Here is a 57,671-nt window from a genome sequence, read left to right on the forward strand (position 1 = left end):
TGAGCTTGTACCCGCCGGAAAACTGCGCGCCACCACGGACTACGGTGAAGCAATCCCAGAAGCGGAGGCAGTCGTCATAGTCGTTCCACTGTTTGTCAACGATGAGACGTGGGCACCTGATTTCGGATGGATGGATCAGGCCACACGCTCGCTGGCCGAGCACCTGACCAAAGACACACTGATATCTTATGAAACGACTTTGCCGGTGGGCACCACCCGCGGACGCTGGAAGCCGATGATCGAGGAGATTTCCGGCCTGAAAGAAGGGGAGGACTTCCACCTCGTCTTTTCACCTGAGCGTGTACTGACCGGCCGCGTGTTCTCCGACCTGCGACGCTACCCGAAGCTGGTAGGTGGTCTGAGCCAGGAAGGCACTGACAAAGGCATGGAGTTTTACCGCAGCGTCCTTGACTTTGACGAGCGTGACGACCTGCCTCGTCCCAACGGTGTGTGGGACATGGGCAGCGCCGAAGCTGCAGAAATGGCGAAGCTTGCAGAAACGACCTACCGTGACGTGAACATCGGGCTTGCCAACCAGTTCGCCGTATACGCCGACAAGGCCAACATCGATGTCAAGCGTGTCATCGACGCATGCAACTCACAGCCATACAGCCACATCCACCAGCCCGGAATCGCTGTTGGCGGGCATTGCATTCCCGTCTACCCGCGCCTGTACCTGTCCACTGACCCCGACGCGTCAGTGGTGCGCACAGCTCGCCAGTTCAACGCGGGCATGCCTGAATACGTGGTCTCGCGAGTTGAGGGCGTCCTCGGAGACCTTAAAGATCTGAAAGTTGTCGTGTTGGGAGCCTCGTACCGCGGCAAAGTCAAGGAGACAGCATTTTCCGGTGTATTTGCCACAGTTGACGCCCTGCGTGAGCGTGGTGCTGAGGTGCTGGTCCATGACCCGATGTTCACCGATGATGAACTCGCACACTTCGGATGGGACGCCTACCACCTGGGTGAGCCGGTCGACGCTGCGATTATCCAGGCGGACCATCCTGAGTACAAGGACATGACTGCTCAGGACTTGCCCGGCATTCGCCTCCTGTTCGACGGCCGCCGGGTGACCGATCCTGCCACATGGGCAGGAACCCCACGCATGGTAATCGGTGAATGAGGCCTTGGGCGAGGTGCCCCGAGAATCCGCCTACCTCGCCTAAGATGAGCGCTATGACTGCCCCGCGAATTGCTGCCGTCGTTGTTGCCTGGAACAGAGCCGAGCTCCTACGCGAAACGCTTGGAGCGCTAGCCCAGCAGTCCCGGCCGCTTGACGACATCATCGTGGTAGACAACGCCTCGACGGATGACACACCGCAGGCCATTCAAGGCAGTGAGGCCGTCACAGACACCGTCACGCTTCCCTCGAACTTCGGTGGCGCTGGAGGATTTGCTGCCGGCATTGCCCGAGCAGTATCCCGAGGCGCTGACTTTGTGTGGATTATGGATGACGACACGGTGCCACACGTGGACGCCCTCGAGCGACTTTTGGAAGCACGGGCAGAATATCCGGGCGAACCTGCAGTTATGGCGTGTCGGGCGGAATGGTTCGATGGGCGTGAGCATCCAATGAACAAGCCGCGTCGCCGCGCCTTCCTGAGACCTGTCCTGCATCAGCATGCTGAGGCGGCAGATAGCTACCAGATTCGAACGGCATCTTTTGTGGCGATCCTGCTTGACGTGCGAGCGATCCGCGAAGACGGTTTGCCCGAAGCGGCATATTTCCTGTGGAATGACGATTTTGAGTACACAGCGCGTCTTCTTCGACGCAGAGTGGGCTTGTATGTTGATGCCGCGCGCGTCGAACACCGCACGAAAACTTTTGGAAACTCTACGGCAAGCCCTGGCGCACGCTTCGTCAACGAGGTGCGAAACAAGATGTGGGCGTTCGGACGTTCGCAGGCTTTTGGGCCGATCGAGCGGTGCGCATTCATGGCGATGACCACGATGCGCTGGGTACGCTTGCTGGCCACGTCCCCTGATCGCACTCAGCTGTGGAACTACCTGAAAGAGGGCGTGGAGCAGGCAAACGAGGAGCCGTCCTCTACCGCCGATGTGCTTTCGGATACGCCAGTGGCGTGTGAAGCAGCGCAGTTGGATCGACGAGCAAGCAGGCAGGGGCAAAACGGGACAAGTGACCTATGCGAGCGTATACAGCAGGAGCAGGCAGATACTTCCGTGGCGGAAGGCGCCGCGTCAGATGAGACACTGCCATTCTCAGTTCTCCTGCCTGTATACATCAAGGACGATCCAGCACATTTCCAGAGGGCTCTCCAGTCTGTAGGTGCAGACCAGAGTCTTGCTGCTAACGAGATCGTCATTGTGTGCGACGGTCCCGTGAGCCCGAAAATAGATGAGATCCTAGATTCTGCGCGTCATGGCAGATCGCCACACCTCGTCGCTGATATACCGGTCAAAGTCATCAGACTGGAGCGTAACAGAGGCCTTTCAGCAGCCTTGAACGCGGGTTTGCAGCACTGTTCATACGACATTGTCGCCCGAGCCGATGCCGACGATATCTCTGTTCCTGAACGATTTGCACGCCAGCTGCCAGTCATGGAGCAGGGATTTGACATTGTGGGAGCGGCGATCGTGGAGTTTTCAGTAGACGAAAATGGCACTGGGATGATCAGAAGGCAGCCGACTCACCAGCATGACATCGTGAGCGCCTTTACCTTTCATGACCCGTTCAACCATCCCGCGGTCGTTTACCGTGCAAGTGCAGTGAAGGAAGTTGGTGGCTATCAGCATCTGGACCTGATGGAGGATTACTGGCTTTTCGCGCGGATGGTTGCTAGCGGTGCGCGAGTTACCAATCTTTCCGACGTCCTCGTGAAGTATCGGGTGGGAGCGGGGGCCTACCAGCGGCGCGGAGGACTTCGGCTACTGAAAAGTGAGGTCGAGTTGCAGCGTCGGCTAAGAAGTCACGGAATAACGACTCGAGGCCAGCTAGTGCGTAATCTTGCAATACGTGCAACCTACCGAATTGTGCCAACCGGTTTGAGACGGGCGGGATATCGTCTATGGAGACAGCTAAGCCAGCCGCAAGCCTGAAATTCGTCCAACTGTTCGTTGCTGCCTAAGGAAGTTGATGTATCAGAATGACTGACTTGTCACCATGGATCCATGTCTTCCCCGGCTTCCTTCTTTTACTCATTGCGATCGTGTTTCCGGGCGCCTTGCTTGCATGGGCAATGGGATATCGGAGACGTATCTTCCTGATCGCCACTCCCTTGCTCTCAGTGTTCCTCATGGGGACGGGAGCGATCGTGGCACAAAGGGCTGTTCGTCCATGGGGATGGGGAACTTACATCAGCTGGACACTCCTGTGGGTCGTAGGCGCATACGTTGTGCGAGGAGCCCAACAACTCATACGTCGCCGACGAAGTGCGAACCACGCGCGAGTATCTGGCTCGACTGCCTGCATTCGAATTCCACCACCTGCGAATATCGTGGCGTACTCTCTGGGCGGTATGCTGGCCATCTTGGTCAGCGCCTACGGAGTGATTGCTCCCATAGGCAACCCGGCGCGCCCCCCACAAACTTGGGATGCTGTTTTCCACCTGAATGCCTTACGGTGGATCCTCGATACAGGGGACGCATCGACTCTGCATCTCGGTGCCGTGGCGACGTCAGATGGTACACCAGTCTTTTATCCTGCGGGGTGGCATGACTGGGCAGTATTGGCTGTTCCAGGGACAGCGGGAGACGTGGTGGCTGCGGCAAACGTTTCTGCACTGGTCATCGCTGCGCTTCTATGGCCCTTCACTGCAACGATGCTTGCAGCAACACTGAGTAAGCGCAGAACGTGGATATGGGCGATCGGACCTATAGTCGCGAGCTGCTTTACGGCCTTTCCCGAACGTCTGATCTCATATGGAACACTGTGGCCGACTGCGTTGTCATACGTGCTTGTCCCTTTGGTAACGAGCATCATTGTTGAAATGTTGCGTAATCACTGCTCACGTAGGGCCTCACTGCTCGTCCTTATGGTGATGGGCCTTGGTGCTATCGGCATCGCCCATCCGACGGGCGTCATCGTCGCTTTTGTCTTTGTCGTGTGGCGCTTTATCGGACACCTGGCGGCGCTTGGAAAGAACCGGGTCCGTGCGGGAGCAAGCTGGAAAATCTTAGCGTGGAGCATGCCGTTTGTCCTCGCCGGAGGACTCTTCGGCCTGACACGCACAAGTTTTTGGCGATCAACTACCGGATATGAACGTCTGAAACCATTTGGAGAGTTTCAGCGCGAGCTGAGGGGAGCGCTAATTGACGCCCAGCTTCCCGATCAAATACACGGCAATCAGCAAGGGATAATTTTACTGGGAATTCTGACAATAGGTGGGATTCTCGTCTGCGTTGGTCAGAAACAGGGATGGGTCCTTCCGGCCTGGGCATCCATCGTAGCCCTATATCTGATTGCTGCAGTACTGTGGAAACCGGGCCTGAAGCTCGTGGGCCTGTGGTACACAGATCCTGCTCGTATAGGCTCAGCAATTCCCCTCATAGCTGCGCCGGTGTCTATAGTCGCGCTGGCGACGGTGATTCATGTCGTGCACTGGCACTGCGCGCGTGCGTTGGGAGCGGACGACAAGCGACGCTCACTGCGTCCCCTGCTATTGCTGACCTGTTTCGGAGTCACGATCGGGCTCCTATACGTCCCAACGGGTAAATACGGGCGCACAGTAGGAGCGCACCAACTGTACCTGAACTATATGCAGCTGAACCAACAGGGCTACAGTTCTCTGGTCTCTGATGCTGAATTAACGATGATGGCGAGAATAAAGGAAGAAATCCCCCCGGATGCCGAGGTAATCGGAGATCCGATGAATGGTTCGTCCTTGTTGTATGCGGTTGCCAATGTTGATGTCACTTTCCGCCACATCACCGGGTCATACGATCCTGACCTGCTTGATGCCGCCTATAACATCTCAGACATGCTGGAAGATCCTGAAATCTGTCGCGTCCTGAATGCGCACGACATTCAGTACTATTACACCGACTCGTTGACATATTGGCCGGAAGAAGCAGATACGCGCCCACTATCTGTGGGACTGCGCGAAGGTCGATTCTTGACGAGGCATATGCGCTTGGTTGATCGAGGCGGAACTGCGGCGCTCTGGAAGATCACACCTTGCGAGGAGAAATGACGATGCCTGTGCGATTGAGTAGTCTGTGGTGGCTTACCTTAAATCAGAGCCGAAAGGCGCTAGCATTTAGAGCTAAGTGCATCCTGCGGTAGGCAACCGCGCCAATTAAGGATTAAGGAGAATGCAGTGGAGAAGGACCAACCGGATCTCGTTGTGGTGGGTGCGGGCCTATTTGGACTGACGATCGCGCAACGAGCTGCAGAAGAGCTTGGACTCAAAGTCGCCATCATTGAGAAGCGCTCCCACATTGGTGGAAACGCATGGTCGGAAGAAGAACCAACCACCGGCATTGAGGTCCACCGCTATGGCGCTCACTTATTCCATACATCCAACGAGCGGGTGTGGGAATACGTCAATCGCTTCACTTCTTTTACGAATTACCAGCATCATGTCTACACCACTCACAACGGCGAAGTGTTTCCCATGCCGGTCAACTTGGGCACCATCAACCAGTTTTTCCGCGCGGCGTATACTCCCGACCAGGCGCGCGCGGTCGTTAAAGAGCAATCCGCCGAACTGGGTGACAAGAAGCCGGAAAACTTTGTCGAAAAAGGAATCTCCCTTGTCGGGCGTCCGCTCTATGAAGCATTCTTCATGAACTACACAGCCAAGCAGTGGCAGACAGAGCCAGAGAACCTTCCCGCATCGATCGTCTCGCGCCTGCCAGTTCGATACACCTATAACAATCGGTACTTCAACGACACCTATGAAGGGCTGCCAACCGACGGTTATGGCGCGTGGATGGAAAAAATGGTGGACGACCCGAATATCACGGTGTACACCGATACCGATTTTTTCGACGATTCACACGAACTCAGCCGATCCCATGTTGTCGGCAAGATTCCAGTTGTGTACACCGGCCCGATCGACCGTTACTTTGACTACGACGAGGGTGACCTTGGATGGCGCACCATCGACTTGGAAGAGGAAATCCTCGACACCGGAGATTTCCAGGGAACATCAGTGATGAATTACGCAGACCTGGATGTTCCGTACACCAGAATTCATGAGTTCCGCCATTTCCACCCCGAACGCGACTACCCGGCTGACAAGACGGTAATCCATCGCGAATACTCCCGTTTTGCTGAACGAGGCGACGAACCGTACTATCCCATTAACACCAGCGATGATCGCGAGCGTTTGGAAAAGTACCGCGCCAAAGCTGACAAAGAGCCCAATGTGTTGTTTGGCGGCAGGCTTGGAACATATAAGTACCTCGACATGCACATGGCGATCGCCTCTGCGCTGACGATGTTCGACAACGTTCTTCAGCCTCACTTCGCTGATGGTACGCCGCTAAAGTCAGGAGAAAACAACTGATGAGCATCACGTCACACCAGGACTACACCCAGGTCGCGCGAATAGTCTTTCCCGCACAGGGGGAAGAGGATCTGCTGCCCCTGTATGTAGATTTCGGCCGGGCACACAATTCGACAGAACCCATTGATGCCGGCAGCAAGAAGGCGCGCAATGCCACACTGCGTAGTCTTGCCATGCAACGCCATGGGGGCGAAGACCATAGCGCATTGATCAACGGGGACTCGACAATGAGGCTGCCTGGAGGTCTTCGAGTCTCATTCGCGTCAGTCTTTAACGCGTTTCCCGCGAGTTACTGGCGCCAGTGGACCCGTGCGACAGCAGCACGTCTCGAAGTGACGATCAAAGGACGTGCATCGGTTCTGGTCTATAAGTCCAACGCTCAGGGGCGCTTTGTGCGTATCGACTCCGCAACGGTCGATTCGCGGACCGTTGAGTTCGACATTTCACTGAAGACGTTTGCCGATGGCGGCTGGATCTGGTTCGACGTCATTGCATCAGATGAAGACGCGCAGTTCCTCTCCGGATGCTGGAAAGTGGACGCGTGCCCTGACGGTGATGCGTCCCTGTCGATCGGCATCACCACCTTTAATCGCCCTGATTACTGCGCAAAGACAATCCTCGCCCTTGGTGAAGCCGAAAACCTGAAGGATATCCTCAAACGGGTATACGTCGTCGATCAGGGCAACAAGTACGTCAGCGATGATGAGCTCTATCCGAAAGCAGCGGAGTCGCTTGGCGATAGGCTCGTCATGATCCACCAGGGAAATATGGGAGGCTCCGGTGGATTCTCGCGCGGCATGTACGAATCGGTACAAGCTGACGAGACAGAATTCCACATGCTGCTTGATGACGATGTCATCGTGAACCCCGAATCAGTCGAACGTTTGGTTCGCTTCGCATCACTGTGCCGTAACCGCACGATCGTCGGTGGGCAGATGTTCGATCTTAATGACCGTGCAGTTGCTCACTCCTTTGGCGAGGGAATCAATACGTGGCGCTGGCTGTGGGGACCTGTTCCGGGAACTGAGAATCGCATTGATCTTGCACTGGCTAATCTCCGTCAGCGTCGTGAACTGCACCGCAGACTCGACGTCGACTACAACGGCTGGTGGATGACGCTCATTCCTGTCTCAGTGATCAAAGAAATTGGCTTGTCCTTGCCGATCTTTATCAAGTGGGACGATCTTGAATACTCGCTGCGCGCCTCCGAGCATGGCGTGAGCACAGTGACCCTCCCAGGGGCAGGTCTGTGGCACGTAGCGTGGGGTGACAAAGACGACGCACGCGACTGGCAGGCGTACTACCACGAGCACAACAGGATCCTGACGGCTCTTCTGCATTCGCCATATGACCACGGTGGCCGCCTGCCGTACGAGCTCACGACACTTGACGTGAAGCACTCTGTATCTGCTGAATACTACGCCCAGTCAGCGCGACTGATGGCAGTGCGCGATATCTTGTCTGGCCCTGAGCATCTCCACCGCACCCTCAAGACGCGCATGCAACAGCTTCGTGAAATGACGAAGAACTTTACTGACGCGCAGTACAAGTCAGAGCCGGATGCCTTCCCGCCGATTAATCGTCTGAGCCGTTCGCGTTTCAAGAAAGGGCTACCCAAGGGGCCAAATATGCTGACCTTGGGGCCTTGGACACTGAAAACACTGATCCGGTTGATGACGCCTCCGAAAGAAAGCGCAAAACAGCATCCGGAAGGATTTGTTGCACACGCTGACTCGAAGTACTTTATTTTGAGCCAGTTTGACTCTGTCCTCGTCACGAAAGCGGACGGCTCTGGCACAGCATGGTACAAACGAGATCCACGGAAACTGCGCAAGCTCCTGAGTCAGTCAATTTCGGCCAGAAGCCAACTGATCAGCCGCTGGGATGAACTTTCGGCGCAATATCGACAGGCTCTTGCGCATATCGTCTCGCTCGACGAGTGGGCGAAGACTTTTGGTATCACGTCCAATGAACCAAGTGAAACTGCCGCCGCGGAGTACTGATCGAACAGAATTCTTCCATTGATGACTAAAGAACTGAGTGAATACCCACTTCGAGCGCCCGGCCATTCGGCCGGTTTGCTCGACTTGGGACGATGGAGTTTCCTCCTGCGCCTGTTGGTGAAGAAAGAACTGCGGGTACGCTACAGAGGGTCCGCGCTGGGCATGGTGTGGAGCTATGTAAAACCAGCGGTCCAACTGGTCGTTTACTACATCGCAATGGGTAAATTCATGGGCCTGGGTCGTTCCATTCCCAGCTACGTGGTCTACCTGTTCGCCGGCATGGTGATGATCAACTTCTTCAACGAGATCCTGTCCAACACCACGCGATCGATTATCTGGAACGCTCCGCTGGTGGGCAAGATCTATCTACCACGCGAGCTATTCCCGGTCTCAAGCTTGTGGGTCGCCTTCGTCCATGTTGTTCCGCAGATCGTTGTGCTGATAGTCGGAGCACTCCTCTTCGGATGGAGACCAACCCCAGTGCACATTCTGGTCGGTGTACTTTCAGTGCTGACGATCGGCATGTTCTCCCTCGGTTTAGGTCTGCTCTTCGCGGCTTTCAACGTCTTTTTCCGTGACGCTGAAAACTTCGTTGACTTGCTGTCGATGGTTGCTATCTGGGTCTCGCCTGTGTTCTACCAATGGCATATGGTGGCGGATGTCTTCCCTCGGTGGCTTGTCAACCTCTACATGCTGAACCCTCTTGCGATGGGCGTCGAACTGTCTCACTTCTGCTTCTGGGCACCGACGCAAGGCGTTGTCGAAGCCGGCCATACGAGCTGGGACCTCATGGCCCCAAACATGCCCGCACTGATGATGGGATCCTTCGTCATTGCGTTTGGTGTGCTGCTCATCGGCCAACTGGTCTTCCACCGTCTTGAAGGTAAGTTCGCACAGGAGTTGTAAATGAACGATCCTCACAATTCTGGGTCCGAAGCCCTCGAGATGGTCCGGCTTGAACACCTCGACAAGGAATTTCGGCTGCGCCACACCCGTTCCATCAAGGAGTACGTGGTGTGGACTTTGAAGGGGCGCAAAGACGAACTGGACGATTCCTTCAAAGCGCTTGACGACCTGTCATTGTCAATCCACCAGGGTGAGTCCGTGGCACTGCTCGGCTTCAACGGATCAGGAAAATCCACCACGCTCAAACTGATCAGTGGTGTGATGCGCCCCGATCAGGGCACTGTTCTGGCCCGTGGCAGAATCGCCGGTTTAATTGAAGTTGGCGCGGGAATGCACCCGGATCTGACCGGACGCGAAAATATTTACCTGAATGCGGCGATTCTGGGCATGAAAGAAAAGGAGATCGACGAAAAGTTCGATCAGATCGTGGCGTTTAGCGAGATCGAGAAATTCATCGACACTGAGGTGAAATTCTACTCCTCAGGTATGTACATGCGGCTTGCTTTTTCCGTTGCCGTCCATTGCGAGCCTGACGTCTTCCTGGTCGATGAGATCCTCGCCGTGGGAGATGAGCCTTTCCAACGCAAGTGTATTTCGAAGATGGAAGAGCTTCGGGGTACCGGCCAGACGCTTGTTGTTGTCAGCCATGACCTCGAAATGATAAAGAACATTTGTGAGCGCGGCATCGTGCTGGATCATGGAGTCAAGAAGTTCGATGGGTCAATCGTTGAGGCCGTCGACTTCCTCCGCGCCTCTCGATAAGAACCAGTGTGCCGCCGGAGTGGGGGCCACCCGCGCTGTGCGAAGCCGCCAGAAGGCTAAGGGCGCAGCTGCGCGCGTTCTTGGGTAGCGATGCGGGCGATCTGGTCGGCAACGGCTGGATCGTCCTGGTCCAGCCCGCCGCAGGCGATGATGACCAGAGGGCAGCTGCGGCTCAGCGCCCAGAGCAACAAGCTCGTATCTGCAACCAGGCCCCGGCTCATCACAGCGATACGAGGCGGCAGGTCGATGCTGCCGCGCAGAGATGCCGGCGCAGCGCTGTCAGCGCGTGGAGATCCGGGCACAGCACTGTCACCGCGTGGGGACTCCGTCACACCGCCGTCCGTATTCACAGACTCCGACGCAGCGCCCTCATCGTGCGCAGCGCCAGGCGCGCCGCCGTCAGTCTCCCACACCTGCTCCCACGCTAGATTCGAGGGCTCATCGACCCGCCAGCCGGCAGAAAAAGTAGGCAACTCATCAACACCGAAGTCCGGCTCATCGTTGTACCCCGACACCTCAGCGATCGCATCCATCATCGCGCCGGGCAGGTCCCCGTCCCATTGCAACGCCAGCGCAGACAAGTTATGCGCATACACGCTGACACCGGCCTCATCAGCGGCGCACGCCCGCTCAGACACCTCGCCCGTGATCAAAATGTCGGCGTCCCCCTCGTCCATGAGGGCCGCGTCAACGGTGCGCCACCCGCACAGCCACGAGGCACCCGCCCACAGGCACCCTTGCCACGAAGACGGCATGTCCACGCAGATCCGTCCGCGCGGCTGACAGTCCTGATCGTCGAGGGCGACCTGCCCGCTCGGCGCGTTGATGCTGCGACTGTCACCGCTGCCGGCGCCGGCAAGGTCACCCCACTGGTTCATCGCGGAATACTCCATCAAAAGGTTCGCGATCTTGGAGAACCAGCGGGCCAGAACAGGGCCGGAGAGCTCGGTGCGCTCAATGGGGGAGGCTGCAAGGTCGTACCACGTCAGTAGTGGCAGCGGCTGTCTTTGAAGCAGGCTGACCAGCTGATGAAGAGTCATACTCGGTACGTTAGCGAAAAAGGCGGGGGAACGGGGGGTGTGCCCGCGCAAACCCGTGACATTGCAGGCTGAATAACGGTTAGGTCACCGTGAGTGGCCACGCTAACCCGCGATGCGACACAGCGACAACTCGACACGCCGAGTGGCGGAGAAAAAATCGCAAGCGAACTTGACACCGGCGGATAACAACGGTGTAATTCAGGTACGAACTGTTTACGGCGAGGGGACGATAAATCGTGTGGAACATCCTGGGTGACGGACCTCTGACATGGTCCGAGGCTGCGGATGTCGAGGCATTTGCCCGTGCTGATGGCCCGCTGGCGTGGCAGCAGCATGCGCTGTGCGCACAGACAGATCCAGAAGCCTTCTTCCCGGAAAAGGGAGGATCGACGCGCGAAGCGAAAGCTGTGTGCCAATCATGCTCAGTGCGCGAAGAGTGCCTGGAATACGCATTAGCTCATGATGAGCGATTCGGAATCTGGGGCGGATTGTCCGAACGGGAGCGTCGCCGCTTGCGCCGTGCCGCTGGCTGATGACATGACCTCCAGCGCTTCGCACCGCTCGGCGCACACTACGCCACCCTCGTCCAATCCTGAACAATCAGACGCTGACGTCTCACCTCATGGCGATGAGCCAGGTTCACGCCGCGCGCGCGGCCACACTGCTCACGGCGTTGTCGCCGTGCTGGTCACCCGTTCGACGAATGACAACCGTTGCCGCGCAGCCGCGGTCAGTATCGATTCCCAGGCCGAACAGCCCGAACACCTCGTCATCATCGATGCGGAAGCTGGGGATTCCCGGCCACCTCACACTGCCGCCCAGGCTGACGAACACGCCACGCTCGACAATGCCATTCGTGACTTCACGGTTCCGACCACCTTCGTCTCAACACCAGGTGCGCGCAACCTCTCTGACGCCATCCACCGGGCGTATGCCGACAACGATCGCGTGGCTGAACTGATCGATAATTCCACGTGGCTGTGGATCATGCACGATGACTGTGTGGCGCACCCACAGTGTCTGTCTCGTCAGTGGAATACCGCCCAGAGCGGACGCACAATCGGCGTGGTCGGTGCCAAACAGGTCGCAATGGACGGCTCACGCCTCCTTGAGTTGGGTATTCGCGCCACCCGTTCAGCACGGCGAGTCGACACAGTAATGCCCGATGAGATCGATCAAGGTCAATACGATGACACGTCCGATGTCCTCGCGGTCGGCACCGCCGGCATGCTGGTGAGCAGGCAGGCATGGACGAAACTGGGCGGCTTGAGCCCCTACCTCGGACCTTTCGGTGACGGACTGGAGTTCGGCCGCAGGGCGCGGCGCGCCGGGTACCGCGTCGTCGTCGCCCCGAAGGCACGAGTGCGACATGAACAGGCCAGCCTGCGTGACCAAGGCACTGACCATCCCGATGACGCGTCTTTCCAGGTACGCCGCTATGCCCAGTTGTTCAACTGGATGGTGGCTGTGCCGTGGTGGCAACTTCCGCTGCTCATGGTGGCTCTGACCGTGTGGACACCGCTGCGTGCCATCGGCAGGATCATGACCAGTGCCGCCCACCTGGCGATACCTGAGCTGAGCGCCTGGCTCAAGCTGGTCGCGCACACGCCCGACCTGATTCGCGCACGCCACCTCGCCGCCCGCACCGCCACACTGCCTCGACGAGTACTCGCATCAGTGGAAGCCAGTCCGCGCGAGGTGTGGCGCGCCCGTAAACTTCGAGCCCGCACCATTCGCGCACGCAACGACATGGACGAGGGCGACCCCATCCAGCATGCCTCACTGCGCAGCTACCGCATGACCAGTGCTGTGACGTTCACAGTGATGACCGTGATCACTGTCGCACTCAGTATCGTCCTCTGGCACTCGCATCTGTCCACCCTGCGCGGAGGTGCCTGGCTTGCATTGCCATCGACATGGAAACAGACGGCGCAAGCCGCGCTGACATGGTGGTTGCCGTCAGGCAGTGGAATTGCTGCTGTTCCTGACCCGTTCCTCGTTCTTCTCACGGTGCTCATTGCGCCGTTGTGCGCCTTGGGAGTATCCCCAACGTATGCGACTGCTCTTTTGCTGGCCGCAGCCATACCGGCATCGTGCCTGACAATGTGGGCCCTTTCGTGCGCTGTGACGACCTCAGTGCGCCTGCGAGTCGTCATGTGCATGGTGTGGGCCTGCGCCCCGACATTGCTGCTGGCATTACTCCAGGGACGTCTCAGCGCCGCCCTCGTCCACGTCTTTCTTCCCCTGGCAGCGTGGGGCTGGATCCGACTGATCAGCCGCGCAAAGCCAACACTGATCGTCCCGAGCGCGGATGGTGTGGCCACTGTTGACCGCCATGTCCGTGCCGGCGGAGCGTGGGGGATTGGGGCAATCAGCCTGGCCGTCATCGTGAGCGCGGTGCCTGCCCTGATGGGTGCGGCTGTGCTGATCGCCGCGGTTGCACTGATGCGGTGGAGGAGGCGTGCTGCCGCCCTCGCGTGGTCCCTCGTGCCTGCTGGAGTTGTGATCACCCCATTGGTCAGCGCGGCGATCCGTACTGGCGGTACGAGCTGGCACGCGCTCATCACGCCTGGCGGTGGAACACTTGCAGTTCCTCCTGCGCAGGCCTGGCAGATCGCACTGGGTCTGCCCTTTGACATTCGTGCCCCCTACGGAGAACTCAGCAGACACAACCCGTCGGTATGGACGTGGTTGAATATTCACGGTTTGACCACAGCGCTCATCTGCGGGGCGGTCGTTATTGCCATGCTGGCGGTGTGCGCCCTGTTGAGCATCCTCCCTGTGCGTGTCCATGAGCCCTTCACCCGCATGTGGGGAATGGCCGTGGCAGCGCTGAGCCTGTTCGCAGCCTACGGTGTGAGCACAGTGCCAGTGGCACTGGGAGCCGATGCTCATGCCCCTGTCGGATGGCTCGCTGCAGACACGGTAGCCTATGCGTGGCCCGGCCCCTTTATTTCACTGGGACTGTTGGGCATGACCCTCGCGCTGTCAACGTGCGACAGTCCGTACTACACGGCCAAGGCTGAAGACGGTGAGCTGACTGTGCGCATGCGCGCATGGTCGCAGCGCCCGCCTCTCATCCGTAGCGCAGCCACCGCACTGGTTGCCTGCACCGCGCTGGTCCCCATGATCGTGTGGGTCACGATGATGATGGCGCCCCCAACGGCGAGTAGAGTCACCGCCACATCGCGCCCGGCCCTGCCAGCTGTGTCCACTCACGCACAGGAATCACCGCGAGGCGGACGCACCCTCGTGATCGCCCCACTCGAACCGTCCGCTGAAGCGTTTGGCTCAGCCGAGGGGACAGGCGCGGCCAGTCCACATGATCATCAGGAAGACGAGGACGCGACGCGCGCTCAAGGCGCACTGGCCGCGTGGATCCTGCGCGCCCAGGATGTGTCATGGACCGATGATTCAGCGCTGACACGATGGGCCCGTCTGATCGCAGTCAGTCCGAGCGAGGCGGATGGCGATGCAGCCCTCCCAGACCCCGCATCCGCGCAGCTTCTCAGCGCACTCGCCACGCTGGTTGCGACCCCTGACGAGCAGGCTGCGCGCATCCTGTACCAGCACAACATCGACACAGTGGTGTGCACCGGATCGAAAGGTTCCCACGCGGCTGCTTCTCACTGCCAGGCCAACGTCGAAGAATCACTCGACAAAGTGGCGGCACTGGAAAAAGTAGGTGACACGGATGCGGGTGCCCTGTGGAGAGTCCGACCAGATTCAGCCCAGCCCGCACATTTACGGATCGGCACGACGCCGATTGACTCCACTCAACTCGGCACGTCAGTCGCCCTCGATACTGGAGCAGGGGTGGACGAGGGCGTCCCTGCCACCCTGGTGTGGGCGGAGCGTTCAGATGCGCGCTGGCATGCCACTGTGGACGGGCGCGCACTTGAATACGTGACACCCTCGGAAGCCACCTGGGCTCAAGGCTTTGCACTGCCAGAATCGGGGCACCTTGTCATCACCTGGTCGTGGTGGCCGCAGACCCTGTGGCGCGTTGTGCTCGCTGTGGCCGGAGCCGCCTGCATTATGGGCCTCGTGCCACTCAGGAGGCGCACATGAGTACCGCGCACACACCCACAGCCGTGCCCCGCACGAAGCTGGCACGCTCACGGCGACCGATGGTCGCCGCACTGATCACGATTATGGCTATCGCGTCAATTTGCTACCTGGCCGCACGCTCCGCCACAACGCAGCCCAGTGCCATCGGCCCGGCCCGTATTGAAGCTCCGGTTGTGACGGCGTCCCCCTCGTCAGTGACACTGGGCTGCCCGGGAGGCCTGGACGACCCGCAAGCCGTCGGCAATACGCGGATGCCGGCGCAATGGTGGGTGTCACCTGCCAGATCCTCTGGTGTCAACGCTGGCGAGAACGATGCTGCAAAGAACGAACCACACGTGGCACTCACCGTGACAGGAGAGCGCGTGCAACGTGCCACCGCGCTGGTGCTGTCAGGAAACGGCGGAGGAGAACTGCGCTCCTTGGTGCTCGACACATGCCGACCAGCTCTGCAAGACCAGTGGGTTGCGCTCGGAAGTACTCTCGTGGGAGAGGACGTGGTGCTCCAACTGGTCAACCCATCCGACAAGTCGACACAGGTTTCCATCGATGCAATCAGCGAATCTGGCCCGACCACCACGCCAGGACCTGCCGTCGTTGTCCCGCCCCAATCACGCATGTCGCTGCTGGCAGCCTCCTGGTTCCCAGGATATGCGCGCCTTGCACTGCACGTTCGAGCCGACGGTCCCGGCGTCATCGCCTGGGCACAGTCATCCGGCATGAACGGTGAGACACCGTTGGGACTGACGCGAATTGCAGGGCAGCCAGCATCGCTGGACTCCGTCATAGCGTTGCCGGATCGCACCGCACTCGAATCAGCAGCCATCCGTATCGCCGTACCCAGCGGAGAGAACGCGCAGGTCACGTTGAGCGTGCTGAACCCCGTGGGAACAACGCCGTTGGCCGGCACCGACCAGCTCACCGTGGACAATGGGACAGTTCTGGATGTGGATATTTCCACGCTGGATGACCAGGCTCGTGCAATTCGCGTCCAATCAGATGTGCCCATCGCGACAACCGTGATGGTGAAGACGGTTGGGAGCCAATGGAACGGGTCGCAGACGCACTGGGAAGACAGAGATGCATCCGTCGGGGTCGCTCCCGTCACGACGCTCACCATCCCGGCTCGCCAGGACCTCGGGGCACTCCTGAGCGACATTCTGGCTGAGGAGCAGGTGGCTCGTCCAACAGCCCTCGAAACTGCCAGCGGTGCAGAACTGAGCACCATGTCCGTGCTTGTCACCACCGGCGCGAACGCCACACAGGTGAGCATCGGGGATCTCACATACGACCTGCCGGCCGGGACGAGCACGCAGATCGATCTGGACGAAGCAGCTGAGCAGACACTCGAAGCCAGCCAGCCGGTCCACGTCAGCCTCGCACTGAGTGTGAAGACACCGACAGGTATGCTTCACGCGGTGACAGGGCTGGATCACGCCGGATTAGGACAAGGCCAGGAAACAATCCTCATGACGCCCAGCCGATAAGCGGACCGGACTGAAGCGACTACATGTCGAAATACTCTTCGAGCTCGTCGGGCGGAATCGCCAGAATATGCGAAATACGGTCAGCCAGAATCTGACGCATCACCGTGTCCATGTCTGAGCGCGCGCTGTGCAGCTCCATCGCCCGGCGATACACGACGATACGGTCACGCAGCCCGCGCCGGCGATCAGCGGGAAAAATGCGGGCAATGACCACCGAATGGTCCTCCCACGCAGCAGGATCGGACGGTGGAACATCCTCCACACCGAATTCAATGGTCGCCACAGCTGGCCACCGTTCAGTCAGCTCACTGACAGCATCTTGAACGCAGCGCACAAACTGTGCGCGCCGCGTCATGCGCGCAGGGATGCCCGGAACAAACTGTGGTCCGCGCATCCCTCGTCCGTGGCGATCACGACGACCTTGACTCCGTGTAGGCACATGGCCACTGTAAGCGATGACATGGCGAAAATGGCAGTCAACCTTGGGTGTGCCTCCACGCAACCGGCGTCAGGCCACCCTACAGTAGAAGGCGTGATGCTGGCTCGACACTGTTCCAAACCCGGATGCGCAGGGGCTCCTGTTGCAACATTGACGTATGACTATGCCGATTCGACGGCCGTCCTCGGTCCACTGTCAACAGCGAGCGAGCCGCACGCATACGACTTGTGTGAACGCCACGCGAATAATCTGACTGCCCCTCAAGGATGGCAAATCGTGCGTTTGCAGAGCTCGTTTGACCCGGCACCACCATCGGCCGATGACCTGATGGCGCTCGTTGACGCAGTCCGCGATGCCGCCCACACCGATTCAGCCTCACCAGTGGCTCAATGCGTCGCGCACCACGCCCAACAAGGCGACCCGGCTGCCCCCTCGTCAATTGACGGGAAAGACACACCCAACCGCCCCTGGCAGGCTGAACGCGGCCCCTTCGCTGGTGATCACGAGGCCAGAAAATCACGGTTCCATGTGATTACGACACAGGGAATGACTCCTGAGGACAAGGAATAGTTCAGGCAGCACCGATCTCAAAAGGCACGGCGCCTGCGCGTGACCTTTGAACGTCATCACGGTGATGGCGACGCACGTCGCGCACATACTCGCGATTACGCAATGTCACCAGGAATGCCGCGATGAAACGCTCCGCATCAGCCGTGGGCGGGGCAGGTGAGACATAATCCAGCAACGAGTGGGCGTACTCCGATGTGAGCTGAGCGCGCTGAGCTGGCGACATGGTTGCGATCGTGCGCATCAGATACAGGCCGTACGCCCTCACGTCACTTCCAGGATCAGTGAACAACGCAGTGTCAGCCCATCGCTTCAACTCCGGTGGCATCACCAGGGGAACAAAATGTGCCGGCTCAGGCAGTCGGACCACGATCGTTCCTGCAGCGATATCACCCAGACGCTTTGACTGCTTGTTGACCAGCGATGTCACCGCGGCAACCGACCCCATCGTCATGAAAATTTCCAGGAGCGCGGACACCGCTCGCATCGCGATCTGACGCATCGTGACAGGACCACCGTCATCTCGAACAACCTGCAGGTGGAACGCCCATTTGCCCAGTGAGCGACCATGCGTCAAAAACTCCACAGTCATCGGGGCGATCAGGAAGATCATCACCATCGTGCCGATGACACCGATGCGTTCCAGTGACCCTGAGTCAAAGGTGCCCAGAAACGCCATCAGCAAGAACACGCTGCCGAAGGCGGCGATATACACATACATATCGATAAGGAGAGCCAACCCACGCACCACGGGGGAGGCGGGGTAGACGTCCAGGGAGACACCCTCGCCGGTTTTCAACCGGTTATCGGAAATCTTGCGTACGGGCGAGACGTTTGGGCTCATGTATGACATGCTAGCTCGAGTGGACATAGATGCGCTGAAAGCTTCGCGGTCGCCTTCATGGGATCGACTCCATACGCTTGCACGGATGCGCCGCCTGGACGGCGATCAGATTGACGAACTCAGCCTGCTGTACAGGCGTGCATCTTCGGACCTGGCGATGATACGCGCCACCATGCCTGATCCGGATCTCATCCACCAACTGTCCAACGACCTGGCGCGGGCGCGTTCACGCCTGACCGGAACGTCAGGTGCGTCCCTGGTTGGCATGGCTCGATGGTTCAAAGTGACGCTGCCTGCCGCACTGTACGAAGTGCGGTGGTGGACAATCGCCATCATGGCGTTGTTCCTGACGATTACCATTACTGAAATTGTGTGGCTGGGACGCAACCCCGCTGCCATTGAAACGCTGATGGAGCCGGAAGCAGCACGATCATTCGTCTTCCACGACTTCGTGGAGTACTACTCACAAGACACGAACGCCCAGTTTGGCGCATCCGTATGGTTTAACAACGCATTTATCGCCATCCAGATGATCGGCGCGGGTATCACCGGAATCATGCCGTTCGTGATCATTTACAACAATGCTGTCTCCATGGGGGTAACAGGTGCGCTGGTTGTGCACTATGCGGGGCCAGCTTTCTTCCTGCATTACATCCTTCCGCACGGTCTGCCCGAGCTGACGGCGATCTTCATTGCCGGTGCGGCAGGGCTGCGCCTGTTCTGGGCTTTGATCAGCCCTGGTGGTACCACCCGCGGACGAGCCCTTGCGCGAGCTGGCAGGTCAATGGTGGTGATTTGCGGCGGCCTGGTGATCCTCCTGGCACTCTCCGGTTTCATCGAAGGATTTGTGACGCCATCATCATTGCCGAACTGGATTCGCATCGGCAGTGGGGTACTGGTCATCACCGCATTGTGGCTGTACACGTTCATCCTCGGAGGGCGTGCCCACAAGCTCGGGATCATTGGCGATCTGGAATCGGATGCCGGCTACGCGCAACCCGTTGCTGCCTGACCTGTACTAGGCCAGTCCCTGGCCTTTCAGCTGCACATACAAGTCAGCCAGTTTGGCGCTGAGCAGACCCGCCGACACGTCGAGCGTCATCACACCGATGCGATTGAGTTCCTCACAGGCCTGACGGATCTCACGGCGGGCAGCGGAAGCAGCTGCCGCGCCATACACCTGATCAATCGTGTCAGATTCTGACAGCATGTGATCCAGATGCGGGTCACGCGCCGATGCTACGACCACACGATGATTGCGCGACAGGGCTGCCACAGAATCCACAAAGTCAGGATCTGACCCCAACGGCGGAACTTCGGTAACCAGGACCAGCAGCGAATGGTGATGCACCATGCGCCCTACTTCCACGATCACCTTATTCCAGTCAGTAGGTTCAACGGTGGGCTGCACGCCGGCAAAATCGATCGCCAACTGGTTGAGAAGGCGCGGCCCCGTCAGAGCGCTGACACGGGCACGCACCTGACGGTCAACCGCCATCACGTGCACCTTGTCCCCACCTCGATCAGCTAAAGCTGCCAGAAGCAGCGTCGCTTCAATACCTGAATCCAGGCGAGGCGCCGACCCGACATCCACCACGTCAGCGTCATGCGTATGTTCTTCAACTACTGACAGGTCGCTGCTGCGAATCATCTCCACATCTGTGGGGCCCAGAAGCAGGGATCCTGCGCGCCCGGTATCCACAACGATCACCACGTGGCGATCTCTTTCAGGGCGCCACGTGCGCACCATGAGGTCGCGTGAGCGGGCAGTGGCACGCCAGTCAATGTCACGAGGGTCATCACCGATGACATACTCGCGCAGAGAATCAAACTCGGTGCCCGGTCCGCGCAGAACCGTGGCCGTCGACCCATCCAGATCGTGGAGGCGCTGCAGTCGGGACGGGAGCAGGCGGCGCGAGCGGAACTCCGGGATCACTGTCAGCGTCAGGTCAGCTCGCACCGACACCTGACGGGACCCCAGCCGAAGTGGACCCCACGCGCGCACGGTGACAAAATCAGAAAAAACCGTGCCACGCCTGGCAGGAAAAATCGCTGTCCGCAATCGCGCCTTACCGTGCGCCTCGAGACGCACATGGTGACGACGAGGCTCCTGGCGCACCGACGGCGGCCATGCATCGCGCACATCCATGTGCACGACCCTGCCGGAGGGATTTGCCAGAGTGAGGGTGCAGACTGAATCAGTGCCGGCACGAATAGGTGAAGGCGTCTCCCTCGAGACTTCCAGCCTTCGCGGCGAAAGTGCGAGCGCACTGTCAACCAGCACCATCGCCACCACGAGGAGGAACCACGCGACCGTCAATGTCATCGTGGGGAAAAAGATGATGGGGATGATGCCAAGCGCCGTGAGGGCGACAGCTCTCCACGAAGGGATAATCACCGTGGAACCGCCACCGTCGCCAGGACGTTGTTGATCACTGCCGTTTTTGTCGTACCTTCCAGTTCTGCTTCAGCATTCAGTGAGAGACGATGCGCAAGAGTTGCCGGCGCCATCGCCTTGACGTCATCAGGAGTGACAAATGATCGACCCATCAGGAACGCCCACACCCGCGACGTGGCCAACAGGGCGGTACCGCCTCGTGGCGAGACACCGAGCGATGTTGCCGGGGAACGACGGGTTGCCTGGACAAGATCGACGATGTAGGCGATTACTGCGTCGTCCACGTTGATGTGCGCAGCAGCCTTTCGGGCCAGAGCCAGATCATCAGCCGTGGCGACAGGTTCCACTCCCGCCTGTCTGAGCTGCAGAGGATCGAATCCGCGCTGGTGACGCGCCAGCACTTCCCGTTCCACATCTGCCTGCGGAAGCGGCATGTCGAGCTTGACCAGGAAACGGTCCAGCTGCGCTTCAGGCAGGGGATAGGTTCCCTCCTGCTCAACGGGGTTCTGCGTGGCGACCACCATGAACGGCTCACGCAGACGATGAGTCGTGACATCAACACTGACCTGGTGTTCTTCCATTGCTTCAAGCAAAGCGGACTGGGTCTTTGGTGGGGTGCGGTTGATCTCATCGGCCAGCAGGATATTCGTAAAGACCGGGCCTTCGCGAAACTCGAAGGACGAATCGCCCGCGTTCCACACCATCGACCCGGTGATGTCAGCCGGCATCAGGTCGGGCGTGAACTGGACTCGTGTCATCTCAAGATCCACAGCCGCAGCAAGGGACCGCACCAGCAGTGTCTTCGCAACGCCGGGCACACCCTCAATCAGTGCATGTCCGCCTGCCACGAGCGCAATAATCAAGCCGGTGACGGCCTGATCCTGGCCGACAACCGCTTTGCTGATCACGGAGCGGATCCGCAGCAAGGATTGCTGGGCTGACTCGAACTCTTCTTGAGAGAACTCGTGAGAAGACTGGTGAGGTGGGGTGCTCATCTGGTCATTGGTCATCTGGTCACTCATGGCGAATATCAGCCTCCAATTGTTTGAGTTCCTGTGCAAGGCGGGCAAGATCCTGATCGTTGGTGGGGGCCGGCCCCCACAATGTGTCGTCAGCACGCATCACATCCACACCTGAGGCTCGAATTGCCTCGGTCAGCGCGGCGCGTGAGGAATGGTCAGTGACCCCTAGGCGGCGGGCAATCCTTCGTGCCGTGTGGACGCGCAACGACGTGGCTGCGTGGGCGTGCGCACGGTTGGAACGCAGGAGTCGTCCTCGTCCCTGGACGGTTTCAATGGCGGGGACAGGCGTGGGCAGGTTTTCAGGAACGAGGCGACCAAGACGCACGCCTTTGACCCACGCCAGCATTGCCATCGTCAGGCCCAGCAGTAAAATTCCGTATTTGAGCCACAGCGGCATCGGAGGGGCAGGTGCGGCAACCGTCGTGCCGGCGTTCAGTGAGCCCACGAACCACACCAGGTTCGCGTTGCGGCCCAGGGTGTTCAACGCCAACGCAGCATTACCCGCCTGAGCGATCGTCTTGTTCTGCACCACCGCCCCGCCGGGAATAATGGCGCGGAACTGGTCACCCTCGATCTTCTCAGCGTAGACAAATTGGCCGGAAGACTGCTCGAAGCACCCGGTCCACGGTTCGTGCACGCTGACTGTGACCTCGGACTTCGAAATCTTTCCGGCCCGTTTGGCCGCCTCGGACCGGCACGTTGAATCCTCCAGCAAACGAACCGTCGCAGGGACGTCTGGTTTCAGGACACCAGGCAGAAGCTGGGACGTGCCGGCAAACGTGACGCCGTTGAATTCCGGGCCGGTCATCTGACCGTTCGCGATCCACACGATTGAGTCGATCCGGTCGGTGTACATCTGAAAATTCAGTGGCACCACATCTCCTGCGACTGCGAGCGTGGTATCAGGCTGCTGAGCGCGGGCGATAGCGTCCTCCGGCGAAGACGTGACGAAGACATTCACCCCTTGTTCGCGCAGGACTTCAATGAGGGCGGCCGAGCCTTCATCGTGCAGATTTCCGGCGGAAAATGGGCGCCGATCCTGCGAATTGGTCGGGATAATCAGCAGGAGCGCCATGCACGCGACAATGATGCCGATCAGGATCAGCAGGGGTTTGCTTTCGCGCAGTCGTTGCCGTGCGGACAGCGTGGCGACCGTGGCTCGTTGCTGATTCACTTGGCCCCCTGGGCTGAGGGAACACGGTCAGCGTCTGAGGGTGAGTGTTCAGATACTGAGCCGTCTGGAGACGAGTCGCCTGACGGTGGGTCACCTGCGAGTGATTCGCCTGAGGAGGTGCGTGAAGTGCGTAGCGCTTTCGTCAGTTTCATCAGGCGGGTGACATCGTCACGTGTCGGAGTTGACCTGCCGTACAGGACAGCATCGAACAGCGCGGCCGCATTGACGAGGGAGTCGCGCGAGTCTGGAAACTGCGCGCTGGCAGCCGTGGCCGCTTCATGAGCGGTCAGGCCAGGCGTGGCACGCACGACGTCACGCTCGTCAAGACTCAGGACCAGGTAGCGCATTCCCCAAATGAACGCCTGCGCGAAGTCCGCCTCTTTCAGATAGCTAGATGCGTTGTCATGCGCCTGGCGTGCGGAGACGTCCTGATCGGACATGACCGAATGAGAACGCACACGGTTGCGCAGGCGAATGGGGTTGAGGATCAGCGCGACAATGAGAAGCACGGCAAAGACAGCCAGCGCCACCATGAGAATCTTGAAGCCGGGCAATGTAGGGAAAGACTGCTCCTGAAGAAATCGCAGGATGCGCTGCAGGAGTGTCTCACCGGACTTGTCGACGGGGTCTGGAAACTGATAGCGCGTCTTGGAAAGCTCGCGTTGGAGCCACTCCTGAGCCTCTGGGGCATCCGGAGTGACGGGCACGTCCAGGTTGACGATTCGCATCAGTGGCCTGCCAGTCAGGCGCGGGCAGCTTGAGCCAGGGCGGGGCCGAGGTTTTCCTTGCGCATGCGTTCATCGACATACATCAGTGTCGTAAAGCAGGCGACGACCGGCAGCGTGATGGCTTGCGCGATCGTTGTGCCCAGGACGGACGAGACGAACAAAATGGTGGGGGAGCCGGTCAATGCGAGCAGGCCCGTGACGGCACCGACCACGCCGCTGGCGACAGATACAAGCGCAGTGAGCAGAATGTAGATCAGTGCGTAGCGTCCGAATGTGCGCCAGAAACTGCCTTTGGTCAGCTTCCATGAGCGTTTGATGGAGTCGATCAGACCGGAGCGTTCGATGACGATGACGATTTCGACGTACAGGAGTCGAATCAGCAGGAACAGGTAGACCAGTGAGAAAATGAGTGCCGCGACGGTGGCAACAAGGAGCATGATGACAATGCGCTGCATGTCGCTTTCCTGAGCACTTCCCAACTGAGTGAGCACGAAGATCATCAGCGCACCGATGGCGATGCTGGGGATCGACAGGAGCAAACCGTACAGGGACAGCACGCCTACGCGTGACTTGATCTGGTTCCACGCTTCCGCCAGTGTGCACGCCCTGCCCAAAACAGCGTCCTGAACGGTTGCGCACAGCACGCCGGTGACCAGCACGGTGGAGATCGTCAGAAGAACGGTGGTAGTCACCGCGTTGATACCGAGGTTGGTGGCGATGCTGGACAGGTCGGACAGGATGAAGTCAATGAGAACGGTTGGGTCTTCGTCAGTTTGGTCGATCAGCGGGAAAAGCTTGTTGAAGATCGAATCGACCGTCAAAGACGAGATGATCGCGGTGATCACTGCGACGATCAGGACGACGACAAGGGTGAAACCGAAAACAACAGACGGGTTCGAACGCATCGCACGGAACGTTCCCTCGAACAGTTCACCGATCTGGAGAGGGCGCAGCGGAATGACCCCTGGCTTAGGGTCACCCAGGCCCCATTGCTGCGCCCGAGGAGCATTCTGCGGGGCAGGGCCGGCACCGGGAGCAAAGTTCTGATCACTGCCCCCTGGCGCCGAGTGGTCGCTTGCATGCGACCACTGGGCGGAAGCCTGTGAGGCTGGCTGGCCGGGTGCGGCGAATTGGTCAGATCCATTGGCAGGCGGAGCGAACGACGTGCGCTGTCCCCACCGCGGTGGCGGAGCACCCCAGGATGAATCAGGCCCTTCACGTGAGTCGGAGCCTGGCTTATAGGCTCCGGCGTGGCCAGATGCCCCGCCGGTAGCGGTGGAATCAAATTGTGATGCGGAAGACGCGGATCCAGAACCTGGTGCTGACCAGGAAGCGTCGTGGCCGGCTTCGGGCGCGGTCTGATTGGCCTCGTAAGGCGGAGATGACGATGCGCCCTCCGATGCCGATTGGTCGAATGTACGCGACTGATCGCTTTCACTCATGGTCTGACTCCTTGGACATTAGTGTCAGTGCAGTGATCGTTTTTAATCGTGCCATGAAGTCATGGACAATTCTATTTTTCACGACCGTGAGTGCCACAAAAGGAACGGAAGTTGAAAGCGGGTCGACTGTAAAAATTGTCCATTTCGTGACACTATTGTGATTATGGCAGCACATATCCTGGTGGTAGATGATGACGTCGCACTGGCGGAGATGATCGGCATCGTCCTCGAATCTGAAGGCTTCATCGTCACCGCAGCGGAAGACGGTGATCGTGCGCTCGATGAATTCCACACCGATGCTCCAGATCTGGTGCTGCTGGACCTGATGCTGCCGGGAATTGACGGCATTGAAGTATGTCGTAGGCTTCGGCGCGAATCCGACGTTCCCATCGTCATGCTGACGGCACGCTCCGACACTGCTGACGTGGTGGCCGGGCTCGAAGCCGGTGCAGATGACTACGTACCCAAGCCGTTCAAACCCAGGGAACTTGTCGCCCGTGTGAAGGCCCGCCTGCGAGGTCGAGACGAAAGCGCCGAGGAACACCTGCGCCTGGGCGAACTGTCCATTGATGTGGCCGGACACGTGGTGCGCCGAGGCGGCGAGACAATTGCGCTGACACCGCTCGAATTCGACCTGCTGGTTGCGCTGTGCCGCGCCCCGTGGAAGGTGTTCACGCGCGAGGAACTACTGGAAAAAGTGTGGGGCTACCGTCACGCTGCCGACACTCGTCTGGTCAACGTCCACGTCCAGCGTCTGCGCTCGAAGATCGAACGCGATCCGGAGCGCCCCGAAATCGTCATTACTGTGCGCGGAGTGGGGTATCGTGCCGGAACAGGGTCGTGACACTGCGCCGGAATCGGACGCGACCACTCGGCAACCGCGCTGGCATGAACGCCTGTGGCTCTGGCAAAAGGCACGCAGCTCGCTTTCAGTGCGTATCGCCCTGTCACTGTGCGCCTCGGCGCTGGCACTGCTGATTATCTTTGCTCTGATCACGTCCGAGCAGCTCACCGACAGTGTCTTCGATAACAGGAAAGACGCCATCTTGGAGGACGCTGGTGTTCGATTCGCTTCCGCGCAATCCATGTTCGACCAGTCGACAGCCTCCAGCCCTGACCAGGTTCAGGAGCTGGCGCGTCGAATGGTGGCTAATGTGCGTGGTTCAGCTGCCGGCGCCGGAGCAGTGTCGGTGATGGTGCTCCGCTCGCCCTCGTCCGACACTAATTTCCGCATCAACGAAATTATCAACGTCGACTACTTGACAACCATCACGGACCCACTGCGTGACGCGGTTGTTGAATCGACCAGCGGTCAGTGGCAATCCGTGGCGCTGCACGACAGGGATGGCAGTGAACAGCCGGGCATCATCGTCGGCTCTCAGGTCAACCTGCCGCGCGCCGGGCTGTACGAAATGTACATTATCTACTCGCTCAAACAGGAACAGAACATCATCACGATGGTGATGCGCTCCCTGGGCTGGGCCGTCATCCCTATTGCGATCGTGTTGCCGCTGGCAGTTTTCCTGATTCTGTATCACCTGATGGGTCCGGTGCGCATCACCTCGTCCGCCGCATCGCGACTGGCCGAGGGCGACCTGCACGCACGCGTACCGGTGACAGGTGTCGACGAAATGGCTCGCTTGGGACAGGCCTTCAACAACATGGCGGATTCCCTGCAACACCGCATCACCGAGTATGACGAGCTGTCGAAACTCCAGCAGCGTTTCGTCTCCGATGTCTCACATGAACTGCGCACCCCGCTGACCACGATCCGCATGGCGGAAGTGATGATCTGGAAGGATCGCGACAACTTATCCCCATCGACGAAGCGATCTGCCGAGCTCCTTCACGAACAGGTCGAACGCTTTGACTCCATGCTGGCTGATCTGCTGGAGATTTCCCGTTACGACGCCCGAAGTGCCCTGCTGGATGCCGAGTCCACGGATCTGCGTGCACTCGCAGCGAAAGTGGTCAACGATCACAGTGAACTCGCTGAGCGTCTCAACGTGCCGATCATCATCCACAACCCAGAAAACAGATGCGACGCAGAGATCGATTCGCGCCGCGTCGAACGAGTTGTCCGCAACCTCGTTGTCAATGCGATCGAACACGCCGAGCGTCGACCCATCGATATCGACATTGCCGCCACCGACATGGATGTCGCCCTGCGGGTGCACGATCACGGCGTGGGGATGAGTGAAGAGACCGTTTCCCATGTCTTCGACCGTTTCTTCCGAGCCGACCCCGCTCGCACGCGCACAACGGGTGGAACCGGGCTGGGTCTGGCAATTGCGCGCGAGGACATCAACCTGCATGGCGGCACCATTGAAGCCTGGGGCGTGCCGGGAGCAGGATCTTCATTCGTCATCACGTTGCCGCGCAAGGTGGGTGCAGCCGTGGCATCCCGCCCGCTGGAACTTTGGAAGGATGAATGGGGCGAGGGGCGCGAGGATGGTTCGTCCGAAGGAGGCGAGGCGGAATGAGGCTGAATCGAATCGCGCGTGCATGGGGTGTGCGGCACCGGTCAGCAGGTTCGCCCGTCTCGCAGTCGCCGGTCCTTATGCGTGTACTCGCATGCGCAACAGGCATTGCGATGGCATTGTCAGCTGCTGCCTGCTCAGTGTTGCCGACTGCCAGCTCGCCCCACCCGTTCGACGTTCCCACGCCATCAGCCGAACCGGTTGAAGTGGCGGCAGGTGGCCCGGCTCAGGGCAGCACCCCGGACATGTTGGTGTCCGATTTCCTGCTGGCGTGCGCTGCCGGCACAACTGATGACTTTGCAGCGGCGCGCCTGTATCTGACCGAAAAAGCTGCCCAGACGTGGCAGCCGACCACAATGATTCAGGTGTATGCGACCGCGTCGACACCCTCGACACAGTTGCAGGAAGGTACGGGCGATGTGACGACAGAGGTCACTGCCCCCGCGGTCGCAACAATCGACGCCAACGGTGTGCTGACACCCTCCGAATCGGGTTCTCAGATCGCACGGTCGTTCCACTTGGTCCAGGAAGATGGTCAGTGGCGCATCGATTCTCTGGACGATGGGGTCATGGTGTCGGAAGCATCCTTGGCAGCCTCCCACCAGCTCGTTTCCTTGTATTTCCCGTCCAATGACGGGGGAGCGCTGGTGCCTGATCCGCGGTGGTATCCGATCCGCCGCCTGGCTACTCACCTTATGGAAGGACTCCTCGCAGGACCATCCCAGTCGATCGCGCCGGCCGTCACCTCGGCGATTCCAGAAGGCGTAACCCTGGGCGCAGGAGGAATCAGCGTTGACAACCAGGTGGCCAGCGTGGCACTTAACGGGCAGGTCGCGCCCGTGCAAGACCCGACGGAACTGTACTGGCAAATCTACACCACCTTAACGCAATCCACGTCCGTCACCTCGGTGCGCATTGTGTCTGAGGGTGCGACGATCGAGGACCTGGCAGTGCCGCTGGGTCCCGACTACCGCATGGACAGTGCGGTGGGGATTTCAGATACAGGTTTTGTCAGCGTATCTGGCAATTCCACGCGCCTGCTTCTTACCCCGGAGCAAATTGGGCCAGACGCGTCAAAGCCGGCAATTGGACCCACCTCTGATGCTGCGATGGCGTGGGTGGGGCAGGACAATGTCTATATTGCTGACGGTGATGGCGGGCAGGTCGCGCATCCGGTCGCCTCGCCATCATGGCCCTCAGTCGACCGCTTCGACATGGCGTGGGCAACGTCGTCAACCACGCCAGGTTCTCCCATCTACATCATGGGGCTGGGCGGCACCTACATTGAGCTCCCCTCACCATTTGACCACTCCCACACTATTCACTCGGTGGAGGTCTCACCCGACGGTGCGCGCCTGGCTCTGATCCGCGGAGTCGGTACGACCCGTTCGGTGTGGGTCGCGCCGATCGTGCGTGACCCTCAGGGAGTGCCGACCAGCGTGGGCACGCCCATCCAGGTCAGCGCCACGTCTGCCACGGTCAATGACGTGTCGTGGGCTGGCACCGTGACGCTCGTGTTCGACGAGTCCGCCTCGGATTCTTCACCTCAGATCCGCATCGAGCCCCTGGGTGGATTCGGCTCCACCATGCCTGTGCCTGGTGAGGTCGAGATGATCAGTGGAGGGGCGACACCCTCGAACATCTACATCCGCACCCGAGAAGGGAACCTGTATTCGCGTTCAGGGTCGGTGTGGCAGGCCGTGGGCGCCCCCGTTCGCGAGATTTCCTATCCGGGCTGAGACGGGTTATCCACAGAACGGCCCGTGTGAGTCGACACGAGGCACCTAATGAGGTCTGCTGGAGGAGTGGATTACGCCGACGCAACTCACCTTTTGCATCACACATTGACGAGGGTGTCCCATGCACTGTCGGACCTGATCTTGCCCGTGCAATGCGTGGGGTGCGGTAAGTGGGATGCGATTCTGTGCAAGCGTTGCCGTGCCATTGCCACGAATGATCCGGGCGCCTGGCAGGCGGTTGAGGTGAACGAACAGCAGATGATCATGGCGTGGGCACTGGGTGAATATGCGGGAGCGCTGCGTTCGATCGTTCTGGCTGCCAAGCATCGTCCACGCGTAGATCTGAGTGAATTTCTGTGGCGCTGTGGGATCACGCTGGGGGAACATGTGGCGCGCGAGGCGGCGTGGCGAACACTTGATGCGGATGAAATATGGGTCGTGCCGGCTCCGTCACGCTTTGCCAGGCGTTTTCGCGGACAACTCGTGGCGCTCGATGTGGCGCACGGAGTAGCGGTGGGTCTGTCGCATGCGCGCGTTGATGCTGATGGTGGGCGCTCGCGGATGCGTGTACGCGTCATCGATGCAGTGCGCTTGCGTGTGGGAAACAGCAGCCAGTCTGGGAAAAGCGGGGCTGCTCGCGCCGCAGGACGCAGCGGGTCGATGATTCGGCGTGTCGATATTGTGCCCAAAGTGAACGTCATCCTCGTCGATGATGTGATGACGACGGGGGCGACGGTGCGTGAAATGGCGCAAGTGCTGGGACCGTCGGTTCAGGCGGTCGTCACTCTGTGTCGGGTCAGTGCGACAGGCACACCCCAGTAACGTGAAATACGTCACGACCATGCATTATGATGGAAGGCACATAACAGAAGGCAGGTCGGTTCCGTAACGTCGGGCCTGCCGCGATACAGGGGGTGATAACAACACTCACCGCTCATCGCAATGAAGCGTGAGCACTGTTGACGTGGGCACCGGGCCCACTGAATCTCTGGAGGAGACATGGACATCACAATTGTCGGACGTAATGCCGAAATCCATCCGAATTTCCGTGAGTACGTTGAAGAGAAGGTGTCGAAGACAACGCAGTTCTATCCGCGGGCACAGCGCGTGGACGTGGAATTGACCCACGAAAGGAACCCGCGGCAAGCCGACACCGCTGAGCGTATCGAGCTGACGGTCTACGGGAAAGGCCCCGTCATCCGTGCCGAAGCAACCTCAGCGGACCGTTATGCGGCAGTTGATATCGCAGCGGGAAAGCTCTTTGAAAGGCTGCGTCGTGCGCGCGACCGCGCGAAAGATCATCGGCGCCATTACCAGCCACACCCGCATGAGGAGTTCGATCCGCGCACCCTTGAATCCGAACTTGAACCCGAGGCAAAGCCAGCCGCCGCGCCTCGTGCCGAACTGAAGAGCGCGTACGACCTCAAGCCGGGTGAGGCCCGTGAAGAACAGCTGGGTGATTCTCCCGTCATTGTCAGGCAAAAAGTCCATGAAGCTGAGCCGATGAGTGTGGATGAGGCGCTCGACCAGATGGAACTGGTTGGTCACCCATTCTTCCTCTTCGTCGACAAGGAAACGCACCAACCGTGCGTGGTGTATCACCGTCACGGCTGGACGTACGGTGTGATCCGCCTGAATACTCGAATCGGAGAAGGCGAATCGCGAGACGACTAGGCGAAATAGGTCAAAGCATCGGTGTAAGCGCTGACCTGATAGCCATCGCGCTGGCCTGTTGTTCATAGTGCTGTCAGTTCATCGTGCTGACCTGTTAGTTCACAGCGCCGGCCTGATAGGTCTTGGCGTCGGCTTAACCGCTGACTGGCCCCTTATGTGGCCCGCTGCCAAGGCAGCGGGCCACACCTTTGTATGCGTGAAAGCTGTACCAGCGATCGGTGCTGCCGCCGCGGACGCGTCTTGTGCCTTTCTCCCTCGAACCCGCTCTCGTGCCGCCATTCGCGCGTGCTCATCCCTTGAGCCCGCGCCTTGTACGGGTTCATCCTTCATGCGTGCCCCTCTTGCCCGCCTTCTGTGCCTCAACTGTCGATCTCAGCTGACTGCAGCGAAGGGCGGATATGCCTATACGCCTGTGACCTGCATGGCTAGAGACAAGTTTGGCGTGGCATCTGTGCGGTAGGGCGCGAGATCGACAGTTGGGGTTGTGGGGGAGTGAGAGGACGGTCGAATACGCGACGACAGGGTGCTGAGTGTGGCTGAGAGCGAAAGAGTTGAATGCCATTAATCGTTTGTGGCAGATTTTTCGTAGACTGTATAAGCGTGATATGCGCCTTTTAACTAGAGTGCGTGCACGTAGGGGCAAAGTGCCTCGAATGAGACGTCAGGAGAACCGGTGTCACTGATTGACAAAATCCTCCGAGCTGGAGAAGGGCGAACGCTGAAGAAACTCGAGCGTATCGCGAACCACGTAGATGCACTTGAAGAGGATTTTAAGGCACTGACCGATGAAGAACTTCAGGCTAAGACCCCTGAATTCAAGAAGCGCTACGAAGACGGCGAGACGCTGGATGAACTGATGGTGGAAGCGTTCGCCACAGTTCGCGAAGCTGCCTGGCGGACGCTGCGTCAACGGCCATTCCACGTCCAGGTGATGGGCGGCGCTGCCCTGCACATGGGCAACATTGCCGAAATGAAAACCGGTGAAGGTAAAACTCTGGTTGCCACGATGCCCTCGTACTTGCGGGCCCTCACCGGCAAAGGCGTCCACGTGGTCACCGTCAATGACTACCTGGCGCACTATCAGTCAGAGCTGATGGGACGCGTCTACCGCTTCCTCGGCATCAGCGTCGGATGTATCCTCACCGGCCAGACCCCAGACGAGCGACGCAAACAGTACGCCGCCGATATCACCTACGGCACGAACAACGAGTTCGGGTTCGACTACCTGCGAGACAATATGGCTCAGCGCACTGAAGACATGGTGCAGCGCGGCCATGCCTTCGTCATCGTTGACGAGGTTGACTCGATCCTGATTGACGAGGCGCGTACGCCTCTGATTATTTCCGGGCCGGCGACCGGTGATGTCAACCGGTGGTACACCGAGTTCGCGCGCATCGCGAAGCTGCTGGAACGCGACGTGGACTACGAAGTCGACGAGAAGAAGAAAACGGTTGGCATCCTGGAACCCGGCATCGATAAAGTCGAGGACCAGCTGGGCGTGGAGAACCTGTACGAAGCCGCCAACACGCCGCTGATCGGTTTCCTGAACAACTCCATCAAGGCTAAGGAACTCTTCCACCGCGACAAGGACTACATCGTCAGTAAGGGCGAAGTCCTCATTGTCGATGAACACACCGGCCGTGTGCTGCCCGGGCGCCGCTACAACGAAGGTATGCACCAGGCGATCGAAGCGAAGGAAAAGGTCCAGATCAAGGCTGAAAACCAGACGCTGGCAACCATTACGCTGCAGAACTACTTCCGCTTGTATCCTGAGGGGTCACGCTCCGGTATGACGGGTACGGCTGAAACGGAAGCCGCCGAATTCTCCAATACCTACAAGATGGGTGTCATTCCGATCCCGACGAACCGGCCGATGATCCGTAAGGATCACTCCGACCTTGTGTACCCCACGCTGAAAGGCAAACTCAACGCGATCGTTGAGGATATTGAGGAACGCCACAAGGTTGGACAGCCGATCCTGGTGGGCACGACGTCTGTGGAGAAATCCGAAGTGCTGTCCAATATGCTGCGTCAGCATCACATCTCCCACCAGGTGTTGAACGCCAAACAGCATGAGCGTGAAGCTCAAGTCGTGGCAATGGCTGGCCGCAAGGGCGCAGTCACCGTTGCCACCAACATGGCTGGCCGTGGTACCGACATTATGCTGGGCGGCAACTCGGAGTTCATTGCGCAGTCCAATCTTGCTGCCAAGGGTCTCGATCCGACTGAGAACGCTGAGGAGTACCGCGAGGCGTGGCCGAAAGCACTGGAGGAAGCCGAAGCGGCAGTTGAAGCTGAACGCGAAGAGGTACGCGAGGCCGGTGGCCTGTACGTCCTGGGCACTGAGCGCCATGAGTCGCGACGCATTGACAACCAGTTGCGTGGTCGTTCCGGCCGTCAGGGAGATCCGGGCGAGTCTCGTTTCTACCTGTCAATGGAAGATGACCTGATGCGCCTGTTTAATTCAACGATTGCGCAGCGCATTATGGCCTCGAACGCATACCCGGAAGATATGCCACTGGAGTCCAAGGCTGTGTCACGCTCCATTGCCAGTGCACAATCGCAGATCGAAGGCCGTAACGCTGAGATCCGCAAGAACGTCCTCAAATATGACGACGTGATGACCAACCAGCGCGAGTTGATTTATGACCAGCGTCGTCAGGTCCTTGAGGGTGCTGACCTGCAGGATCAGGTATCCTGGTTCATGGATCGTCTGGTTGAATCACTCATTGCTGAGCACACGCAGGAAGATTCGGCTCACGATTGGGATCTGAACGAGCTGTGGGCAGCGTTGCGCTCCTACTACCCGGTATCAGTGAGCGCCAAAGAGGTGGCCGAAGCTCACGGCGGGCAGGACTCATTGGTGCGCGATGACCTGAATTTTGAAATCAGGGGTGACATCCACACGGTTTATGAGCTGGGCGAGGAGCAGCTCAAACAGAACCCGTTGGCAATTCAGCAGCTCGGGGAAGATCCGATGCGTGACCTCGAACGCCGTGTCGTGCTGGCGACGGTCGACCGCCTGTGGCGCGAGCACCTGTATGAGATGGACTACCTCAAGGAAGGCATCGGCCTGCGTGCAATGGGACAGCGCGATCCTCTGGTCGAATACAAGGCTGAGGGCGCGCAGATGTTCCAGGCGATGATGGAGCGTATCCGCGAAGAATCGGTTCAGCAGATCTTCGGCTACCTGCACCAGTTCGAACTCGCGTGGCAGCGTCTGCGCGAACAGGGCGTGCTCTCACCTGCTGGTGAACAGGACGATGAGGCTGCTGAAGAAGACACGACCGGAGCGCTGGAAACTGCTTCAGCGCTGTGGGATTCGGAGGATGACGCCAAGGAAGGGAACTCCGACGAGGCGTCAGAGGCTGAACGTGAACAGCAGCGCCGGATTCGTCAGATGCAGCAGGAAGCCGAGCAAAAAGCTGCAGCTTCGTCTGCAGCGCTGGCGCGTGCTACATCTGTGATGGGTGATGTGGGCCAGCAAAAGCAGGCAGCACGCTTGAAGTATTCATCGAGTAACACCGGTGGTGAGGCGTCGCCTGCTGGCGGTCGGGCTGCTGGACGAGGCAGGAGCGGTAACGCGGCTTCGTCTGGCGGCGGGAACCGTGCGCAGCGTCGTGCTGCGGCCAAGCGGAGGAAAAACCGCTAAGGCATCGATACCTGGCAGGCGAGAGGTCCGCTATCTTTGCAGGCGAATTCCCTATGCCTCCTGACAGGTAGTGCGCGGGCAGATTTTAAATGATGTCGAGAGCGGTGGCGAGCCATCGCCCTCGAAAATCTTCCAGCCTCAGCGCTGCTGCCCTGATCCGGCCGCACACCGCAAAGACGACGGTGGTTTCAAACGTCCCAGGTTTGATGGCGCACGTGCTCACTGACATGACGCGACATGGGGCAGGGCTGGTGCGCCGCGCGGGGAGCGCGCCGCCCGGATCGAAGTCCGTGGCATCAATCTGGTCGTAGAGCCCCGGCACGACCCACCGTCGAAGCTGCATGATGGGTCTGCGTCCCAGCAGAACCTCAATGATGCCGCGCGTCAGGTTGGCTGCCCACGTCCCTGCGTCGGGCAACGTGTCGCGCGCAATGGGGCGCGCCGGATCGGGCTTGAGGCGCTCTTCAAAATCGAGGACGAGCGGGGTGGGCATATCTCGACGCATATCCCATCTCAGGCAGCCATCTGTGCTGCGGGAGTAACGTTCGACTGCGCGTATCGTGCTCATGAGTTCTCCTTAGGGGGAATCGTGATAACTGTTCCTGGGTGGATCAGGTCAGGATCGTCTCCGATTACCTCAGCGTTCGCATGGATCAGTCGCTCGACATGGCGGGCGATCGTGGCATCGGATGCTGAGGCGGGGAGGGATGTTTCAGCGATCGTCCACAGACAATCGCCAGGCTGGATTTCGTAGTGGATGGCGCTGCCCGTGTTGGACGAAGCGATGTTGTGGGTGGGGGCGGGCGAAGCATCGTGTCCTGCGGCGCCAACACCGTGTGAGTGGACGGATGAGGCTGCCTGTCCGGCAGAACTTAAACCGTTGGAGGAAACAGGTGAAGCAGGCTTCCCCGAGGAATCGGTGCTGTATGCGTGCGAGGGGGAGGCGGGCTGCTTGGATGAGTCGGTGCCCTGGGAAGCCGATGATCCAGCAGGGTGGCTGACTTGAGGCGGAGTGTTCTTCGCAGATGGTGCAGAGTGCTCGGTCTGTGTCGACGGCCCAGAGTGCGAGGGTGCCATCGCGTTGCCTTCTGGTTGAGTGTCGTGTGGCATCTGGTGAGAAGGGGAGGGAAGCTGTGCGCTTGGACCTCCTGATTGCGCTGTCGAAGTGGATTGTGCGGTCAACGCTGGCCAGGTCAGATCATCGGGAATCGTGGAGTCACCCTCGTCGATGGAAGAAAAGGGAAGAACGTGCGTGGCAGATGATGTACTGGTCAGAGAAGGGGTGGAAGGCGTGAGTGGCGCGGCAAAAACCGGCATTCCAATAGCGCTGATCGCGGTGGTCGACACGCTCAACGCCAGAGCATGACGCGCGATTACTGCGCGTGCCTGCTGCGTGCCGAAGCGACGAATAAAACGAATGAGAGCCCGCGACAGTGCATCAGTGCGCGACGAAGCTGTCGCGAGGAGTGCCAGGAAGACGCAGAGCTGGTTCCATGCCAGAAAAACCGTTGCAACACAGGCGATGATCAGAGCAATCAACAGCTCCGGTCGATACAGATCACCTGATCGCACAATGAGGACAGCGAGGTAGGCGGTCAGTGCCAGGAGAGGTACACCTGCCCAGGCAGTGACCGTCACCAGCCCACGATTGCGATCAGTTCCATCCATGACATCCGTCTCGACTACGTATCCAGACCTGCTGTCTCCATTCATATCGAACTTCCTTCGTATCAGTTGATGTTAGTTCGTAAGAATTGATTAGAGTGTGCACGAAAGAATAATTGGTGTCAAGTGGTGGCAGTTCCTTTTAGTTTGTGCCACACTGTGCGCATGGATCTGGATCGCCTTCTGGCAGACTTAAGTGCGCGCTTCGATGCTGAACGGCGCGAGGAAATGGACATTCTTGTCGACGAGCTCGCAGATGTTGAATGTGCGCGTGTAACGATGTCAGCGCGCCTGCTCGCGACGCGGGGGAGTAACTTGAACGTCTTACTGCGCGGAGGTGAGCGCATGGCAGGAATCGTTCGAGACTGCGCGCGTGAGTGGATTGTGATCGACAATGGGGTACACATGGTGCTCATCCCGGCTCACGCCATTGTCGCAGCCTGGCCGCTGGGAAGTCGCGCAGCCGATGAGTCAGCGCTGGCACATGAGGTGGCGATCAGTCACGTTCTGCGCGCGCTGAGAGATGAGAATGTGTACGTCGTCATCGACCATGAAGGCGGCCAGCACGCAGGATACGTCTGTGCCGTCATGGGTGACCACTTCGATCTTGAAAGCATGTCCAGCGGGCAGGCTCTTGACACGCGTGACTTCACCACTCCAGTCGTTATGTCGCTGTCGACGGGTGGGATACGCACACTGCGTGCGCCGAGCCAGATGGCAGATTCGCTGATGATCTGACGCGCCGTTAGCTGTGAGCCGATTCGACCTTCATGCGCTCACGAGTAGCCGCGTACTGATCCTGAATGTACTGCTCGAGAACACTGGCTTCGACCCGCCATGCCTTCTTGCCGCCAACCTGGATTGCAGGAAGTTCCCCCGACGTCACCAGTGAACGGGCGGCGGACATCGTCAGGTTCAGAGTTTCAGCGACGTCGGCCAGTGTCAGGAATCGTGAAGTCATACCCATATCATGACATTTCCTTTCAGTTCAGTAAAGCTTTATTCACTTGTTGTGGATATAGTGCGGTGTTCATCGAAAGTTGCGTGTCCACTTTGTGAGCATGTGGACGAGGCGAGAGGACTCCTCGACGAGGCCTCATGTGTGAAGATGCAGGTCAGAGCGAACTGACCGCAAAGGCAGTGTGTGGGGGCGAGCGGAAGTTTTTGTGGATAACTCCACATCGAGGAAAAAACCGGGCATGATGTGGGAGTGCCACATATGAAGAACACCGCCCGAATACCGCGCCGGCGCAGCGTCATACGTGATCCGCGATTCCTGATCGGCATCGCACTCGTCACGCTGTCTATCCTTGCGTGCACACTCCTTGTATCTCATGCCCGCGGCGGAGTGAGCATCTATCAGGCAACGCGCGACATCGCTCCGGGAGAACCGCTGGACACGTCGAATCTGCAGATCGTGGATGCACGGCCCGAAAGCAATGCGTATGTGCAGCGCGATGAGCTTCCTGACGGAGCGCTGGCGTCGCATAGCATCGGAAAAGGTGAGCTGATTGCAACGGGAGCAGTGACAACGGACGAAGACGACGATTATCGCCGCCTCGTGATCGACATAGGTGCCGGACTACCGGAGTCCACTGCTACCGGCACATCCATTGAACTGTGGTCGATCCCTTCAGCCTCCATGAGCAAAGACCATCAGTCCCACCCAACGGTCGTATCGGGCAACGCCGTTTTTATTCGCAGTGTCGAGGGCGCCGCAGGAATCGGTGCTGCATCGGTGCACAGAATTGAAGTACGTATCCCATTTTCTGACGTCTCAGCCGTGCTTGAAGCTACGGGAGGAAACGGAACGATCACGGCCGTTCCGATCGGACAATGAGTGGGCCGATCGGTGTGATCGTGTGCGCGCCGACCCAGACGGAGGGGCGCCTCGTCCAGGCGATCAACGAAAGCGAGGAGTTTACTGTGTCGCGCCGGTGCGCTGACCTGACGGAAGTGCGGGCATGCGCGCGCTCATCGGTTGCACAATGCGCCATTATTGATGCTGATGATCCTGACCTTGATGCCCGCATCGTGGAGGACCTGCACGCGCACCATATCGGTGTCATTGTTCTCGCGCCTCTGGCTGATGCGCCGTCCTTACGTGCGCTGCATGCTGATGGAATTGCTCAGCCCGATTCACCTGAAGGGATCGTGGATTCGCTGCGCGCCTTGGGGATGAGTGCATCTTTTTCTCCGGAGAGCGGTGAGCTTCCCCAAACGGGGGAGGATGCGTCCGGCCGACGGGAAGCCCAGATAGCGCATCAAAAGCGCTCCTACGCATTTGCCGACGGTGATGACGAGTTATCAGACGGGCAGCGCAGCGTTGACGGGACTGCGGAATTCGGGAAGATCGTCTGTGTGTGGGGGCCGTCAGGTGCTCCCGGAAGGTCGACAATCGCGTTCAACGTGGCGGCGGGTGCGTCAGCCAGTGCGCGCGTCCTCCTCGTCGATGCTGACACGTGTGCACCATCCCTGGCTCATATGGCGGGTATTGCGCAGGATGCGTCGGGTATCGCTGTGCTCTCACGGACTGCTGCGCGCACTGATGTCGGAGCCGACGAGATTCGGGGAGCTGCAGTACCACTGACCGATTCCCTCGACATTCTCACGGGAATCACGTCGCCGCAACGGTGGCGTGAAGTATCACCGGCAGCGGTGGTCAGCGCACTGTCGGCGGCCCGCTCGCTGTATGACCTCATCATCGTGGACGTGGCTGCAGCAACGCTGGATCCGGTGGCACCGGGGAATCGGCATCAGGGGTCGCGCGATGACCTGGTCGCGGCAATTGTGCGGAGCGCTGATGCGGTGATGTGCGTGTTTCGTGGTGATTCTCTGGGGATCAATCGGCTTGTGGACGCGTATCAGTGGGTAGGCCAGATCGCCCCGCACGTCGAGCCGATCCTGGTGGCCAACCATGTGTCATCGTCGGGAGCAGGGCCTCGACCTGTCAACGCGATTGTCCAGGCCCTCGCTCCGGTGATTCCCGGGCGCAGTATTCAACTTGTCCCGGAGGACTCGCGCGTGAGCGCCTCCCTGCTGCACGCGCGGGCAATTGTTCATGCCGAACCTGATCAGCCGATCGGTCAGGCGTTGGCCGCGCTGACCCAGGTGGTGTTGGCTGTGCTTCCTGAACATGCTGCGTGATGCTCACCGCGGCAAGCGCGCGGCACTGATGTGGGACACTGGAGGCATGCGATTGTATGTGCCAGCGGTTTTAGACGAGTTATCTGCCGATCAGCCGCCTGTCCGACCAGGGTATGTGGCGATTCTTGAGGATGGGCTTCGAGGTGACGACATTGAGGAGCGTGAAGACTCTGCGATGAACCAGGCTGCTCTCGCCTCACTCGAATTGATCCGCGATCGCCGCGATGCAGAGGACGAAGAAGATGGTGACGAGGTTCGCGCATGCCCTGATTCACCTGCCTTCTGTGTGCCGGCACGCCGAGTTGTCATCGCGTGTGAGGCTGAGGCTGAGGTCAGCGCTGAGGCAGGCGACCTGACCGCTGTGCATGTTGCACAGGCACGTCCCCAGACGTATCGGTGGGATGATGTGGTGGCTTTCTTCATTGATGACGCGGAGGCTGCGACGCTGGTCGAGCGCGTGACGCAGGCCCTCACTGAGGATGATGTGACCGAGGCTCTTGACGCGCTGTGGGATGAACCGTTGCTGTGGTTTGACGCGAGTGAGCGCACTGCGTGCGCTGGTGGTGGCATCGTCAGCTGCGGCCGTACCCACGTGTGATTCTGGAGGTGCTTATGCGCGTACCCGCAGTGTTGATCCTCCCGATGCCAGTGGTATGACTTCGATCTGATCTAAGATCCGCGACGTCATGTCTGCGACGTGCGAAATCACGCCGATGGTACGCCCTGATGTGTGCAGGGACGCCAGCTGCGCCATCACCGTGTCGAGGGTGGAGGAGTCAAGTGACCCGAAGCCTTCATCGATGAACATCGTGCGCAGTTCGATGCCACCGTTTTCGGTGGTCACAACATCGGACAGGCCCAGTGCCAGAGCAAGGGAAATGTAGAATGTTTCTCCTCCCGATAACGTCTTCGGGGAGCGTACCTTGTCTGTTTCATGGTCGAGTACCGTCAGGCCGAGGCCTTGAGCTTTATTGCGCGAATAGTCCTTGTCTGAACGAATCAGCTCGTAGCGCCCGTTGGAAATTGTCATGATACGAGGGTTAGCGCAGGCCAGCACGTCATCCAGTCGTCTACCGAGCACCCAGTGGGACAGAGAAGTTTGCGGTGAGTCCGCCGAGAGCTGACCCGATGATGCCAGCTGCGAAAGGTAGTCAAGCGGCCCGAACGCGTCGCGGTTCTTCACCAGTGTGTCGAGGCGTTCCTGAACAGTTGCCACAGCTTTTTTCACATCGGCAGCAACCTGCGAGCTGGCGCCGGCACGTTGGGCTGCTTCACGCGATACTGACTGAGCGTCTTTGTAGCTGCGCGCTGCCGCGTCAACGTCGGGACTCCGGGACGTGTCAACGTCTTTGAGGCGCTCGGATTGCAGGGAATTGTGCACGTGTGCGTCATCTCGATCAAACGCTGTGATGCGAGCATCCATTTCGCTGATTGCCACGTCGGTGCGCATGTCAGCGCGCACCTGGGCGGTGCCACCATCGCCTTCTGCGTAGCCGTATCGTTCGAGGGCATCCGCCTGTTCAGCCAGCGCCTGGTCGACGGCAGCTCGCGCGTGGATGGCGTTTTCACAGGCTTGTCTCAATGTGTCAATGGCGTCGATCTGCACTGTGATGTCGTGATCTATGTCCTGCAAGGTCGCTTCGCCATCGCCGTGGGCGCGCGCCGCTGTACACCGCTTCTCATCAGTATCTAGAGCTGCCTGCGCCGTTTCAATGTCGTGAGTCAGGCGATCACAGCGGCGGAGCAGGTCACGGCATGACTCGTCGTCACGTGTGCGCTGCGTCCGAAGCTTCTCGGCGGTCTTCTGGTCGTGTTGCACCGCTTGTAGAGCAACTTTCAGAGCGTCGATTGTGCGTGCTTCGTCTGCCAGTGCGGCTGTCAGATCCTCCACGCTTCCGTCAGCTTGCTGCCCGAGGGCATCCCATGTGGAACGAATCGATGCGCATTGCGCGCTTAATTGGGTGAATGCATCCTGTTCCTGCTGATACTGCACGTGCAACTGGTCGATGTCAGCAGGATCGACGGTGCCCGCCTCGCCTGCCTGGGCAGGGGACGGGTGCTCGGTTGAGCCGCACACCGGACACGGCTTGCCGGATTCCAGAGTCGAAGCAATACGCAGGGCTGACTGCGCGAGCAGTGCGCGCCGCGCCTGCTGAATAGTGTCATGAACTGTGTCGATGCGCGCCTGAGCTTGTTCAGCTTCGCGTATCGTGTCTTCTAACTTCTGAGCAACAGTGACGGCACGGCGCGCGGCGTCGAGCCGCTTGTCGAGAGCCTCGTGGCGCGTTTGAGCCGCGGTGAGGTCGATCGAAGCGGTCGTTGCCCGCTCATCGGACGCAGCCAGGGCTTCCAACTGTTCGGCATCGTTGCGCATGCGCTGACGCAGCAACTCCTGCTGCCGGTTAAGCTGCTCGAGCTGACTTTGTTGCCCCTGCAAGGCTTCGCGTCGCTCTGGCAAAGCGGCCTCCACGGCGGCCAGTTCAGAGATTTTGATGTGGCGAGCGTGCAGAGTGTCATGGGCGCGGGTCAGCGTGAGCACCGTGGCAGCTATCTCACTGTCATCTGCCAGGGAAGGCTCGCGCGATTCGCCGGTGTCCAGACCTGACAGGTAAGCAGGATCGACGTGGGCACTGCGGGCAGCAGCCATCGCGTCCGCCAGTGCATTGCGCGCGTCGACCTGACGCGCGCGAGCCTCGTCCAGGCGATCGAGAACAGGAATAACGTGAGATGCCTGGCGTGCGCGAGCCAGTTGGGTGCGCACTGCGTCAATGTCGTGACGCTCAGCGTTGAGTGTGCTCGCGCGTTTTTCCAGTTCGATGCGCTCACGCACACGCCGGGCGAGGTCAGTCGCGGCTTGCAGCTGCTTGCCTAGTTCTTCTGCAGTGCGCGCACACTCATGCGAGTGCTTCAGATCATCGTGTGCTTGATGCTCAAGAATCCTCTGACCATCCTCCAGATGCGTACGTATGGCAGCATCGTCAATGCCGATTAACTCGACCAGCATGGCGGCAGTGATCGGTGGAGAATCGTGTGCGCTGAGATCTGCCGTCGACTGGTTTTCGTCGGACCTACTTTCCTGGGCGCTGGGCGGCGGTGTCGAATCAGAGTCTGTGCCACCGAGTGCCTGCCATAACTGCGCGGGCAGTGAGTGGATCAGTGAACTGACCTGTTGCTGATCGTGTTCGAGGCTTCCTCGCGCCGCCTTGGCCTTCTCCTTCAGTGCCTTTTCGAAATTGACGAAAAGAGAAGTCTGGAAGATGCTGGATAGCAGCGCGTGACGATCTTCAGATGAGGCAGTGAGAAACTGGGAGAATTTTCCCTGCGGCAAAATTGCTGTTTGCAGATACTGAACGCCGTTGAGACCGATGAGGTGAGTGATCTCAATATTCGTATCTTTGACTCCGGAACAGAGCGCATCGACGGTGACGTAGGTGCCGGATTCGTCGGCTCGAACCTTTTCCAGGTGAGCACTCTGGTTGATGGCAGTCTTACGGCCTTCACGCGTGAACTGGGGAGTACGCGTCACGCGGAAGATACCCGCATCTGTTTCAAAGACCAGGGATACGCGCGAGGGTGCCTTCTCATCAACCAGCGTTGAACGCAGACGTGCATTATCTGCATCGCCTTGACGTGCAACTGTGCCGTAAAGCGCGAAGCTCACGCAGTCAAGAATCGTCGATTTTCCAGCCCCGGTCGGACCGTGCAGCAGGAAAAGCCCACCATCGTCGAAGCGCGTGAAGTCCACTGTGTGGTGAGAGATAAACGGGCCAATACCTTCCAGATCAAGGCAACGAATTTTCATTGGACGCTCCTGACCTGGATCTGCTCCCACACTGAATCAATGACGGACCGCTCTGCTTCATTCAGGGAACGGCCGATCGTCTGCTCGAAGTACTCGTCAATGACGGCACGATCTGAGCGCGCGGCCTGTCTGCTCGGACCGGTAAGGCGTTGGCTGGCGGGCACGGGTGGCGCATGCAAGATGGCGAGCGCGTAGGGAAAGACGTGACGGATGCGTGCAATCAGGTCACGCGGACGGATGTCGTCAGTTACCGTGATCGAGACGAAGTCGTCTCTCTGCTCCGCATACTGGTCAGAAATAACCTGTTCGAAGGGCCCCTCGATCACGTCGAGATTGCGCCAGATAGGGGTGGGAACGGTCTCAATGTCGGTGAGTGTGCCTCCGTCAATATGAAGAAGCGTCACCGACTGGGTGGAGGAAGCCTCAGAAAAGGAAAACGGCATAGGTGATCCGCTGTAGCGGATCGTGGCGCTGCTTCCGCTGATATTTTGCGGCCGGTGGAGGTGGCCGGCAGCCACATAGTCAATACCGTATTCGTCGAAGACACCCGCTGGCACCGAGGCGACCCCACCCACCTGGATGTCGCGTTCTGATTCAGATGGGGCTCCGCCTGTGAAGAATGCGTGCGACATGACGATTCGCACGCCGTCATCGCTGTTCAGAGCGCCACTGGACTCATCGTTGTCACGCCCGCCGTCATGTCCGCCGGTCGCCTCACCGCTGCGCATACCGTGTCCATCGTGGCGAGCCTCGATATCGGCACCGATTCGGCGCAACGCAGCACTTATGACGGCCTCATGCGAACGCACCAACGGAATCGCCTGGCCATCCTCGTCAATAATGTCAGACAGGGGTTCGCGCACCAGGTCAGGCTCGAGGTAGGGAATCGCGTAGATGGTGGCATGCTCACCGTCGCTGGACGTGACGACGATGGGGCGGTCAATGTCCTCGATGGTGGAAGCAATCGTGAGTGAGTCTTGAAGAAAAGGAGCGAGGTATCCCAGCCGAATGGCGGAATCGTGATTGCCGGGAATGATGATGACACGAGTCAGTGAACATAGGCGAACAAGGGCGTCCGACAGAGGACGGAGAACGTGGGCGGGAGGGACTGCTCGATCGAATAAATCGCCGCTGATGAGGAGCGCATCGACGTGGCGCGACTTCACCAGATCGATGAGCCACTCGAAGAAGAGGTCGCGCGCTGGGGACAGGTCGGCCCCGTGCAGGGTGCGGCCAACATGCCAGTCAGAGGTGTGCACAATCAACATGTTGTCAGTGTGCCCCATGCCATGTGCATTTGCGTACCGCCCCGGCAAACACCCTAATCAGAGGTGCTGTCAGGCCAATCCAGCTGGGTCAGAATCTCCTTGTGAATCAGTCCGTTGGAGGCACACGCATTGTCACCCCACGGGCCGTCCTCGCCGGTCAACGACGTGAAAGAACCGCCAGCTTCAGTCACAATCGCACAGCACGCCGCCATATCCCACACGTTCAGTTCCGGTTCGCATGCTGCATCGACCGCACCTTCAGCGACCAGCATGTAGCTCCAGAAATCACCGTAGGCACGGGTGCGCCAAAATGATGACTGTAGCTGGAGGAATTGCCCTCCTCGATCATGGTGGAGCCATCCGTCCAGCGAGGAATACGACAGGGACGCATCCTCGATCGAATCCACCTTCGACACGGAGATTTTCTTCGCTCGCATCAACGAGGTGCCGGTCCACGCTCCCTGGTCAGCAGCAGCCCACCAGCGCCGCTTCAACGCGGGCGCAGAGGCAAGTCCCATCACGACCCGATCATCTTCAACCAGAGCGATCAGCGTTGCCCACACCGGCACACCGCGCACAAAATTCTTCGTCCCGTCAATCGGATCGATGATCCACCGGCGGGCAGAATGGCCCGACGAGCCTCGTTCCTCACCGACTACCGCGTCGCGCGAGCGCACGTGGGACAGCTGGGAGCGGATCAAATCCTCCGCCGCACGGTCAGCATCGGTTACGGGAGTGAGGTCGGGCTTGGACTCAACCTGAAGATCCTGCGCACCGAAACGATCCATCGTCAGCGCATCCACCTGGTCTGCGAGGACGTGCGCCAGGCGGAGGTCCTCAATGTAACGGCGAGTATCAGACATGCTTCTACAGTATCGGCATTTGGCGTGTAAAGTCCTATCTCACGGCGGCGCTTCGCTGAGCGCAGCGGGACACATTCCGTTTACAGTATGGACATGTCACAACCATTCCTCATGCTGACCTCACGTAGCGAAGAAGTCGTTGCACGCGATGAGCTGATTAACCTGCCGCGCCTGGCAGGCCTGTCATCCGATGAGATCGTCCATGTGCGAATGGAAGCTGACCCCTTCCCATCAGTCAACTTCGACGAGTATTCCGGAATCATTCTGTGCGGATCACCGTTTGACGTGGCCGCTCCTGAAGACCGGAAAAGTCAGGTACAGCACGATATTGAGCGTAATCTTTTCGCACTCTTTGACCGCCTCCTCGACGAGTCCTTCCCCTTTTTCGGAATCTGCTACGGCCTGGGTCTACTTGCTGTGCATCAGGGCGGACGCGTCGGACCTGAAGCTGCCGAGGAGATCTCCGCACCGCAGATGACACTCACGTCTGCCGCCGCAGGGGATCCGCTGTGCGAGGGAGTGCCCGACACGTTCCGCGCATTCGTCGGCCACCACGAGGCCGTGACCGCCATGCCTGACAGTGCTGTGCTCATTGCGCAGGGACCGTCTATCGCGCCAGTGCAGCTGATCAGGGTAGGGGAGTCGTGCTGGGCCAGCCAGTTCCACCCCGAACTTGATCACGCAGGTATTGACGTGCGAATCCGCGAATATGCGGACCGGGGTTATTATGCGCCGACTGAACGTGCCCGCATTGAGTCGGAAACCGCGTCGGCCGATGTGTCGGGCGCGCACTTATTCCTGCAAAACTTCGCTCGCCATTTCCGCCGGGGCTGAACTGCTTCTGGCTGCCAGGCTGATCTTCGCGGTCGGCTCAGCTCCCGCAGTCGGCCTGGCCCCTCAGGGGCGGCTAGCCCGAGTGCGCCGATCGGCGCGCGTCAGTGGTGAGCTCTTGCGCTTGCCGTGGACTCGAGAAGTCGGCGCGCCGAATCGACAATCCTGCGCCGCCTGTCCGATTCGTCACTGCTGACCGGTTGCGCGTTGAAAGGTTCCTGCCCACTGATCCATGCGTCCAGCGCGCATGAAGGCTCCGACTCCAGATGCGTGCACATCGGCAAGCACCACGAACACACATCCTTCAGCTCAGGGAACACCGCCAGTACATCGGATTCGTCAACGTGGGCCAGGCCGAAGGAACGGACACCGGGCGTGTCAATCACCCACCCGCCTGACGGCAACATGAAAGCTTCCAACGACGTGGACGTGTGCCGCCCTCGTCCAGTCACGGCATTGACGTGACCCACACTGCGATGCGCATCGGGTACCAGCGCATTGATGAGCGTGGACTTACCCACTCCCGAATGGCCGACGAGCACCGACGTCCTGCCTTCCACGTGAGCGCGCAGTTCCTCCAAACCAGTCGTGACCTGCCCACAGCCGCCTTCATCGGTTCCTGTTGCTGTCGTCACGACAAAGGGGACACCAAAGCCGTCGTAGGCACGAATAATGTCGTCAGCAGGCGCCAGGTCAGACTTCGTCAGGACGACGAGGGATTCCATACCTGCCTCATGTGCGGCAACCAGACACCGGTCAATCATCCCGATCCGAGGCGGCGGACTGGCCAGCGCCGTAACGATCACCATCAGCTGCGCGTTTGCCACGATGATCTTCTCGCGCTGTTCAGGCACATCCTCACGCGAGCGCCGCAGCACCGATGAGCGCTCCTCAACAGCGACGATGCGCCCCAGAGTATCTTTCGCACCCGACAGGTCTCCCGTCAGCCGCACTCGGTCACCGACAACGACAGAGCCGCGACCCAGCTCGCGAGCCTGCACTGCAACAATGCGTACACCGCTATCGGCGGCAACAATGAAACGCCCGCGGTTAATCGCAATAACGCGACCCAGCGGGCGGGTCGACCAGTCCGGGCGCTTCTTGGTGCGCGGCCGGGATCCTCGACCAGGACGCACTCGCACCCGCGGATCATCAGTGCCGATATCGCGTCTGTTCACTGATCCCCACTTTCGGCCGATGCGACCGTCGCCTGCCACAGCGCGACAAAATCAGGCAGTGTCTTACCTGTCGTCCCAATATCGAAGACGCGCACGCCGTCCACCACCAGTCCGATGATTGCTCCGAACGTCGCCATGCGGTGATCGTGATACGTGTGCAGGTCCGCTGCGTGGAGCGCTCGCGGGCGAATCGTCAGCGCATCAGGGTGCTCTGTTACGTCACCGCCCAGTCGCTCGATCTCGGTGCGCAGAGCGCTCACACGATCCGTTTCATGCCCTCGCAGATGACTGATTCCCGATAGATGCGACTCGGTCGATGCGACAGCTGCCAGCGCCGCCACGGTCGGCGTCAGCTCACCGATGTCACTCATATCACGGTCAACGCCGAGCAACCGGCCACGCTCGGGGCCCTTCACGCAGAGGATCCCGTCGGCATCCACGTTGACCTGCCCACCCATCTGCTGAGCGATCTGACGAAACGCGTCACCGGGTTGCGTCGTGTGCACGGGCCAGTGCGGGATTCGCACCTGCCCACCGGTGACCAGAGCAGCAGCGATGAACGGCCCGGCGTTCGACAGGTCGGGCTCGATGGCAACGCGGCTCAGGATCGGTAGCTCCGGCTCAATAATCCACGAGGGAGCCTGTGCGTCGGTTGGTGTTGTGCTGCCACAGGTCGCACTGTCAGGGCCGTTCAGGCCACCCTCGTCTGTGCCGGAGCGAACGGTCACACCCCATTCCTGGAGGGTTCGCACGCTCATCTGAATGTGCGGCAGAGACACCACCCGGCCAGTGAGTCGAATCTGAACCGGCCTGTTCATACGGGTGGCGAGCAGGGGAGCGCTCAACAGCAGCGCTGAGGCAAATTGTGACGACTCGTGTGTATCAACGTCAATCGTCATCGGTGCATGGCGGTTGGTCACGCCATCACTGCCGCAAATATCAGCGGGAATCCCGTCGAGTTCGAAAGGCAGGAAACCTGGTTCGCCATGACAGGTGATACGAGCGCCGGCACTGGTCAGAGCGCTCAGGAGTGCATCCAGAGGGCGTACGCGTGCTCCCTCGTCGCCGTCAAAAAACGCGTGCATGCCGGCCGCGGCGCACAGGGCGGGCACGAAACGCATGACGGTTCCGGCAAGGCCGCAGTCAATGTGTGCGCGCGCCTCGCCCATCGTGTGCCGAGAGGGACGCACGCGCGCCGATCCTGTGGAATCCCAATCGACAGTGCAGCCCAATTGTTGGAGCGCATCGGCCATCAGGCGTGTGTCACGCGAATCCAAAGCTCCGTCGATCACACACTCATTCGTACTCTGAGCGGCCAGAATGAATGCACGATTGGTCAGCGATTTTGAACCGGGAACTGTGACGCTGGCATCGATTCGCTGGTGAGGTTCGATGAAAGGCGCGGACCAGAGGGGAAGCAAAGCCCCCGCCGTCATGCCTGATAGACCTCCGAAGCGTCATCCCATGCCTGACTTCGTGCCGCACGCAGCTCGGAGCGGTGATCGGCCCAGTTGCGCAGCTTCCACGTGGCGGATGGGCGTCCCTCACGGTCGGTCGAGGCGATGACCAGGCCGCCGAACAAAGCGAAATCCTTGATCAGGCCGTTCCTCCACGCAGCGCGCTGATCGGGGGTTCCCTCCGTCCACACGGGGTTGTTCACCAGAGCCAGAGGGATGGAGGTCAGAGCCAATACCGCTGCAGAGGTTCGTGTGGCCTTGCCCAGAGCCAGTGACACTCCGGCGACAGCGGTCACGCCGCCCAGTGCGCGTGTGGCAAGTTTGAGCTGGCCATCGCTCAGCGTCAGGCCGGTCTTGTCAAGCAGCGGACGTGCCGGTTCAATGCGCTCCACGTGTTCGTCAGGATTCCTGATTGCGCTCACCCCGGTTGCAATGAATGGGAGTGCGAGCAATGGTCGTGCGACTAGGCGAAGAATATTCATGATCCTATGGTCTGCCCTTCTGGATGATCTGGCGACTGTGAAGAAGCGATGGAACAAATTCAGTTCCCCGCTCGTTATGAAGTATATGAGGCAACAGAGCATCCGCGGGGCTTTTCAGGCAGGTGACACGCGATATCAGGTGGGCGTGACCGGCCTGACCGGCCTGGCCGGCCATTTGGCACTAATGTGGATGCTGATGGCACACACATTCACTCACACCCACAGCGCCGAGGATACCGCTGCTGAAACGGCTGCGGATCTGGATCCGTCGACGCGCGTGGATGGCGAATCTGACGGCGGGCAGGTCACCCTCGTCAATGAGTCTGTGGCCAATGGATCTGCGCTTAAAGAGTCTGCGCCGGCGGGGAAGAAGGAACGTTTCGAGGCTGAAGCACTCCCGCTGCTTGACCAGCTCTACGGCGCGGCACTGTCGATGACGCGCCACCGGGCTGATGCTGAGGACCTAGTGCAGGAAACATTTGAGAAAGCCTACGCAAAGTTCGACCAGTACAAGCCGGGCACGAATATCAAGGCCTGGCTGTACCGGATCCTGACCAACACGTATATCACGCACTACCGCAAGGCCAAGCGCTCCCCGAAACGCTCGGGCACGGAAACGGTGGAGGACTGGCAGCTGGTCGATGCCGCGTCTCATTCGGAAGAGGGGTTGCGCTCAGCTGAAGCCGAAGCACTTGACCGCATTCCGTCCGACCAGGTACGCGACGCGATGGAGGACTTGTCAGAGGACTACCGAGTGGTCGTGTGGCTGGCGGACGTCGAGCAGCTCAGTTACAAAGAAATCGCTCAGACGCTGGACATTCCAATCGGCACGGTAATGTCGCGTCTGCATCGCGGCAGGGCGGCATTGAGGAAATCTTTGGCAGGTCTTGCGCGCGAATACGGGATAGGAGACAACGCATGAGATCACTCATTCACATCACCTGTTCCCAACTGCGTGCACACGTCGGCGAGATCGTGGATGTCGAGATGCGCACGTGGTCGGATTGTCACGACGAGGGCGACGCTGCGCGCGCGATCCCGATCGAAGCGTTGGATGAGCGGGCGGCTGAGCTGTTGGTTGCTCATGTGCAGCGCTGTCAGACCTGTCAGCGAGCCATCCAACGTGAGCGCCAGTTCCGGCAGATGCTCAAGCGGGCCTACTTGGCGCGCACGGTGCGTGCGCCTGAATCGCTGCGGATGCGGATCTGCAGCGTGTATGAACAGGAGTAATTGGCAGGGCTTGTGGACCTGAGAGCCAGGGTCGACGGGCGTGAATGCCGGGGCAGTGGAGGAGAGTACCAAGGCCGGGGACGTGAGATTGGTTTCGATTAGCCTGAGATATTTGTGACTTGGGTCAGTCTATGGAAAACTGGGCAAGTTGATTCAACAATTTGAGGAGGCCGTGATGTCGAAGCGTGGTCGTAAGCGCCGTGCACGTCGCAAGAACGCTGCCAACCATGGCAAGCGTCCCAACTGCTAGTTGGTGTGCGAGCAAGCTAATCTGACGCACGTCACTGACCGGATCTCACGATCCTGAGGCCGTGCGAGTAAAGCCCAGCATCTCATGGTGCTGGGCTTTTTTATGTGCCTGGGGCGACAGGCGGTCGCGGGCGGGGAGCGCGTTGGAATGGGGTTAATACCGGGTTAATGCCCGAAATGTGGGTTAATGCGCGAATGTCTGTATGGCGTGAGCGGTACACGCCGGTTGTGGACTTGAAGGGCTGACATTCGGCTCCGCAAGCGCAGATCTAGCTCGAGTAGGTGCACATTCCCCTAGATCTAACTTGGGCAGGTGCACATTCCCCTAGATCTTCGCGTTTTTGTGCACGAACCCCTAGATTTAAAAACCCTGTCCTCGGGCCAGTTTCCAAAAGCGCTGGTCACAGCCTATGAGGCTGTCTGTGGGCATCTTCGCTGACGCTTGATCTAGGGGTATGTGCATTTTGCGAGTCAAATTTAGGGGTATGTGCAACGAGAGACCTTAAATCTAGGGGTATGTGCATCGAGAGATCCACATTGGGGTCGCTGGTCCTAGGCCATGAGAGCCGCTGTGATATGTGGCGCAGCGATCTCCAGATGAATTACGGTTAGCCGAAAACGAGGTATCGTATATCCGTGAGATCCTGCGAGGAGTTCTCACGCCGTGCCTCTGGGAAGCTGCCTGGGCTTATTCGAGGCCAGGCGTTTGAGGGGATTCCTCGCACCGAGGGATTGATAAAGAGAAAGAGAAAATGCACGTGAAACGTGAGAGTGGAGTGCGCACGACTGGACGCGACGATGCAGCACCGCGCACAGACGGTCGCCGACATTTAGTGACCCTTGCTAACGGGCCGTCTCTGCAGGAGATCAACGGAACTGTGGCGATCCCTGATAAGAATGCGAGCTTCCTGTGCCAACTCTTCGCTTTTTCGGGCCCGGGCGCCCTGGTCGCGGTAGGTTACATGGATCCGGGCAACTGGGTAACTTCCATCGGCGGCGGTCAGCAATACGGGTATCTGCTGCTCAACGTCATTCTGGTTTCCTCGCTGATCGCGATGCTGCTGCAGTACATGGCAGCCAAACTTGGCATCGTTGCCGGCATGGACCTGGCGCAGGCTACGCGCGCCCACACCTCGCGCACACTCGGGCTCGTCCTATGGGTCGTCACCGAGCTCGCCATCATGGCGACCGACCTGGCGGAAGTCATCGGCGCAGCTATCGCCTTGCACTTATTGTTTGGACTGCCGCTCATCGTCGGTGTCCTCATCACCGTCCTCGACGTGCTGCTGCTCTTGCTGCTGATGAGCGTCGGTTTCAGGAAGATTGAGGCCATCGTCGTCACGCTGATTCTGACGATCATGGCGGTTTTCCTGTACGAGGTCATCCTTGCGCAACCCAGCATCCCCGACATGGCGAAGGGTTTCTTGCCGTCACCCCAGACGCTGAGCCGCGGCGAACTCACCATGGCACTTGGCATTGTGGGCGCAACCGTCATGCCCCACAACCTGTATCTGCATTCATCCATCGTGCAGTCTCGTTCCTACAACCGACATGACGAGGGCGACCAGGCTCGCGCCGTACGTTTCGCTACGTGGGATTCGAACATCCAGCTGGGTGCAGCGTTCGTGATCAACTGCCTCCTGCTGCTTTTGGGTGCTGCGCTCTTCTTCGGTTCCAGCGAGGACCTGTCCACATTCGGCTCGCTCTACGATGCGCTCCAGAATCCCTCGCTGGCAGGTACAGTTGCCAGCCCGGTTCTGTCCACGCTCTTCGCTGTCGCACTGCTGGCCTCGGGCCAGAACTCAACGATTACCGGCACGCTGACGGGCCAGATCGTGATGGAGGGTTTCATCAGGCTGCGCATTCCGCTGTGGGCGCGCCGCGTCATCACCCGCGTCATCACTGTGATTCCTGTGTTGGTCTGCACGATTGCATTTAATGGTTCCGAGGTCGCCCTCGAAGAACTCCTGGTGGGATCGCAGGTATTCCTGTGCATCGCATTGCCGATTTCAATGGTGCCGCTGGTGTGGCTGACATCGTCGAAGAAAATCATGGGGGAGCGCTTCGTCAACGCGAAATGGGTCGCAATCCTGGGATGGGTGTCCACCATCGTGCTGACAATCCTCAACCTGAAACTGATCCTCGAAATCGTTGGAGGGTGGCTCTGACCAGCGCGGCAACCTCGCCGCGGCCGGCAGGTTGTTACGGCATCGGGTCAGCGTCCACCCACTCAAACCAGCCTTGGTGAAGAACCAGGTACGCCATCAGCGCGTATCCGGCTTGCGCCGGCAACGTGAGCTCATGGGGGGAGCGGGCTGTCGATGCGGCCATGTCAGCGATCCACTGGTCATGTGCGACCAGGGGCTCCAGGCACGTCACGTAGGTGATACCCCGGCGGTCACACACTTCCGCACATGCTCGGTCAAGGGCCGCCAGCTGCTGCTGCTGGGCTCCGGCCAGAGGCGGCGGGCCGACCACAAGCGTGGAGATGCCGCGCTCGCGCGCACGGTCCACAATATTGGCCAGATTCAGGCGTGACCGCGGTGTGGATAACCCACTGGGCACGTCGGCCGCACCAACGGCTACCACCATGTGCAATGTGTCGGATGAGGAAATCCGCGCGTTGACTTCACTTTCCCACCTGGCAGCGAGACCTGCGGTTGTTTCTCCAGGAACGGCGAGGGGCATGACGGCGGGGGCTGAGGCAAAACGGGTGCGTGCAATGACGCGTCCAACCCACCCCAAGGCTCGGGGGTCACCGATTCCGGCGACCAAGTCATCACCGATCACGCAGATGCGCTTCACTGGTTTCCTCCTTCATGCACCTTCCACTAGATTAGCCGCTCGCAGCGCCCATCACATGTAACGCAAGCTGGCAGGTCAGATTCTGGCGCGACAGGTGTTCAAAGGCATGTGGGAACGACGAAGAAGCTCCGCAGATCGAGGTTCACACACCAGCTGTGCACGGGCCTGTGAGGAGTGAGGAAGAAGTTCCGCAGATTCAGGCCCGCGCGCTAAATGCCCAGAGTCCTGCTTAGATGACGGGGCGGATGGTACAGAAGCGGAGCTCACATGCCAAGTGCCCCTCGAGCGCGAGAGGCGCAAATCGAGGAGCACGAGGCGTCTATGAAGCGAGCAGGTCAGTCCTTGCCAAAGAGTGTGGCGAGCAGTTCAGCGAGCTGGCGCTTGTGGGTGGAGGCCCGGCCTGCCGCAGGGGAAGCGGACGCAGGACGCGACACCACGATGGGCTGCACGCCCAGTTCGGTGAACACGTTAAGCGCCATGAACGGCCACGCGCCCTGGTTGCGGGGCTCATCCTGCGCCCACATAACCTCAGCACCTGGGTAGCGATCCAGCTGCTCACGAATCTCATCGATCGGCTTGGGGTAGTACTGCTCGACGCGCACGATCGCAGTCGACCATGCTTCCTTCGCCTCACGTTCCTTGACCAGGTCGTAGTAGAGACGGCCTGAACACAACACCACGCGATTGACATCGGTGACGCGCTGGTCGACCTCGCCAATGACGGGCAGGAAGTGACCGGACGTGAAATCGTCGATCGACGAGCTGGCTGCGGGCAGACGCAGCAGCTGCTTGGGCGTGAACGCAATGAGGGGTTTACGAGGGCGCCTGTAGGCCTGCGTGCGCAGCATGTGGAAATGCTGTGCCGGTGTCGACGGCTGACAGATCCACATGTTGTTTTCAGCGGCCAAAGTCAGATAACGCTCAATGCGCGCTGACGAGTGGTCGGGGCCCTGCCCTTCATAGCCGTGGGGGAGCAGAAGGACAACCGAGGAGCGTTGTCCCCACTTCTGCTCAGATGAGCTGACGAACTCATCGATCACTGACTGGGCGCCATTGGCGAAGTCACCGAACTGTGCTTCCCACACGACCAGCGCATCAGGACGCTGAACCGAGTAGCCGTATTCAAATCCCATGACGACGTACTCAGACAGGGGCGAATCGTAGATTTCGAAGATCGCCTGATCGTCGGTGAGGAAGTTGAGCGGAGTGAACTCGCGGCCATTGTTGTGGTCATGTAGAACCGCGTGACGCTGGACGAACGTTGCACGACGGGCGTCCTGTCCGGAAAAACGCACCGGAGTTCCTTCCATGACCAGCGAGCCCAAAGCGATCAGCTCACCAAAGCCCCAGTCGATCGGGCGTGTGCCCGTCGCCATTTCCTGACGCCGTTCACACAGCTTCAGCATCTTGGGATGGGGAACGAAGCCATCAGGGAAGGTGTTGAATGCTTCACCGATGCGTTCGATGGCGCCTGCCGGAACGGGGGATTCCCAACCGATCATCATGCCCTGGCCAGGCAGCTGGGATTCAGGAACCTGCCAGCCTTCCTCACGGGTCTGCGTGAGGATCTTGTTCAACTCGTCTTCGTATTCCTTGATGGATGCTTCGACCTCTTCTTCGGTCAGCTGCTCGCGTCCGATCAGGTTACGCATGTAGACGGTGCGGGTTGATGGGATCTGACGGATCAGTTCATACATGACGGGTTGCGTCATCGACGGATCGTCGCCCTCGTTGTGGCCGCGTCGGCGGTAGCACACCAGATCCACGATCACGTCCTTATGGAAGCGCTCGCGATAGGCCATTGCCAGATGTCCCATGCGCACCACTGACTCGGGATCATCGCCGTTGACGTGCAGGATCGGCACCTGCAGGCCTTTGGCCAGGTCCGTCGGGTAACGGGTTGAACGTCCCGATGTCGGGCCGGTTGTGAAACCGATCTGGTTGTTGACGATCAGGTGGATCGTGCCGCCGGTTCGATATCCCTTGAGCTGAGACAGGTTCAGTGTTTCCTGCACGACTCCTTGGCCAATGAAGGCGGCATCGCCGTGGATCAGAATCGGCACAACCGAGAAATCATCGTCATGGAGCTGATCCTGCTTGGCGCGCACGATGCCTTCGAGGACGCCGTCAGCGGCCTCCAGGTGCGACGGGTTTGCAGCCAGATACACCTTGGTGGCCACACCGTCTTCACGGCTGAACACGCCTTCAGTGCCCAGGTGGTACTTCACGTCGCCGGAGCCTTCGTCCTGCGGGTTTTCGTTGCCTTCAAACTCAGAGAAGATCTGCCCGTAGGACTTGCCGGCAATGTTGGCCAGTACGTTCAACCTGCCGCGGTGAGCCATTCCGATGGCCACCTCAGGTAAACCGGCCTGTGCTGCATCCGACAGGATCGCATCAAGCAGTGGAATCAGCGATTCGCCGCCCTCCAGTGAGAACCGCTTCTGCCCGACGTACTTGGTCTGGAGGAACTCCTCGAATGCCTCCGCGTGATTGAGAGTAGACAAAATGTGGCGCTGTTCCTCAGTCGAGGGCACGGAGTAGGGCTTCTCGATGCGCTCTTGGACCCATTTGCGCTGCTCAGGATCCTGAATGTGCATGTATTCAATGCCGATGGTGCGTGTATATGTATCGCGCAAACGATCGAGGATTTCCCTCAGCGTCATGTAGGATTCCCCGCCAAAACCGCCTGTGGGGAACTGACGATCCAGATCCCACACCGACAGGCCGTAGCTGGTGATATCCAGGTCAGGATGGCGCCGCACACGATAAGCCAGCGGGTCAGTGTCAGCAGCAAGGTGCCCGCGCGAGCGGTATGCGTGAATCAATTCCGCAATACGTGCAGGCTTGCCTTTTTCGCGCTCAATGTCGTATTCGCGATCAGGCTCCCAGTGATAAGGCGGGTGGGGGACATGATAGGTATCGAAGACGCGATCCCAGAATCCGTCCTTGCCGGACAGCTTGTTGTCCATCAACCGCAAGAACTCGCCGGATGCCGCACCCTGAATAATGCGATGGTCATAGGTGGAGGACAGGAACATCGTCTTGCCGATGCCGAGCTGAGCCAGACGGCGAGGGGACACGCCCGCGAATTCGGCGGGGTAGTTCGTCGCGCCGACACCGACGATGAGTCCTTGACCTGTCATCAGGCGCGGAACAGATGTCGTCGTGCCGATCGTGCCGGGATTCGTCAGGGTCACGGTGCCGCCCTGGAAATCATCCGGGGTCAGTTCACCATCGCGAGCACGACGCACCGTGTCGTTATAGGCGGCAACGAACTCGAGAAATGTCAGTGTGTCCGCTTCCTGCAGGACCGGCACCATCAGCGAGCGCTTCCCGTTGGGTTGCGCCACGTCGATCGCCAGCCCGAAACCGACGTGCGCGAGACGCTCAATTTGCGGCCGGCCCTTCTTGTCGGTGGAGTAGCGCACGTTCATTGACGGCATCTCGCACATGGCTTCCACCAACGCGTATCCGATCAGGTGAGTGAACGAGACCTTGCCGCCGGTCGTGCGAGCCAAGTGGCGGTTGAGCAGTGAACGGTTTTCGATCAGCAGTTTTGCCGGTACCTGGCGGGCAGATGTGGCGGTCGGAATCGTCAGCGACTGGTCCATGTTTTTCGCCGTTGCCCGTGCAATGCCCTTCAACAGATCGGTACGATCTTCGGTCCGCGCATCCTCATTGAGCTCAGTGGCCGCGCGCACCGCCGTCATGCGCGTGTAGGGCGAGGTGGCTTCACTGGTCTGCGCCAGTGGTGCGGGAGGAAGGTCGGATCGTGTGACCAGCATCGTGTTGGCTGGACGCT

The 57,671-nt window shown here is 59.5% G+C and carries 46 protein-coding genes (2 of these 46 cut by a window edge); 27 read left to right on the forward strand and 19 right to left on the reverse strand.

Annotation, left to right across the window (positions count from 1 at the left end):
* The 7 genes from AC1EJZ_RS06675 to AC1EJZ_RS06705 all read left to right on the forward strand — a co-directional run.
* Window positions 1-1,120, forward strand: partial view of a nucleotide sugar dehydrogenase gene (locus AC1EJZ_RS06675; protein ID WP_058237042.1) — the 3' portion only. Its footprint begins 170 nt before the window's first position; 1,120 of the gene's 1,290 nt are visible here — the last part of the coding sequence; the start codon falls outside the window, past its left edge; the stop codon is at window positions 1,118-1,120.
* 53 nt (window positions 1,121-1,173) lie between these two features.
* A complete protein-coding gene (locus AC1EJZ_RS06680) occupies window positions 1,174-3,054 on the forward strand; it encodes a glycosyltransferase (RefSeq protein WP_480294337.1) in 1,881 nt (626 codons plus the stop codon).
* Window positions 3,055-3,101: 47 nt separating this feature from the next.
* A complete protein-coding gene (locus AC1EJZ_RS06685; RefSeq protein WP_058237040.1) occupies window positions 3,102-5,147 on the forward strand; it encodes a DUF6541 family protein in 2,046 nt (681 codons plus the stop codon).
* 126 nt (window positions 5,148-5,273) lie between these two features.
* Window positions 5,274-6,467, forward strand: coding sequence for a UDP-galactopyranose mutase (gene glf, locus AC1EJZ_RS06690; RefSeq protein ID WP_480294339.1), 1,194 nt, complete (start codon window positions 5,274-5,276; stop codon window positions 6,465-6,467).
* A complete protein-coding gene (locus AC1EJZ_RS06695) occupies window positions 6,467-8,470 on the forward strand; it encodes a glycosyltransferase (protein ID WP_480294341.1) in 2,004 nt (667 codons plus the stop codon). Before glf ends, AC1EJZ_RS06695 begins: the two co-directional genes overlap by 1 nt.
* Window positions 8,471-8,491: 21 nt before the next feature.
* The gene (locus AC1EJZ_RS06700) at window positions 8,492-9,376 is read left to right on the forward strand and encodes an ABC transporter permease (RefSeq protein ID WP_058237037.1); all 885 of its coding nucleotides are present in this window, start codon (window positions 8,492-8,494) and stop codon (window positions 9,374-9,376) included.
* Window positions 9,377-10,138 carry an ABC transporter ATP-binding protein gene (locus AC1EJZ_RS06705; protein ID WP_058237036.1) on the forward strand — a complete coding sequence of 254 codons (762 nt, stop codon included), beginning with the start codon at window positions 9,377-9,379 and terminating at the stop codon, window positions 10,136-10,138.
* Between the two features lie 56 nt (window positions 10,139-10,194).
* On the opposite strand, the gene AC1EJZ_RS06710 is transcribed toward AC1EJZ_RS06705, so the two are convergent.
* Window positions 10,195-11,178: a hypothetical protein gene (locus AC1EJZ_RS06710; RefSeq protein WP_480294344.1), complete on the reverse strand. Its 984-nt coding sequence runs from the start codon at window positions 11,176-11,178 to the stop codon at window positions 10,195-10,197.
* 263 nt (window positions 11,179-11,441) lie between these two features.
* On the opposite strand from AC1EJZ_RS06710, the gene AC1EJZ_RS06715 reads away from it, so the two are divergent.
* Genes AC1EJZ_RS06715 through AC1EJZ_RS06725 form a run of 3 tightly spaced genes read left to right on the forward strand, consistent with a single transcriptional unit; the run spans window position 11,442 to window position 16,733 of the window.
* On the forward strand, window positions 11,442-11,711 hold the full coding sequence (locus tag AC1EJZ_RS06715; protein WP_371935782.1) for a WhiB family transcriptional regulator: 270 nt from the start codon (window positions 11,442-11,444) through the stop codon (window positions 11,709-11,711).
* Between the two features lie 4 nt (window positions 11,712-11,715).
* Window positions 11,716-15,249, forward strand: a complete 3,534-nt coding sequence (locus AC1EJZ_RS06720; protein WP_480294345.1) for a glycosyltransferase — start codon at window positions 11,716-11,718, stop codon at window positions 15,247-15,249.
* Window positions 15,246-16,733 (forward strand): DUF5719 family protein, encoded by a 1,488-nt coding sequence (locus AC1EJZ_RS06725; protein ID WP_480294346.1) that lies wholly within the window; start codon window positions 15,246-15,248, stop codon window positions 16,731-16,733. The genes AC1EJZ_RS06720 and AC1EJZ_RS06725 overlap by 4 nt, the downstream gene beginning before the upstream one ends.
* A gap of 19 nt (window positions 16,734-16,752) precedes the next feature.
* Here the strand turns inward: AC1EJZ_RS06725 and AC1EJZ_RS06730 are convergent, their stop codons facing one another.
* Window positions 16,753-17,172, reverse strand: coding sequence for a metallopeptidase family protein (locus AC1EJZ_RS06730; RefSeq protein ID WP_480294347.1), 420 nt, complete (start codon window positions 17,170-17,172; stop codon window positions 16,753-16,755).
* Window positions 17,173-17,265: 93 nt separating this feature from the next.
* On the opposite strand from AC1EJZ_RS06730, the gene AC1EJZ_RS06735 reads away from it, so the two are divergent.
* Window positions 17,266-17,742, forward strand: coding sequence for a DUF3499 domain-containing protein (locus AC1EJZ_RS06735; RefSeq protein WP_092649122.1), 477 nt, complete (start codon window positions 17,266-17,268; stop codon window positions 17,740-17,742).
* Between the two features lies 1 nt (window position 17,743).
* Here the strand turns inward: AC1EJZ_RS06735 and AC1EJZ_RS06740 are convergent, their stop codons facing one another.
* Window positions 17,744-18,583, reverse strand: coding sequence for an RDD family protein (locus AC1EJZ_RS06740; protein ID WP_480294348.1), 840 nt, complete (start codon window positions 18,581-18,583; stop codon window positions 17,744-17,746).
* On the opposite strand from AC1EJZ_RS06740, the gene AC1EJZ_RS06745 reads away from it, so the two are divergent.
* The gene (locus AC1EJZ_RS06745; protein WP_480294350.1) at window positions 18,582-19,595 is read left to right on the forward strand and encodes a stage II sporulation protein M; all 1,014 of its coding nucleotides are present in this window, start codon (window positions 18,582-18,584) and stop codon (window positions 19,593-19,595) included. The genes AC1EJZ_RS06740 and AC1EJZ_RS06745 overlap by 2 nt on opposite strands.
* 6 nt (window positions 19,596-19,601) lie before the next feature.
* Here AC1EJZ_RS06745 and AC1EJZ_RS06750 read toward each other — a convergent pair whose 3' ends face one another.
* Genes AC1EJZ_RS06750 through AC1EJZ_RS06770 form a run of 5 tightly spaced genes read right to left on the reverse strand, consistent with a single transcriptional unit; the run spans window position 19,602 to window position 25,347 of the window.
* Window positions 19,602-20,981, reverse strand: a complete 1,380-nt coding sequence (locus AC1EJZ_RS06750; protein WP_480294351.1) for a DUF58 domain-containing protein — start codon at window positions 20,979-20,981, stop codon at window positions 19,602-19,604.
* Window positions 20,978-21,976 (reverse strand): AAA family ATPase, encoded by a 999-nt coding sequence (locus AC1EJZ_RS06755; RefSeq protein ID WP_480294415.1) that lies wholly within the window; start codon window positions 21,974-21,976, stop codon window positions 20,978-20,980. The genes AC1EJZ_RS06750 and AC1EJZ_RS06755 overlap by 4 nt, the downstream gene beginning before the upstream one ends.
* 19 nt (window positions 21,977-21,995) lie before the next feature.
* Complete coding sequence (locus tag AC1EJZ_RS06760; RefSeq protein WP_092648712.1) at window positions 21,996-23,177, reverse strand: DUF4350 domain-containing protein; 1,182 nt, start codon at window positions 23,175-23,177, stop codon at window positions 21,996-21,998.
* Window positions 23,174-23,905 (reverse strand): DUF4129 domain-containing protein, encoded by a 732-nt coding sequence (locus AC1EJZ_RS06765; protein ID WP_058237028.1) that lies wholly within the window; start codon window positions 23,903-23,905, stop codon window positions 23,174-23,176. The genes AC1EJZ_RS06760 and AC1EJZ_RS06765 overlap by 4 nt, the downstream gene beginning before the upstream one ends.
* A gap of 14 nt (window positions 23,906-23,919) precedes the next feature.
* Window positions 23,920-25,347, reverse strand: a complete 1,428-nt coding sequence (locus tag AC1EJZ_RS06770) for a DUF7847 domain-containing protein (protein ID WP_480294353.1) — start codon at window positions 25,345-25,347, stop codon at window positions 23,920-23,922.
* Window positions 25,348-25,510: 163 nt separating this feature from the next.
* Between AC1EJZ_RS06770 and mtrA the strand changes: the two genes are divergently transcribed.
* The 6 genes from mtrA (at window position 25,511) to secA (ending at window position 34,892) form a co-directional block, all read left to right on the forward strand.
* Window positions 25,511-26,191 (forward strand): MtrAB system response regulator MtrA, encoded by a 681-nt coding sequence (gene mtrA, locus AC1EJZ_RS06775; RefSeq protein WP_092648709.1) that lies wholly within the window; start codon window positions 25,511-25,513, stop codon window positions 26,189-26,191.
* Entirely contained in the window at window positions 26,172-27,830 is a 1,659-nt protein-coding gene (gene mtrB, locus AC1EJZ_RS06780; protein WP_480294355.1) for an MtrAB system histidine kinase MtrB, read from the forward strand. The genes mtrA and mtrB overlap by 20 nt, the downstream gene beginning before the upstream one ends.
* Window positions 27,827-29,566, forward strand: a complete 1,740-nt coding sequence (locus tag AC1EJZ_RS06785) for an LpqB family beta-propeller domain-containing protein (RefSeq protein WP_480294357.1) — start codon at window positions 27,827-27,829, stop codon at window positions 29,564-29,566. The genes mtrB and AC1EJZ_RS06785 overlap by 4 nt, the downstream gene beginning before the upstream one ends.
* Window positions 29,567-29,614: 48 nt before the next feature.
* Complete coding sequence (locus AC1EJZ_RS06790; protein WP_480294359.1) at window positions 29,615-30,388, forward strand: ComF family protein; 774 nt, start codon at window positions 29,615-29,617, stop codon at window positions 30,386-30,388.
* Window positions 30,389-30,565: 177 nt separating this feature from the next.
* The gene (hpf, locus tag AC1EJZ_RS06795; protein ID WP_058237022.1) at window positions 30,566-31,240 is read left to right on the forward strand and encodes a ribosome hibernation-promoting factor, HPF/YfiA family; all 675 of its coding nucleotides are present in this window, start codon (window positions 30,566-30,568) and stop codon (window positions 31,238-31,240) included.
* Window positions 31,241-31,913: 673 nt separating this feature from the next.
* Window positions 31,914-34,892, forward strand: a complete 2,979-nt coding sequence (gene secA / locus AC1EJZ_RS06800) for a preprotein translocase subunit SecA (RefSeq protein WP_480294361.1) — start codon at window positions 31,914-31,916, stop codon at window positions 34,890-34,892.
* Between the two features lie 85 nt (window positions 34,893-34,977).
* On the opposite strand, the gene AC1EJZ_RS06805 is transcribed toward secA, so the two are convergent.
* Window positions 34,978-35,460, reverse strand: coding sequence for an Rv3235 family protein (locus AC1EJZ_RS06805; RefSeq protein WP_480294362.1), 483 nt, complete (start codon window positions 35,458-35,460; stop codon window positions 34,978-34,980).
* The gene (locus AC1EJZ_RS06810; protein WP_480294363.1) at window positions 35,457-36,605 is read right to left on the reverse strand and encodes a LysM peptidoglycan-binding domain-containing protein; all 1,149 of its coding nucleotides are present in this window, start codon (window positions 36,603-36,605) and stop codon (window positions 35,457-35,459) included. Before AC1EJZ_RS06810 ends, AC1EJZ_RS06805 begins: the two co-directional genes overlap by 4 nt.
* Window positions 36,606-36,722: 117 nt before the next feature.
* Between AC1EJZ_RS06810 and AC1EJZ_RS06815 the strand changes: the two genes are divergently transcribed.
* On the forward strand, window positions 36,723-37,295 hold the full coding sequence (locus AC1EJZ_RS06815; RefSeq protein WP_058237018.1) for a hypothetical protein: 573 nt from the start codon (window positions 36,723-36,725) through the stop codon (window positions 37,293-37,295).
* A 7-nt stretch (window positions 37,296-37,302) separates the two neighbouring features.
* Here AC1EJZ_RS06815 and AC1EJZ_RS06820 read toward each other — a convergent pair whose 3' ends face one another.
* Complete coding sequence (locus tag AC1EJZ_RS06820) at window positions 37,303-37,518, reverse strand: helix-turn-helix domain-containing protein (protein WP_058237829.1); 216 nt, start codon at window positions 37,516-37,518, stop codon at window positions 37,303-37,305.
* Between the two features lie 258 nt (window positions 37,519-37,776).
* Between AC1EJZ_RS06820 and AC1EJZ_RS06825 the strand changes: the two genes are divergently transcribed.
* The 3 genes from AC1EJZ_RS06825 to AC1EJZ_RS06835 are packed head-to-tail and all read left to right on the forward strand — an operon-like array spanning window position 37,777 to window position 40,302.
* Window positions 37,777-38,397, forward strand: a complete 621-nt coding sequence (locus AC1EJZ_RS06825) for an SAF domain-containing protein (RefSeq protein WP_058237017.1) — start codon at window positions 37,777-37,779, stop codon at window positions 38,395-38,397.
* Window positions 38,394-39,704: a CpaE/TadZ family protein gene (locus AC1EJZ_RS06830; RefSeq protein ID WP_480294365.1), complete on the forward strand. Its 1,311-nt coding sequence runs from the start codon at window positions 38,394-38,396 to the stop codon at window positions 39,702-39,704. The genes AC1EJZ_RS06825 and AC1EJZ_RS06830 overlap by 4 nt, the downstream gene beginning before the upstream one ends.
* Window positions 39,705-39,750: 46 nt before the next feature.
* Window positions 39,751-40,302, forward strand: coding sequence for a DUF6912 family protein (locus AC1EJZ_RS06835; protein WP_480294367.1), 552 nt, complete (start codon window positions 39,751-39,753; stop codon window positions 40,300-40,302).
* 12 nt (window positions 40,303-40,314) lie between these two features.
* Here the strand turns inward: AC1EJZ_RS06835 and AC1EJZ_RS06840 are convergent, their stop codons facing one another.
* Genes AC1EJZ_RS06840 through AC1EJZ_RS06850 form a run of 3 tightly spaced genes read right to left on the reverse strand, consistent with a single transcriptional unit; the run spans window position 40,315 to window position 45,637 of the window.
* Window positions 40,315-43,506: an AAA family ATPase gene (locus AC1EJZ_RS06840; RefSeq protein ID WP_480294368.1), complete on the reverse strand. Its 3,192-nt coding sequence runs from the start codon at window positions 43,504-43,506 to the stop codon at window positions 40,315-40,317.
* Entirely contained in the window at window positions 43,503-44,774 is a 1,272-nt protein-coding gene (locus tag AC1EJZ_RS06845) for an exonuclease SbcCD subunit D (protein ID WP_480294370.1), read from the reverse strand. Before AC1EJZ_RS06845 ends, AC1EJZ_RS06840 begins: the two co-directional genes overlap by 4 nt.
* A gap of 53 nt (window positions 44,775-44,827) precedes the next feature.
* On the reverse strand, window positions 44,828-45,637 hold the full coding sequence (locus AC1EJZ_RS06850) for an inositol monophosphatase family protein (RefSeq protein ID WP_058237012.1): 810 nt from the start codon (window positions 45,635-45,637) through the stop codon (window positions 44,828-44,830).
* 93 nt (window positions 45,638-45,730) lie between these two features.
* Between AC1EJZ_RS06850 and AC1EJZ_RS06855 the strand changes: the two genes are divergently transcribed.
* Window positions 45,731-46,471 carry a glutamine amidotransferase gene (locus tag AC1EJZ_RS06855; protein ID WP_074026193.1) on the forward strand — a complete coding sequence of 247 codons (741 nt, stop codon included), beginning with the start codon at window positions 45,731-45,733 and terminating at the stop codon, window positions 46,469-46,471.
* A gap of 101 nt (window positions 46,472-46,572) precedes the next feature.
* Here AC1EJZ_RS06855 and rsgA read toward each other — a convergent pair whose 3' ends face one another.
* The 3 genes from rsgA to AC1EJZ_RS06870 are packed head-to-tail and all read right to left on the reverse strand — an operon-like array spanning window position 46,573 to window position 49,585.
* Entirely contained in the window at window positions 46,573-47,646 is a 1,074-nt protein-coding gene (gene rsgA, locus AC1EJZ_RS06860) for a ribosome small subunit-dependent GTPase A (protein WP_480294371.1), read from the reverse strand.
* Window positions 47,643-49,082, reverse strand: coding sequence for a 3-phosphoshikimate 1-carboxyvinyltransferase (locus AC1EJZ_RS06865; protein ID WP_058237010.1), 1,440 nt, complete (start codon window positions 49,080-49,082; stop codon window positions 47,643-47,645). Before AC1EJZ_RS06865 ends, rsgA begins: the two co-directional genes overlap by 4 nt.
* Entirely contained in the window at window positions 49,079-49,585 is a 507-nt protein-coding gene (locus AC1EJZ_RS06870; protein WP_070726395.1) for a DoxX family protein, read from the reverse strand. The genes AC1EJZ_RS06865 and AC1EJZ_RS06870 overlap by 4 nt, the downstream gene beginning before the upstream one ends.
* 193 nt (window positions 49,586-49,778) lie before the next feature.
* Between AC1EJZ_RS06870 and AC1EJZ_RS06875 the strand changes: the two genes are divergently transcribed.
* From AC1EJZ_RS06875 to AC1EJZ_RS06890, 4 genes are all read left to right on the forward strand, one after another.
* On the forward strand, window positions 49,779-50,507 hold the full coding sequence (locus AC1EJZ_RS06875; protein WP_371935781.1) for a sigma-70 family RNA polymerase sigma factor: 729 nt from the start codon (window positions 49,779-49,781) through the stop codon (window positions 50,505-50,507).
* Window positions 50,504-50,815 (forward strand): hypothetical protein, encoded by a 312-nt coding sequence (locus AC1EJZ_RS06880; protein WP_058237008.1) that lies wholly within the window; start codon window positions 50,504-50,506, stop codon window positions 50,813-50,815. Before AC1EJZ_RS06875 ends, AC1EJZ_RS06880 begins: the two co-directional genes overlap by 4 nt.
* Before the next feature lie 175 nt (window positions 50,816-50,990).
* Window positions 50,991-51,065 (forward strand): 50S ribosomal protein bL37, encoded by a 75-nt coding sequence (locus tag AC1EJZ_RS06885; RefSeq protein WP_371935780.1) that lies wholly within the window; start codon window positions 50,991-50,993, stop codon window positions 51,063-51,065.
* Between the two features lie 757 nt (window positions 51,066-51,822).
* The gene (locus AC1EJZ_RS06890) at window positions 51,823-53,232 is read left to right on the forward strand and encodes an Nramp family divalent metal transporter (protein WP_227469278.1); all 1,410 of its coding nucleotides are present in this window, start codon (window positions 51,823-51,825) and stop codon (window positions 53,230-53,232) included.
* A gap of 34 nt (window positions 53,233-53,266) precedes the next feature.
* Here the strand turns inward: AC1EJZ_RS06890 and AC1EJZ_RS06895 are convergent, their stop codons facing one another.
* Complete coding sequence (locus AC1EJZ_RS06895; RefSeq protein ID WP_058237007.1) at window positions 53,267-53,869, reverse strand: GDSL-type esterase/lipase family protein; 603 nt, start codon at window positions 53,867-53,869, stop codon at window positions 53,267-53,269.
* Window positions 53,870-54,204: 335 nt separating this feature from the next.
* Window positions 54,205-57,671, reverse strand: partial view of a multifunctional oxoglutarate decarboxylase/oxoglutarate dehydrogenase thiamine pyrophosphate-binding subunit/dihydrolipoyllysine-residue succinyltransferase subunit gene (locus tag AC1EJZ_RS06900; protein ID WP_092648701.1) — the 3' portion only. It continues 316 nt past the right edge of the window; the window shows 3,467 of its 3,783 coding nt (coding positions 317-3,783); its start codon lies beyond the right edge, outside the window — the gene reads right to left on this strand; the stop codon is at window positions 54,205-54,207.

It is taken from the genome of Pauljensenia sp. C0170B5 (genome assembly GCF_056590195.1).

Excerpts from the sequence above, each read along its gene's own strand:
- AC1EJZ_RS06680 (WP_480294337.1), top strand. The coding sequence starts at position 1,174 with ATGACTGCCCCGCGAATTGCTGCCGTCGTTGTTGCCTGGAACAGAGCC.
- AC1EJZ_RS06685 (WP_058237040.1), top strand. The coding sequence starts at position 3,102 with ATGACTGACTTGTCACCATGGATCCATGTCTTCCCCGGCTTCCTTCTT.
- AC1EJZ_RS06695 (WP_480294341.1), top strand. The coding sequence starts at position 6,467 with ATGAGCATCACGTCACACCAGGACTACACCCAGGTCGCGCGAATAGTC.
- AC1EJZ_RS06700 (WP_058237037.1), top strand. The coding sequence starts at position 8,492 with ATGACTAAAGAACTGAGTGAATACCCACTTCGAGCGCCCGGCCATTCG.
- AC1EJZ_RS06705 (WP_058237036.1), top strand. The coding sequence starts at position 9,377 with ATGAACGATCCTCACAATTCTGGGTCCGAAGCCCTCGAGATGGTCCGG.
- AC1EJZ_RS06710 (WP_480294344.1), bottom strand. The coding sequence starts at position 11,178 with ATGACTCTTCATCAGCTGGTCAGCCTGCTTCAAAGACAGCCGCTGCCA.
- AC1EJZ_RS06720 (WP_480294345.1), top strand. The coding sequence starts at position 11,716 with ATGACCTCCAGCGCTTCGCACCGCTCGGCGCACACTACGCCACCCTCG.
- AC1EJZ_RS06725 (WP_480294346.1), top strand. The coding sequence starts at position 15,246 with ATGAGTACCGCGCACACACCCACAGCCGTGCCCCGCACGAAGCTGGCA.
- AC1EJZ_RS06745 (WP_480294350.1), top strand. The coding sequence starts at position 18,582 with ATGTATGACATGCTAGCTCGAGTGGACATAGATGCGCTGAAAGCTTCG.
- AC1EJZ_RS06740 (WP_480294348.1), bottom strand. The coding sequence starts at position 18,583 with ATGAGCCCAAACGTCTCGCCCGTACGCAAGATTTCCGATAACCGGTTG.
- AC1EJZ_RS06755 (WP_480294415.1), bottom strand. The coding sequence starts at position 21,976 with ATGAGCACCCCACCTCACCAGTCTTCTCACGAGTTCTCTCAAGAAGAG.
- AC1EJZ_RS06765 (WP_058237028.1), bottom strand. The coding sequence starts at position 23,905 with ATGCGAATCGTCAACCTGGACGTGCCCGTCACTCCGGATGCCCCAGAG.
- AC1EJZ_RS06770 (WP_480294353.1), bottom strand. The coding sequence starts at position 25,347 with ATGAGTGAAAGCGATCAGTCGCGTACATTCGACCAATCGGCATCGGAG.
- mtrA (WP_092648709.1), top strand. The coding sequence starts at position 25,511 with ATGGCAGCACATATCCTGGTGGTAGATGATGACGTCGCACTGGCGGAG.
- AC1EJZ_RS06785 (WP_480294357.1), top strand. The coding sequence starts at position 27,827 with ATGAGGCTGAATCGAATCGCGCGTGCATGGGGTGTGCGGCACCGGTCA.
- AC1EJZ_RS06790 (WP_480294359.1), top strand. The coding sequence starts at position 29,615 with ATGAGGTCTGCTGGAGGAGTGGATTACGCCGACGCAACTCACCTTTTG.
- hpf (WP_058237022.1), top strand. The coding sequence starts at position 30,566 with ATGGACATCACAATTGTCGGACGTAATGCCGAAATCCATCCGAATTTC.
- AC1EJZ_RS06805 (WP_480294362.1), bottom strand. The coding sequence starts at position 35,460 with ATGAGCACGATACGCGCAGTCGAACGTTACTCCCGCAGCACAGATGGC.
- AC1EJZ_RS06810 (WP_480294363.1), bottom strand. The coding sequence starts at position 36,605 with ATGAATGGAGACAGCAGGTCTGGATACGTAGTCGAGACGGATGTCATG.
- AC1EJZ_RS06815 (WP_058237018.1), top strand. The coding sequence starts at position 36,723 with ATGGATCTGGATCGCCTTCTGGCAGACTTAAGTGCGCGCTTCGATGCT.
- AC1EJZ_RS06820 (WP_058237829.1), bottom strand. The coding sequence starts at position 37,518 with ATGACTTCACGATTCCTGACACTGGCCGACGTCGCTGAAACTCTGAAC.
- AC1EJZ_RS06825 (WP_058237017.1), top strand. The coding sequence starts at position 37,777 with ATGAAGAACACCGCCCGAATACCGCGCCGGCGCAGCGTCATACGTGAT.
- AC1EJZ_RS06830 (WP_480294365.1), top strand. The coding sequence starts at position 38,394 with ATGAGTGGGCCGATCGGTGTGATCGTGTGCGCGCCGACCCAGACGGAG.
- AC1EJZ_RS06835 (WP_480294367.1), top strand. The coding sequence starts at position 39,751 with ATGCGATTGTATGTGCCAGCGGTTTTAGACGAGTTATCTGCCGATCAG.
- AC1EJZ_RS06840 (WP_480294368.1), bottom strand. The coding sequence starts at position 43,506 with ATGAAAATTCGTTGCCTTGATCTGGAAGGTATTGGCCCGTTTATCTCT.
- AC1EJZ_RS06845 (WP_480294370.1), bottom strand. The coding sequence starts at position 44,774 with ATGTTGATTGTGCACACCTCTGACTGGCATGTTGGCCGCACCCTGCAC.
- AC1EJZ_RS06850 (WP_058237012.1), bottom strand. The coding sequence starts at position 45,637 with ATGTCTGATACTCGCCGTTACATTGAGGACCTCCGCCTGGCGCACGTC.
- AC1EJZ_RS06855 (WP_074026193.1), top strand. The coding sequence starts at position 45,731 with ATGTCACAACCATTCCTCATGCTGACCTCACGTAGCGAAGAAGTCGTT.
- AC1EJZ_RS06865 (WP_058237010.1), bottom strand. The coding sequence starts at position 49,082 with ATGACGGCGGGGGCTTTGCTTCCCCTCTGGTCCGCGCCTTTCATCGAA.
- AC1EJZ_RS06870 (WP_070726395.1), bottom strand. The coding sequence starts at position 49,585 with ATGAATATTCTTCGCCTAGTCGCACGACCATTGCTCGCACTCCCATTC.
- AC1EJZ_RS06880 (WP_058237008.1), top strand. The coding sequence starts at position 50,504 with ATGAGATCACTCATTCACATCACCTGTTCCCAACTGCGTGCACACGTC.